Annotated in this window: 51 protein-coding genes and 12 pseudogenes (1 of these 63 running past the window's edge); 29 read left to right on the top strand and 34 right to left on the bottom strand. The window is 68.0% G+C overall.

Features of this window, described 5'->3' with window-relative positions; genetic code table 11:
• The 4 genes from OG841_RS48315 to OG841_RS48300 all read right to left on the bottom strand — a co-directional run.
• On the bottom strand, positions 1-1,287 hold the 5' portion of the coding sequence (locus OG841_RS48315; RefSeq protein WP_365122706.1) for an acyl-CoA dehydrogenase family protein. 453 nt of this gene lie to the left of the window's left edge; 1,287 of the gene's 1,740 nt are visible here — the first part of the coding sequence; it begins with the start codon at positions 1,285-1,287; the stop codon falls past the left edge of the window.
• A gap of 125 nt (positions 1,288-1,412) precedes the next feature.
• On the bottom strand, positions 1,413-2,171 hold the full coding sequence (locus tag OG841_RS48310) for a thioesterase II family protein (RefSeq protein WP_328643832.1): 759 nt from the start codon (positions 2,169-2,171) through the stop codon (positions 1,413-1,415).
• A gap of 230 nt (positions 2,172-2,401) precedes the next feature.
• A complete protein-coding gene (locus tag OG841_RS48305) occupies positions 2,402-3,637 on the bottom strand; it encodes a cytochrome P450 family protein (RefSeq protein ID WP_328643831.1) in 1,236 nt (411 codons plus the stop codon).
• 108 nt (positions 3,638-3,745) lie between these two features.
• The gene (locus tag OG841_RS48300; RefSeq protein WP_328643887.1) at positions 3,746-4,429 is read right to left on the bottom strand and encodes a ScbR family autoregulator-binding transcription factor; all 684 of its coding nucleotides are present in this window, start codon (positions 4,427-4,429) and stop codon (positions 3,746-3,748) included.
• Positions 4,430-4,700: 271 nt separating this feature from the next.
• Here OG841_RS48300 and OG841_RS48295 point away from each other — a divergent pair, with 271 nt between their 5' ends.
• Together OG841_RS48295 and OG841_RS48290 are read left to right on the top strand one after the other, a co-directional pair.
• A complete protein-coding gene (locus tag OG841_RS48295; protein ID WP_331723830.1) occupies positions 4,701-6,632 on the top strand; it encodes an acyl-CoA dehydrogenase family protein in 1,932 nt (643 codons plus the stop codon).
• Positions 6,633-6,902: 270 nt separating this feature from the next.
• Positions 6,903-7,130 carry a hypothetical protein gene (locus OG841_RS48290; RefSeq protein WP_328643829.1) on the top strand — a complete coding sequence of 76 codons (228 nt, stop codon included), beginning with the start codon at positions 6,903-6,905 and terminating at the stop codon, positions 7,128-7,130.
• 199 nt (positions 7,131-7,329) lie between these two features.
• Here OG841_RS48290 and OG841_RS48285 read toward each other — a convergent pair whose 3' ends face one another.
• From OG841_RS48285 to OG841_RS48265, 5 genes are all read right to left on the bottom strand, one after another.
• Positions 7,330-7,917, bottom strand: a complete 588-nt coding sequence (locus tag OG841_RS48285) for a dihydrofolate reductase family protein (protein ID WP_331723156.1) — start codon at positions 7,915-7,917, stop codon at positions 7,330-7,332.
• 482 nt (positions 7,918-8,399) lie between these two features.
• The gene (locus OG841_RS48280; RefSeq protein ID WP_328643827.1) at positions 8,400-9,047 is read right to left on the bottom strand and encodes a ScbR family autoregulator-binding transcription factor; all 648 of its coding nucleotides are present in this window, start codon (positions 9,045-9,047) and stop codon (positions 8,400-8,402) included.
• Between the two features lie 576 nt (positions 9,048-9,623).
• Positions 9,624-10,025, bottom strand: coding sequence for a DUF6009 family protein (locus tag OG841_RS48275; RefSeq protein WP_328643826.1), 402 nt, complete (start codon positions 10,023-10,025; stop codon positions 9,624-9,626).
• Complete coding sequence (locus OG841_RS48270; protein ID WP_328643825.1) at positions 10,022-11,539, bottom strand: DNA primase family protein; 1,518 nt, start codon at positions 11,537-11,539, stop codon at positions 10,022-10,024. The genes OG841_RS48275 and OG841_RS48270 overlap by 4 nt, the downstream gene beginning before the upstream one ends.
• Positions 11,536-12,597: a bifunctional DNA primase/polymerase gene (locus tag OG841_RS48265; protein ID WP_371571411.1), complete on the bottom strand. Its 1,062-nt coding sequence runs from the start codon at positions 12,595-12,597 to the stop codon at positions 11,536-11,538. The genes OG841_RS48270 and OG841_RS48265 overlap by 4 nt, the downstream gene beginning before the upstream one ends.
• 989 nt (positions 12,598-13,586) lie before the next feature.
• Between OG841_RS48265 and OG841_RS48260 the strand changes: the two are divergent.
• The 3 genes and pseudogenes from OG841_RS48260 to OG841_RS48250 form a co-directional block, all read left to right on the top strand.
• Positions 13,587-13,679 (top strand): annotated as a pseudogene (locus OG841_RS48260) (toxic cation resistance protein); the annotation flags it as partial.
• A 193-nt stretch (positions 13,680-13,872) separates the two neighbouring features.
• Positions 13,873-14,607: an HAD family hydrolase gene (locus OG841_RS48255; protein WP_328643824.1), complete on the top strand. Its 735-nt coding sequence runs from the start codon at positions 13,873-13,875 to the stop codon at positions 14,605-14,607.
• Between the two features lie 1,035 nt (positions 14,608-15,642).
• Positions 15,643-16,581 (top strand): winged helix-turn-helix domain-containing protein, encoded by a 939-nt coding sequence (locus tag OG841_RS48250; RefSeq protein WP_328643823.1) that lies wholly within the window; start codon positions 15,643-15,645, stop codon positions 16,579-16,581.
• A gap of 131 nt (positions 16,582-16,712) precedes the next feature.
• On the opposite strand, the pseudogene OG841_RS48245 reads toward OG841_RS48250, so the two are convergent.
• Both OG841_RS48245 and OG841_RS48240 read right to left on the bottom strand, forming a co-directional pair.
• Positions 16,713-16,865, bottom strand: a pseudogene (locus OG841_RS48245) (IS701 family transposase); the annotation flags it as partial.
• 165 nt (positions 16,866-17,030) lie between these two features.
• Positions 17,031-17,732 (bottom strand): SMI1/KNR4 family protein, encoded by a 702-nt coding sequence (locus OG841_RS48240; RefSeq protein ID WP_328643822.1) that lies wholly within the window; start codon positions 17,730-17,732, stop codon positions 17,031-17,033.
• A gap of 265 nt (positions 17,733-17,997) precedes the next feature.
• Here OG841_RS48240 and OG841_RS48235 point away from each other — a divergent pair, with 265 nt between their 5' ends.
• The 3 genes and pseudogenes from OG841_RS48235 to OG841_RS48225 all read left to right on the top strand — a co-directional run bounded on the left by OG841_RS48235 (position 17,998) and on the right by OG841_RS48225 (position 20,468).
• Entirely contained in the window at positions 17,998-19,104 is a 1,107-nt protein-coding gene (locus tag OG841_RS48235) for a phosphotransferase family protein (RefSeq protein WP_328643821.1), read from the top strand.
• A gap of 196 nt (positions 19,105-19,300) precedes the next feature.
• Positions 19,301-19,834: pseudogene (locus OG841_RS48230) on the top strand (transposase); the annotation flags it as partial.
• Positions 19,835-19,931: 97 nt separating this feature from the next.
• On the top strand, positions 19,932-20,468 hold the full coding sequence (locus OG841_RS48225) for a hypothetical protein (RefSeq protein ID WP_328635796.1): 537 nt from the start codon (positions 19,932-19,934) through the stop codon (positions 20,466-20,468).
• Here the strand turns inward: OG841_RS48225 and OG841_RS48220 are convergent.
• Entirely contained in the window at positions 20,425-21,075 is a 651-nt protein-coding gene (locus OG841_RS48220; protein ID WP_331723828.1) for an IS5 family transposase, read from the bottom strand. The two genes, OG841_RS48225 and OG841_RS48220, sit on opposite strands and share 44 nt — an antisense overlap.
• 26 nt (positions 21,076-21,101) lie before the next feature.
• Positions 21,102-21,161: pseudogene (locus OG841_RS48215) on the bottom strand (transposase); the annotation flags it as partial.
• 320 nt (positions 21,162-21,481) lie between these two features.
• Between OG841_RS48215 and OG841_RS48210 the strand changes: the two are divergent.
• Positions 21,482-21,559: pseudogene (locus OG841_RS48210) on the top strand (transposase); the annotation flags it as partial.
• 96 nt (positions 21,560-21,655) lie between these two features.
• On the opposite strand, the gene OG841_RS48205 reads toward OG841_RS48210, so the two are convergent.
• The gene (locus OG841_RS48205; RefSeq protein WP_331723827.1) at positions 21,656-22,384 is read right to left on the bottom strand and encodes an SDR family oxidoreductase; all 729 of its coding nucleotides are present in this window, start codon (positions 22,382-22,384) and stop codon (positions 21,656-21,658) included.
• A gap of 75 nt (positions 22,385-22,459) precedes the next feature.
• Here OG841_RS48205 and OG841_RS48200 point away from each other — a divergent pair, with 75 nt between their 5' ends.
• Together OG841_RS48200 and OG841_RS48195 are read left to right on the top strand one after the other, a co-directional pair.
• Positions 22,460-22,837: a MerR family transcriptional regulator gene (locus OG841_RS48200; RefSeq protein WP_328643819.1), complete on the top strand. Its 378-nt coding sequence runs from the start codon at positions 22,460-22,462 to the stop codon at positions 22,835-22,837.
• A gap of 887 nt (positions 22,838-23,724) precedes the next feature.
• Positions 23,725-24,044, top strand: a pseudogene (locus tag OG841_RS48195) (transposase); the annotation flags it as partial.
• Between the two features lie 30 nt (positions 24,045-24,074).
• On the opposite strand, the gene OG841_RS48190 reads toward OG841_RS48195, so the two are convergent.
• Positions 24,075-25,031: a helix-turn-helix domain-containing protein gene (locus OG841_RS48190; RefSeq protein WP_331723826.1), complete on the bottom strand. Its 957-nt coding sequence runs from the start codon at positions 25,029-25,031 to the stop codon at positions 24,075-24,077.
• Positions 25,032-25,243: 212 nt separating this feature from the next.
• Here OG841_RS48190 and OG841_RS48185 point away from each other — a divergent pair, with 212 nt between their 5' ends.
• Positions 25,244-25,591, top strand: a complete 348-nt coding sequence (locus OG841_RS48185; protein ID WP_328643817.1) for a hypothetical protein — start codon at positions 25,244-25,246, stop codon at positions 25,589-25,591.
• Between the two features lie 430 nt (positions 25,592-26,021).
• The gene (locus tag OG841_RS48180; RefSeq protein WP_371571387.1) at positions 26,022-26,243 is read left to right on the top strand and encodes a hypothetical protein; all 222 of its coding nucleotides are present in this window, start codon (positions 26,022-26,024) and stop codon (positions 26,241-26,243) included.
• Positions 26,244-26,361: 118 nt separating this feature from the next.
• Here OG841_RS48180 and OG841_RS48175 read toward each other — a convergent pair whose 3' ends face one another.
• The 9 genes and pseudogenes from OG841_RS48175 to OG841_RS48135 form a co-directional block, all read right to left on the bottom strand.
• Positions 26,362-26,916, bottom strand: a complete 555-nt coding sequence (locus OG841_RS48175) for a GNAT family N-acetyltransferase (protein WP_371571385.1) — start codon at positions 26,914-26,916, stop codon at positions 26,362-26,364.
• Between the two features lie 302 nt (positions 26,917-27,218).
• On the bottom strand, positions 27,219-28,316 hold the full coding sequence (locus OG841_RS48170; RefSeq protein WP_331723162.1) for an ABC transporter permease: 1,098 nt from the start codon (positions 28,314-28,316) through the stop codon (positions 27,219-27,221).
• The gene (locus OG841_RS48165) at positions 28,313-29,245 is read right to left on the bottom strand and encodes an ABC transporter ATP-binding protein (RefSeq protein ID WP_331723163.1); all 933 of its coding nucleotides are present in this window, start codon (positions 29,243-29,245) and stop codon (positions 28,313-28,315) included. Before OG841_RS48165 ends, OG841_RS48170 begins: the two co-directional genes overlap by 4 nt.
• A gap of 4 nt (positions 29,246-29,249) precedes the next feature.
• Positions 29,250-29,687, bottom strand: coding sequence for a GntR family transcriptional regulator (locus tag OG841_RS48160; protein ID WP_328643813.1), 438 nt, complete (start codon positions 29,685-29,687; stop codon positions 29,250-29,252).
• Between the two features lie 340 nt (positions 29,688-30,027).
• Entirely contained in the window at positions 30,028-30,201 is a 174-nt protein-coding gene (locus tag OG841_RS48155; protein ID WP_328643812.1) for a hypothetical protein, read from the bottom strand.
• Between the two features lie 343 nt (positions 30,202-30,544).
• Positions 30,545-31,327 (bottom strand): hypothetical protein, encoded by a 783-nt coding sequence (locus OG841_RS48150; RefSeq protein WP_371571380.1) that lies wholly within the window; start codon positions 31,325-31,327, stop codon positions 30,545-30,547.
• Positions 31,328-31,358: 31 nt separating this feature from the next.
• The gene (locus OG841_RS48145) at positions 31,359-32,024 is read right to left on the bottom strand and encodes a hypothetical protein (protein WP_371571377.1); all 666 of its coding nucleotides are present in this window, start codon (positions 32,022-32,024) and stop codon (positions 31,359-31,361) included.
• Between the two features lie 413 nt (positions 32,025-32,437).
• Positions 32,438-33,160 (bottom strand): hypothetical protein, encoded by a 723-nt coding sequence (locus tag OG841_RS48140; RefSeq protein WP_371571375.1) that lies wholly within the window; start codon positions 33,158-33,160, stop codon positions 32,438-32,440.
• Between the two features lie 375 nt (positions 33,161-33,535).
• A pseudogene (locus tag OG841_RS48135) lies at positions 33,536-33,909 on the bottom strand (hypothetical protein); the annotation flags it as partial.
• Positions 33,910-34,441: 532 nt separating this feature from the next.
• On the opposite strand from OG841_RS48135, the gene OG841_RS48130 reads away from it, so the two are divergent.
• The 3 genes and pseudogenes from OG841_RS48130 to OG841_RS48120 all read left to right on the top strand — a co-directional run.
• Positions 34,442-35,704, top strand: a complete 1,263-nt coding sequence (locus tag OG841_RS48130) for a ParA family protein (protein ID WP_331723166.1) — start codon at positions 34,442-34,444, stop codon at positions 35,702-35,704.
• Positions 35,701-36,786, top strand: coding sequence for a ParB/RepB/Spo0J family partition protein (locus OG841_RS48125; RefSeq protein WP_331723167.1), 1,086 nt, complete (start codon positions 35,701-35,703; stop codon positions 36,784-36,786). The genes OG841_RS48130 and OG841_RS48125 overlap by 4 nt, the downstream gene beginning before the upstream one ends.
• A 168-nt stretch (positions 36,787-36,954) precedes the next feature.
• A pseudogene (locus OG841_RS48120) lies at positions 36,955-37,537 on the top strand (hypothetical protein); the annotation flags it as partial.
• Between the two features lie 29 nt (positions 37,538-37,566).
• Here the strand turns inward: OG841_RS48120 and OG841_RS48115 are convergent.
• Both OG841_RS48115 and OG841_RS48110 read right to left on the bottom strand, forming a co-directional pair.
• Positions 37,567-37,977, bottom strand: coding sequence for a hypothetical protein (locus OG841_RS48115; protein ID WP_331723170.1), 411 nt, complete (start codon positions 37,975-37,977; stop codon positions 37,567-37,569).
• Complete coding sequence (locus tag OG841_RS48110; protein ID WP_331723171.1) at positions 37,974-38,210, bottom strand: hypothetical protein; 237 nt, start codon at positions 38,208-38,210, stop codon at positions 37,974-37,976. Before OG841_RS48110 ends, OG841_RS48115 begins: the two co-directional genes overlap by 4 nt.
• A 646-nt stretch (positions 38,211-38,856) precedes the next feature.
• Between OG841_RS48110 and OG841_RS48105 the strand changes: the two genes are divergently transcribed.
• The 4 genes from OG841_RS48105 to OG841_RS48090 all read left to right on the top strand — a co-directional run bounded on the left by OG841_RS48105 (position 38,857) and on the right by OG841_RS48090 (position 42,599).
• Positions 38,857-39,072, top strand: a complete 216-nt coding sequence (locus OG841_RS48105; RefSeq protein WP_328643805.1) for a hypothetical protein — start codon at positions 38,857-38,859, stop codon at positions 39,070-39,072.
• 522 nt (positions 39,073-39,594) lie between these two features.
• The gene (locus tag OG841_RS48100) at positions 39,595-40,188 is read left to right on the top strand and encodes a hypothetical protein (RefSeq protein WP_371571372.1); all 594 of its coding nucleotides are present in this window, start codon (positions 39,595-39,597) and stop codon (positions 40,186-40,188) included.
• Between the two features lie 1,256 nt (positions 40,189-41,444).
• Positions 41,445-42,134, top strand: a complete 690-nt coding sequence (locus tag OG841_RS48095; protein WP_331723173.1) for a hypothetical protein — start codon at positions 41,445-41,447, stop codon at positions 42,132-42,134.
• A 48-nt stretch (positions 42,135-42,182) separates the two neighbouring features.
• Positions 42,183-42,599 (top strand): hypothetical protein, encoded by a 417-nt coding sequence (locus tag OG841_RS48090; RefSeq protein ID WP_328643802.1) that lies wholly within the window; start codon positions 42,183-42,185, stop codon positions 42,597-42,599.
• A 362-nt stretch (positions 42,600-42,961) separates the two neighbouring features.
• Here OG841_RS48090 and OG841_RS48085 read toward each other — a convergent pair whose 3' ends face one another.
• The 4 genes and pseudogenes from OG841_RS48085 to OG841_RS48070 all read right to left on the bottom strand — a co-directional run bounded on the left by OG841_RS48085 (position 42,962) and on the right by OG841_RS48070 (position 44,865).
• Positions 42,962-43,183 (bottom strand): hypothetical protein, encoded by a 222-nt coding sequence (locus OG841_RS48085; RefSeq protein WP_331723822.1) that lies wholly within the window; start codon positions 43,181-43,183, stop codon positions 42,962-42,964.
• A gap of 151 nt (positions 43,184-43,334) precedes the next feature.
• Positions 43,335-43,694: pseudogene (locus tag OG841_RS48080) on the bottom strand (DUF4259 domain-containing protein); the annotation flags it as partial.
• The gene (locus tag OG841_RS48075; RefSeq protein ID WP_328643801.1) at positions 43,691-44,146 is read right to left on the bottom strand and encodes a hypothetical protein; all 456 of its coding nucleotides are present in this window, start codon (positions 44,144-44,146) and stop codon (positions 43,691-43,693) included. The gene OG841_RS48075 and the pseudogene OG841_RS48080, both read right to left, overlap by 4 nt.
• Before the next feature lie 140 nt (positions 44,147-44,286).
• Positions 44,287-44,865, bottom strand: coding sequence for an ester cyclase (locus OG841_RS48070; RefSeq protein WP_331723175.1), 579 nt, complete (start codon positions 44,863-44,865; stop codon positions 44,287-44,289).
• Between the two features lie 169 nt (positions 44,866-45,034).
• Here OG841_RS48070 and OG841_RS48065 point away from each other — a divergent pair, with 169 nt between their 5' ends.
• The 8 genes and pseudogenes from OG841_RS48065 to OG841_RS48030 all read left to right on the top strand — a co-directional run bounded on the left by OG841_RS48065 (position 45,035) and on the right by OG841_RS48030 (position 54,433).
• Complete coding sequence (locus tag OG841_RS48065) at positions 45,035-45,736, top strand: TetR/AcrR family transcriptional regulator (RefSeq protein WP_331723821.1); 702 nt, start codon at positions 45,035-45,037, stop codon at positions 45,734-45,736.
• Between the two features lie 604 nt (positions 45,737-46,340).
• The gene (locus tag OG841_RS48060) at positions 46,341-46,574 is read left to right on the top strand and encodes a hypothetical protein (protein ID WP_328643889.1); all 234 of its coding nucleotides are present in this window, start codon (positions 46,341-46,343) and stop codon (positions 46,572-46,574) included.
• A 20-nt stretch (positions 46,575-46,594) separates the two neighbouring features.
• Positions 46,595-46,723 (top strand): annotated as a pseudogene (locus tag OG841_RS48055) (IS5 family transposase); the annotation flags it as partial.
• A 203-nt stretch (positions 46,724-46,926) separates the two neighbouring features.
• The gene (locus tag OG841_RS48050; RefSeq protein WP_328643799.1) at positions 46,927-47,556 is read left to right on the top strand and encodes a hypothetical protein; all 630 of its coding nucleotides are present in this window, start codon (positions 46,927-46,929) and stop codon (positions 47,554-47,556) included.
• Between the two features lie 484 nt (positions 47,557-48,040).
• Positions 48,041-48,349 carry a hypothetical protein gene (locus OG841_RS48045; RefSeq protein ID WP_371571365.1) on the top strand — a complete coding sequence of 103 codons (309 nt, stop codon included), beginning with the start codon at positions 48,041-48,043 and terminating at the stop codon, positions 48,347-48,349.
• 1,000 nt (positions 48,350-49,349) lie between these two features.
• Entirely contained in the window at positions 49,350-49,985 is a 636-nt protein-coding gene (locus tag OG841_RS48040; protein ID WP_328643798.1) for an RNA polymerase sigma factor, read from the top strand.
• Complete coding sequence (locus OG841_RS48035; protein WP_331723819.1) at positions 49,982-51,058, top strand: CU044_5270 family protein; 1,077 nt, start codon at positions 49,982-49,984, stop codon at positions 51,056-51,058. The genes OG841_RS48040 and OG841_RS48035 overlap by 4 nt, the downstream gene beginning before the upstream one ends.
• Positions 51,059-54,433 (top strand): S8 family peptidase, encoded by a 3,375-nt coding sequence (locus OG841_RS48030; protein WP_331723818.1) that lies wholly within the window; start codon positions 51,059-51,061, stop codon positions 54,431-54,433.
• Positions 54,434-54,516: 83 nt separating this feature from the next.
• On the opposite strand, the gene OG841_RS48025 is transcribed toward OG841_RS48030, so the two are convergent.
• The 3 genes and pseudogenes from OG841_RS48025 to OG841_RS48020 form a co-directional block, all read right to left on the bottom strand.
• Positions 54,517-54,726, bottom strand: a complete 210-nt coding sequence (locus OG841_RS48025) for a hypothetical protein (protein WP_331723180.1) — start codon at positions 54,724-54,726, stop codon at positions 54,517-54,519.
• A gap of 117 nt (positions 54,727-54,843) precedes the next feature.
• Positions 54,844-55,038 (bottom strand): annotated as a pseudogene (locus tag OG841_RS48710) (IS256 family transposase); the annotation flags it as partial.
• A pseudogene (locus OG841_RS48020) lies at positions 54,983-55,240 on the bottom strand (IS256 family transposase); the annotation flags it as partial. The pseudogenes OG841_RS48710 and OG841_RS48020, both read right to left, overlap by 56 nt.
• 53 nt (positions 55,241-55,293) lie before the next feature.
• On the opposite strand from OG841_RS48020, the gene OG841_RS48015 reads away from it, so the two are divergent.
• A complete protein-coding gene (locus tag OG841_RS48015) occupies positions 55,294-56,010 on the top strand; it encodes a polyprenyl synthetase family protein (protein ID WP_331723817.1) in 717 nt (238 codons plus the stop codon).
• A gap of 360 nt (positions 56,011-56,370) precedes the next feature.
• Here OG841_RS48015 and OG841_RS48010 read toward each other — a convergent pair.
• Positions 56,371-56,867, bottom strand: a 497-nt coding sequence (locus tag OG841_RS48010; RefSeq protein WP_331723816.1) for an ATP-binding protein, incomplete at its 5' end; no start/stop codon positions are given.

The raw sequence follows: 56,867 nt of genomic DNA, 5'->3' as shown, positions 1-56,867 counted from the left end.
GGCGGTGAGCAACCGGTGGTCGAAGGCGGGTAGTTCGGCGCACAGCCGGAACAGGCCAGGCGGCGGCATGTCCTCGGCGAACCAGGATCGCTCCGCGAGCTCCCGCAGCTGGGGTGCGATGACGGACTGGCAGTCGGCGGCACTCGTTGCGGGCGCGACGGCCGGAAGGTCGCGCATCAGCCTGCCGAGCATCCCGTACCGCGCGCTGTCGCGCTCATGGCCGCGCGCACCGAGCACGGAGGTGAGCTGTTCCAGGTTTTCACGCAGCACACCCGGCACGAGGTAGCGTGCCGCGGCGGCCGGCACCTGGGCGCGGTCGGGCAGCAGGCTCAGCGCGCGCATCGCCACCGTCGCCAGGCTGTCGCAGGCGAGGAGGTCGGCGAAGACACCGGCGAGAGGGCCCTGCCAGCGGTGGGCGATCCCGTCGGACCGTCCCTCGCAGGACGCCCGGACCGCGGAGTGCAGGGCGGTGCCCGAGGCCGTCACGAGCAGGCCGGGCACGAGGCAGTCACCCACCTGACGGCTCCGCAGCCCGAGCGCCACGCCCTCTCCCACCCCGCCGATCAGCGCCCGGTCCGGTGCCGCGCAGTCAGTCAGTTCGACTGCGCGGCAGGGGGCGCCGCGCAGGCCGGTGGCCAAAGGGCCGGGCAGGATCCGCAGCCCGGGGCGGCCGGCCCGGAGCAGCAGGACGGAGTCGCTGTGCGGGGTCCCGGCCGGGCCGGTGCGGGCGTGGACGACATAGGCATCGGCACGGTTCCCGTCGATGATCCCTTCCCCGCGGCCGTCGAGCCGGAAGCCCCCTGTGGTGGGGCGGGCCACGATCTCGCCGCGGGCGGGGCCGTTCTGGGGTGCGCCCGCGATGCGGCCCCCGCCGAGCAGCAGTGCGGCCGTGGAGGCGCGCTGCTGCTCGGTGCCGGAGGTCCAGACCGCGCAAGCGGCGAGCAGGGAGCCGAGGCCGGATCTGTAGCCGAGGGTGACGTCCCGGCGGGACACCGGGCGCAACACACGGTCCAGCAGATCCACGCGGGTCAGTCGGCCGCCGTGTGCGACGGGTACGAACTCGGCGCCGAGCCCGGCCCGCGCGAGGAGCCATTCGGTCTCCCCCGGCGGTCGGTGCCGGGCATCGGCGGCGAGCAGGTTCGTCAGGCCGTGCGGGTTCGCGGGGGCGTGGGGATCACCGAGCAGCGCGTCGAGCTGCGCCCCACGGCGCGTGGCCTCGGCGGTGTCGCCCGTGGCCGCGGGGCGGCGGGTGATGTGCTCCGCGAAGGTCTCCGCTCCAACGGTCATGGCGGTGTGGATCAGTCCCTTCGTCCGCCCGAGGTGGATCCCGGCGCGCATCGGCTCGGAACAGTGTGGGCGCGCCGGCTCGACGGCGGCTGGAACCACGGTGGGCCGGCGCTACAACTCGCAACTCAGCAGGGGGCGGGGATCTTGTTCAGGTGGTTGACGACCGTGCGCAGCACCGCGCTCTGGTTGTCGACGAGGAAGAAGTGGCCGCCGGGCAGGACCTCGAAGGTGAAGGCGCCGCCCGTGTGGCTGGCCCAGGCGCGTGCCTGCCCGAGGCTGACCCGTGGGTCGGCGTCCCCGGTGAACACGGTCACGGGGCAGGACAGGGCGGCCTGCGGCTGGTATTCGTAGGTCTCGATCGCCCGGTAGTCGTTGCGCAGGGCGGGCAGCAGCATGTCCCGCATGTCCGGGTCGTCGAGCAGCTCGGTACCGGCTCCGCCCATGGACTTGACCCGCCTGACGAACTCGTCGTCGGGCGTTCGGTGCCAGAGTTCTCCCCGGCGTTCGGCGCAGGGGGCGCGGCCACCGGAGGCGAAGAGCTCCGCAGGACCGTTGCCCATGGTTTCGAGACGGCGCGCCACCTCGAAACCAACGATGGAGCCCATGCTGTGCCCGAACAGCGCGTAGGGGCGATCGGTCAACGGCCGGAGGGCCTCGGCGATCTGGTCGGCAAGCGTGGCGACGTCCGGGACGAACGGTTCGCCGCGACGTTCCTGACGCCCGGGGTACTGCACGGCCATGACTTCCACGCCGGGAGCCAGGGCGCGGGCCATCGGAAAGTAGAAGCTGGCCGAACCGCCCGCGTGGGGCAGGCAGATGAGGCGGACGGGTGCGTCCGGAGCCGGGCGGAAAGTGCTGAAGTACGAGCTGTGCGTGTCGGGCATGGCCGGCATGATCGTCTCCCCGTTCTGTTGTCGGAACTCCTCCGTATCTCGGCAGGTGCGGCCGGAGTCGTGCTGGAGTCCTGGTGCAGTACGGATCGGCGGGCCGGGCGGGCGGAGCAAGCCGTCGTGCGGAGGCGGGACGATCGCGGCCGGGGCTTCACAGAGCGCGCCCGGCCCGTCCCGCCTCCGCGCTGCGGCGGGTCACCGCAGACGGATCACCGGGATCGCGGTCAGTCGGTCGCCGGTCTCAGGAACACGGGCAGCGAGCTGTACCCGTTGACGATGAAGGATCCCATCGGACCGAGCCCCTCCACGGGCAGCGCCATCGTCATCCGCGGGAAGCGCTCCAGGATCCGGGCCAGGGCGACGGACGCCTCCAGCCGGGCCAGCGGGGCCCCGGCACAGTGGTGGACACCGTGCCCGAAGCCGAGGCTTTCACGGCGTCCGGGACGCATCAGGTCGAAGTCGGCGGCGTCGGGGCCGTGTTGTTCCACATCGATCCCGGCGGCGGCGAAGGACACCAGGATGGGGTCGCCCTTCTTGATCGACACGCCGTCCAGGTCGATGTCCTCCACGGCGAACCGCATGGGCGAGAAGGCCGCCGGGTTACGGGTCCGCATGGTCTCGGCGATGACGTCGTTGAAGTCGGCCCGGCCCGCCCGGACGTGCTCCAGCTGGTCGGGGCGGGTCAGCAGAGCGGCGAGGGCGTTGACGATCAGCGTGCGGGTCGTCTCCTGGCCTGCCGCGATCATGAGGTACAGGGTCCCGAGCAGTTCCTGCTCCCGGAGTCCCTCGCCGTTGTCGCGGATCTCGATCAGGGCGGACGTCAGGTCGTTACCGGGCGCGGAGCGCTTCTCCTCGACGAGCGCGCCCAGCAACTCGAAGACCCGCAGCTGCGCCATGGCCATCTCCTCACCACTGACGGTGGTGTTGAAGACGGTGTCCAGGGCTGTGCACAGCGGGCTCGTGTCGGCCTCCGACACCCCGAACAGTTCGCATATCACCTTCATGGGCAGGATCTTGGCGAACACCGCCCGCAGATCGGTCGGCTCGTCGCCGGGCAGCAGCTCCAGGCCGTCGAGCAGTTCCGCGACGATCGCCTCGACCCGCGGCCGGAGCGCCTCCGTGCGGCGGACGGTGAACGCTCCCGAGAGCAGGCGGCGGAGACGGGAGTGGTCCTCGCCGTAGGCGAAGAGCATGTTCTCGTTCGCCACCCACGGGTAGAGCGGCCACTCGTCGGTTATGCGACCCTCGCGGAAGGCCGGCCAGTGCTTGCGGGCGTCCTTGGAGACCCGCGGGTCGGTGAGAAGCTGCTTGATGTACCGCTGCCGTGTGACAGCCCAGGCGAGGACCTTGCCGGGCAGTTCCACTTCCACCGCGGCCCCCTGTGCCTGCAACATGGCGGCCTCGCCCGCGAGGTCACGTCCCAGGACGTCGAGTGCGTATGGGCAGACAGGTGCTTCCATCGTGCCATCCCCGTTTGTGTTGGTGTGGTGTGTGCGCGATCCGGTCACACGGACGTCGTCTTGTCCTCGACGTCCGTGGTTCCCGTGACGCGGATCGCGCGGTCGAGCTCAGGGTGAGGCGAGCTCGGCGTTTTCTCGCAGTCGTACGCTTTCCTCGAACACCTCGGCGCCTCGTCCGACGTCGAACTGCAGGCGCGCGAGCACGGCGGGTGCCGCAATGGCCGCCATGAGGTTCCGGTAGAGGTCGATGACCCGCTCAGGCATGTCCGCGCGGTCCATCATGATGTTCGACAGCACCTGGATGCCGGTGAATGCACCCACGGCCAGCTTCGCGACGGCCTCCACGTCGATGTGCGGCAGGATCTCCCCAGCCTGCTTGGCCTCTTCGAAGAGGCCCTGGGTGTGCTCGATCCACCGTCGCATCGGCACGCGCCGGTCCAGCCCGTCCTTGCTCGACCCCTGCTCCACGGTCAGTCGCACGCTGCCCCGAACGATCGGGTCGCCCGTCTCTTTCCGGAGGAGGTGCGCCAGCAGCAGCGCCTCGTCCAGGGACTGTTGCAGCTTCAGTTCCTGGACGGGGACCGCCGGCAGAGCGTCGACCTGGGCGTCCAGGACTCCCTGTGCCAGGTCCTTCTTGGACGGGAAGTGAAAGTAGAGGGCCCCCTTGGTCACGCCGGACCGGGCGAGGATGTCGGAGATCGAGGCCGCGTCGTACCCGACCTGATCAAAGATCTCCGCTGCCGCGACCAGTACTGCCTGACGCGTCCGCACAGCCCGTTCTTGCCGAACCACAGTCAACCTCCCAAGAAAGAAACCATCCGGTTTTGATTTTACGCAGGGTACGCCGGTGGACTCCACGCCACCGAAGGACCGAATCCCTCGTCCCCAAAGCATCATTTCCGGACATTCCTCCGACACTGAGCGCTGCGGTGGCCATCAAGATAAAACCCGCCAGCCGGTTTTTCAAGGGATCCTCACATCTGTGTTCTGCTTGATTAAACCGTCTGGTACGTATTTTATGGTCCTCGTCAATCGCCGACGGCGCTCAGAGAGGTCCCTGACCATGGCCATGCTGACGTTCCATGACGAGAGTCCCGCCCAGGCGGCGGGGCCGGTGCACATACCCGAGCAGCGGCGCGGGGGACGCCGCACCAGCATCAGACCGGCAGAGGGCGACACATCCTCCCGCCGGGAACTGGCGCACCTGCTCTTCGACGAGGAGGACAAGGAGCGCGTCCACGGGACATGGCGGCACCTGCTCGCCGCGAAGGAGTTCCGTCACCGCCCCGACCTGTCCACCGGCGAGCGCACAGCCCTCTCCTACGAGCGCCTACGGCTGGTCAACTCCCTGGTCGGCTCCCCGCTGGCCCTGGCGGGGGACGCGCGGTCACTTGCCGCGCTGCACGAGTGGGTCGGCGTGGCGGACGGGGGCGTGTGCACCCTCGCCAGCATCCACTACAACCTGTTCCTGGGCAGTCTGCTCGACCACCAGAACGGCATTGACGGGCGGGACCTCTCCGAGTTCACCTCGATGCGGCAGGCAGGAACGTTTCTCTGTACGGAACTAGACCACGGCAACGACGCTCCGGCCCTGCAGACCACCGCCGTGCTCGACCCCGAGACCGGTGGCTTCATTCTGCACACGCCGACCCCCGGCGCCCAGAAGTTCATGCCGAACACCAGCCTGGCCGGCGGACCCAAGAGCGCCGTCGTCGCCGCCCGTCTCGTGATCGACGGCGAGGACCAGGGAGTCTTCCTTTTCCTTACTCAGCTGAGCGACCGGGACGGCCATCTCCCCGGGATTCACGTTCGCAGGCTCCCGGACCGTACCGGCACGCCCGTGGACCACTGTCTCACCGCCTTCGAGCACGTACGACTCCCCCGAGAGGCCCTACTGGAGTCAGCACACGGCCGCCTCGACGACGAAGGCCGCCTCGATAGTGAGGTCGGCAGCGCTCGCAAACGTTTCCTGCGCTCGATCGGTCGCGTCACCGCCGGGAAGCTCTGCATGAGTGCAGGAACACTCGGTATGTCCCGTGCGGCCCTGGCCATCGCCGTACGTCACGCCCACTCACGCTTCATCGCCGGCCCGAAGCTCGGTGAGCGGGTGCCACTGGCAGCGCACCGCAGCCACCACGGCCGCCTGCTCCACGGCCTCGCCACGGCGTACGCGATGACCTTCCTCCACCGCACGACGGTGTCCCGCTGGATGCACCACGCCCCGCAGGACCGGGCGGACGTCGAGCGGCTCGTTGCCATCGTGAAGGGATGGATCACCTGGCAGGCCCGGGCCGTGACGACCGAGGCCCGCGAACGCTGCGGGGCCCAGGGCCTCTTCCCCGTGAACGGCATCTCCGAGCTGGCCCAGAACATCGAAGGCGGGATCACCGCGGAGGGGGACAACCTCGTCATCTGGGTGAAGGCCGGGTCCGAGATGCTCTTCGGGCAGGGAGTGGAGCACCGTCCTCATCCCCCCGTCCCGCCCGTCGGCAGGTCGCTGACCAGTCTTCCCTTCCTGCGCGACCTCCTCGCCGAGCTCGTGGTGCTCTGGCAGTCCCGTGCCCGTACGGCGCTGCGCCAGGGCCCGAAGGGCGATCCGCTCGGCCGGTGGAACGAGGCCTCCGGTCCCGCCCTGGAGATGGTCTCGGTCTACGCCGCCCTACAGGCCGCGGACGCCTTCATTGAGGCGGCGGCCCGGGCGGAGAGCGACGCGACGCGCACGGTCCTGGAGAACCTCTGTCGGCTGTTCCTGCTCCGTCAGATCGAGGGCCGCACGGGCGATCTGCTCGCGGAGGGCCATCTGGCCGCCGACCACGTCCGTACGTTCCCGTATCTTGTCAACGATGTCATCGCTGGCCTGGCACCGCACATGATGACCCTGGCAGACGCTTTCGACCTGCCCTCCGAGTTCCTGGACGCCGTCCCGATCGCCACCGGCAGGCGGCTCGGGGACAAGCCGGACGAGTGGGCTCGCCGCACCCACCTTTGGGAGTAACTGGTGCCGCATCAGGCGACGTTAGCCCTGTTGTGATGTGACGCGCCGCCCTGATGCTGTGGCGGGCGGCGCGTTTCCGCTGCCGGTGCCACGCCCGTTTGCGGCGATGGGGAGAGCAGTACCGTGCCGAGACAGGATGGTCCACTCCGACGGTCCAACTCGCGCCGCACTCCGGACAGTTCACCGTCCGGTCGGCCTGGACCGCCTCGGTGCTCGCCCTCGTGCGCCGCAGCCGGCGCCAGTGCCGCGAACGACAGCACCGTCGCCGGCGTGCCCGACACCGCAGCCGGCGTAACCCTGCCGTCCCGCATCGCCACGACCCACCCTCACATCACGAAGGCCTGGGTGGACGCGGGCTACCGCACCACCGCCATCGACCACGGGGCCCGCCTCGGCATCGACGTCCACCCGGTCCAACGCCCGTCCGGCGCCCGCGGGTTCACGATCATGGCCCGCAGACGCACCGGTGAAGCCACCCTGAACCGGCGCGGAACCTGACCCGGGACCAAACACGAATCACCGGACCAAACGCTCCGTCAGGGACCTCGATACGTGCCGGACTGTCACCCGTTCCGGCGCCATACGGCCGACCGTGCCGCAGCGGTGAGGCTTCCGCGTCACGACGAAACGGTGTCCCGCATACCGGCACCGGCACCCCAGTCTGGCCCCAACGAGGCAAACGTTGCCTGATGCGGCACTAACGGTCTGCCTTCAGCCAGGTGATCGTGACATCGTTGGCGAACGACTCCCTGGTGGTCACGGAGAACCGCGTGGGGTCGAAGGGCCCATCGAACATCGGAGTCCCTCCCCCGGCGACCACGGGGTAGCTCTTGACGATCAGCTCGTCGAGCTCGGTCAGCACGGAACCGGCCAGCCGGCCACCGCCGCACAGCCAGATGTCCTTCCCCTTCTCCTTCTTGAGGGAGCGCACGAGGCCGAGTGGATCGCCGATGACGGTGACGGCGGGATCGGGGGCGTGACCGAGCGAGCTGGACACGACGTACTGACGCATGTGCTTGTACGGGCTCGGAATCCCCTGGTTCAGAGCCGGTTGATAGGAACCCAGGCCCATCACGACGGTGTCGAAGCGTTGGTTGGGGGCACCCACCAGACCGGCCTGCGGTCGCATGATCGTGGGCACGGTCTCGGGGTACCGCGCATTGACCCATTCCGAGTACTCCGCGTCCTGCTTCTCCCCGCCGAAAGGGAAGAAGTCGGACTGCCCGTCGGGGCCTGCGATGTAGCCGTCGATGCTGGCCCCGACGTAGTACACGAGCTTGCGCAATTCTAACAACTCCCAGCGAAGTACTTCAATTGAAGTTATTTCAAGCTACGAGAGGCCCCGGAGTCTGTCAACCGGGCTGCTAACGACTCATCCCGGCGGGCGTCACGGCCGCGGTGGTACGGGCGGCGGGCACCGAGCACGGTGAGCTGTCCCGCCCAGGTCGGCGCCGACGTTCACGCAGCCGTCACGCGGAGCCTCTCGCACCCGACGGGAAGGGAGATCGGCAAGGTGCCGCCATAGCATCCCGCACAGCCACGGCCGCGATCTCCGACTGAGCCGATGCGGATGGATGAGCGCGATCGTCGGATCACCGCCGATCGACGCCGCGGTACGCACGGCCCTCTGCAGCCCGGCCCCGCCGACGGTCTTCTGCGCTTTGCGATCACACGCACGCCCGTCGGCTCGTGCGGCTGCGCCAGAGCCGGGAGACCCCTGAAGAAGCGTGCTGCGGACGGGGCTCGACACGGGCTCCGTCGTGCACCTCAGGCCACTCTCATCTCCCGCTCCAGGCGCGCGGCGAGGTTCAGATAGCGGGCGCGGCGGGTCACCGGGACCAGGCCGCGGATCGTGAGGTGCCACATCTCGGCCAGTCTGCGGGGCTGGTGGGCGACGGGTTCGAGGGAGCGGCCCACCACGCGGGTACCGACGAAGAAGCTGACGAGGGATTTGGCGACGGCCTCGACGTCTATGTCTGGGCGAACGTCGGCCTCCTTCACCGCACCGGTCAGTTTGCGGGTGGCGATGTCCTGCCATTCCATGAAGGGGTGCTTCAGCGGCGGCCGGACGGCGGCTCCCTCGGTGGCGAGGCGGAGCCCGGCCCGCGGGATCGGGCCCTCGACGGACAGCCGGGCGATGCCGAAGGTGATGCGCATCAGGGTCTCGAGCGAGGAGTAGTCCCGCCCGTCCAGATCGTTCGTCACCTCGTGCGAGGCCTTGGACTGCAGCTCCATGATGGCGTGGGCGAGGTCCTCCTTGGCCGCGAAGTGGAAGTAGAGGGCGCCCTTGGTGACTTGGGCATGTTCGACGATGTCGCTCAGGCTGGTCGACTCGTAGCCATGGCGGTCGAACAGCTCTGCTGCGGCCGTGATGATCGTCGCGCGGGTCTGCTCGGCGCGTAACTGCCTCGCCATCGACTGAACACTCCTGGGACTGGAACGACCTGTTCGCTCTTTGACGAACGGGTCATGCTGTTTGTTTGTTACCCCTCGTGAACCATATCTCACGGCGCGGCGGCACCGACGGGTGCACTCGAGATCGTCGGCTCACCCCGGTAATCCTCGGACTTCTAGCCCCGCACCCTCCCCGTCGACCACCTCGGCCCAGGTGGGTCCGTCCACCACATGATCGAGCGAGTGATCCATAAAAACGGCATGGGCGGTATCTACTTGGGGGCAGTTCCTGCAAGACAAAGGCAGTGGTCGAGGAGGGCGTCGTACGCGGCGTGGGCGAGGAGTGCGCCGCACTGGCGGACGCTTTCCGCGCCGAGCAGGCGGCTCAGTGGACAAGCTGACGGGGGCGGTATCCGTCAAGGCCGGATCGCACACTGCTCGCGGCCGCCGGGCGCGGGATCGGCGAGTGGACGCCGATTCTGACGGTGCCCGACCTGCCTCGACTCCCCTGCTGAACCACGCCAAAGAGCCACCGCGCAGGTTGCCGGCGACCGCCGTGAGCTGGGCACGACTGAGGCACCGCAGTCGGAGCGGCGCCTACAGCGGGAGTTGTATGCCGAGTTCCTGCATGGCGACGGAGGGTGGGCCGCCTTCGGAGCGTTCGGTCTTGTAGCCCTTGACCCGGGGTTGGAGGGTGCGGGGGTCAACTGCTTCGGCGGGCGCGCTTTTGGCGTACAGGCCTTCGGGTTCGGTGTCGCGGTCGTGGGGCAGGAGCCAGAAGACGCGGCGACGGAAGGTGCCGGAGGCGCGGGAGGCTTTGGCGTCGGGGCCCAGGATGGCGTAGCCGACCATGCGGCCGTCGCGGTGGTAGGCGGGGCGGCCTTTACGGGTGGGCAGGCGGTCCAGGCTCTGGCGGACGTACTCGAGGGTGTCGATGTCTTCCAGCCAGACGAGTTCGCTCTCGTGGCTGATCTCGTCCGCGTCGATCAGGGAACTCATAGGCCTGCTTCCCTCTCCTCGTCGGTGAGCAGTCCGATGCCCGGGTAGTACTTGCGCTGGTTGGACACCTTCATCTCCTTCGGTGAGGCCAGTCCGACCAGTTCGCGGGTGCGGGCGGCGAAGGCTCGTGAGGAGATGACTTGCGTTCCTTCATTGTGGCACCAGGTCTTGTAGGCGCTGTAGAGCGTGGTCTGCTCGGCTCTGAGGTCGGGGCCCTGGCGGCAGCATTCCTCGTAGAAGCGGCCGGTGTGGTCTTCGGTGACGGCGTAGGCGGTGGTGGCGATGCGGACGCGTTCGGGTCCGGTGAGGTCGCGGTCGCCGGCGAGGTAACGGCGGGCGCCGTCGATGAGCCAGGCGAGGATGCCGGGGCCTTCCTCCATGACGAGGAGGTCGGCCAGGTTGTCGATCTTGCGGTCGTCGGAGACGACGCGTTCGAAGGGGATCAGGCGCATGCGACGCCAGAACGCGAAGCCTCCGGTGCCGACTTCGGGTTTGTGGTTGCCCAGGAGCCAGAGTTTGTGGGTGGGGTCGAAGCTGAAGGGGTCCTGACGCATGCGGCGGGCTTTGATGCGGTCGCCGCCGGTGAGGTGTTTGACGCGGGCTTCGTCGAACTTGTCGCCGGGCTTGATCTCCGAGCAGACGTACACGCGCCTGCCGTGGAGCTCGGCGAGGTCGGTGGGGTGGCCTTCGAAGGGCTTGGCCATCAGGAAGCCGGGCGGGGCGGCGTCGGCGTAGTCGCCGAGCAGTTTCATGAAAGCGTCCAGCAAGACGGACTTGCCGTTCTTGCCTGCTCCCCACAGGAAGGGCAGGACCTGGGCTCCGACGTCGCCGGTGATCGAGTACCCGAGCAACAGGTGCAGGTAGTCGATCATTTCGAGGCCTTCGGTGTCGTCGCCGAAGGTGTCGGTCAAAAAGCGCATCCAGCGGGGGGTGGGCATCTGCTGGGGGGCGACGGTGGTGGAGCGGGAGTGGAAGTCCTTGTTCGGGTCAGGGGGCGTCATCAGGCCGGTGCGCAGGTCGACGACGCCCTGCGGGGTGCACAGCGCGTAGGGGTCGGCGTCCAGGCGGTCGGGTTTGAGGACCATGCCGGGTGCCGACTTGGCCTGGGAGAGCATGGCGTTCATGCCGGTGGTGGACAGGGCGCGGGTGCGGTGTTTGTGCAGGGCGGTGGTGGTGAACAGGCCGCGGGGGTCGTGGGTGGCGATGTTCTCGGCGAGGTCACCGGCGGCCCACAGGATGGAGTCGTCTTCGTCGATCTGCCAGCGGGTGGTGTCCCACCGGTACCAGCCGATCTTGGGGACGTGGCGGTAGTCGTTGGCGTAGAGCTTGACGAAGAGCTTGGCGTTGCCGCGGTCGGTCAGGGTGTCGGGTACCAGGCCGGCCGGGGTTGCCTCGGCGGCGGGCCGGTCGGTCGCCGTCTGCGCGGGCACGGGGAGAGGGCCCTGGGCGAGGATCTGGGCGGCGACGGCATCGGGGTTGAAGTCGAAGAGTGTGTCGCGGTTGGGCGAGGTCACTGGCGCCTCCCTGACGTGGCGTGCAGGGGGCGCTTGAGGCCTTCGGTCATGCCGCTGCGGATGATCTGCTCGGCGCGGCGTTCCTGGCCGGGACGCACCGCGGTCGCGGTCTCGCGCAGGGCCTGCTCGGCTTCGTCCTGGAGGAGGCGGCCGGCGGCCACGAGGCCACCGAGGGTGTAGGCGGCCCGGTTGAGGGCGTCGGAGAAACCGGTGCCCTCCGAGGCACGCCCGCACTCCTGGACCGGGGCCAGGATCGCGGCCAGGACGTGGGAGAGGCGGGCGCGACCGCCGCCCGCGGCAAGGACGGCCTGCTGCGCGCGGGGCGGGACCGGGCGGGGGGCGGGGACGGTGGGGGCGGGCAGGTGACCGGTGCGTTCGAGTTCCTGCGCGAGCCAGGCCGGTAGCGGGGTGGGTTCCCGGGCATCGCCAAGGGGGGTGTAGGTGCCGTGGCGGGTGGTGGTGCCGGGGGCGATGATGTATCCGCCGTGTGCGCGGACGTCGACCTGCCAGGCCAGGGCTCGGCCCTGGCTGGAGCCTGAAGAGCACTGCCAGCGGCGGTTGTCGGTGCTCCGGTACCACACGTGCAGCCCGCCGGAAGGGGTACGCACGCGCAGGGTCGCGGTGTCGTCGGCGGGGTTCGGCCGGCCGCGCAGAGCAGCCAGGACGGCGAGGGTGTGGAAGCCGTTGGCCAGACCGGCCAGGTCGATGTGGTCGCCGATCGTGATGCCCGGCAGGATCCGGTGCCGGCTGGGAGGCGCGGCGGAGTGGGCGTCGATGTCGATGACCACCAGGCCCGCCGGGCCGCAGGCCACACCGACACCGAGGTCGGGGTCGGCACCCCACCACCGGGTGATCCGCTGCTGGTCGAGGGTCGCAGCGTGAAAGCCGTGGCACCACCGCCCCGCGGGCAGACAGGGGCACTGTGCCGGAGAGTGCGTGTGCTCACGGCACTCGCCGCAGTTCGCGGCCGGTGTCTTACGGCCCGCAGCGAGGGGGTGGACTGGCCAGCCACGGCGTGCGCACCATCCCGCAATGGCCAGCGACCGGGCGGCTACCAAGGCATCGGGGGCGGCTGTTCGTGAGTCGCCGTGAGGAAACCGCAGCTCAGCAGGCACATGCACCCCCTACTAGCGACCGAAGCGACTCAACGACGGACACAGACTAGCGAACCAGACCTGTGAGGTTGTGGAGCACATGCGAAACAACGAGGGCCTCCCCTGTCGGCAACACCCGCCGCAGAACGAGGCCAGCGACCGGGCCTGCCGCAGAGCGACCGAACACCTTTCAGTCGCTGCGCTTCCAGCGTGTCAAAAGCCGCAGGTCACAGGCCCTTCAAGCCAGAATTAGCGACTGAAGCGACTGAAGCTTGCTGTCTATGACGCACACGAGAACACTTAGATGACCTCATATATAGGCAACTCAAGTCGCTTCAGTCGCTCAAAATGCCCCGTCACCTTCTCTGACCTGGGGTTTTTCTCGTCTACCAGCCAGCGACCGAGCTGTTCCCCGGTCGCTGGCTCTTCAGTCGCTGCCCCACGCACAGGCCAGCGGGCCGAGCGACTGAAGCGACCGAACACCCGACACGCCCCCAGCAGTGCTGCAGTACCAACTGGCTTCGAGCAGCGGGTGAGTCGCTCCGGCTGCTGGCCAGTTCTTGGACCACGATTCGCGAAGAGCTCTGCCCTCCCGCCGTGCGGCCTGGCGGCTGCACGGGCGTTGCTACCGGCGTCTGCGTATCGCGGCGCTGTTCTCTGCGGCAGCGCCGCGATACATGTGCTGCGTACGCACCATGATGTGAGGTCGATGGGGTCGGGTCAGAGGAAGGGCTGGGCGTGCGACCGGGTGGGTACTGGCGATGTGCTGGAAGGCTGCTGTCACGCGCGCGAGGACCTTGTACCCGGTCTCGGACTAGGGAGGGCATACCTTCCTCACGGCGGCCCCGGCCACCGAACAGAGGATGAGATTGCCACGCTGGAGGAGTCCATCGGTGTGCGGGCCCCCGTGGAGCTGCGGGTGCCGGAACGGCGAGAATGCTGTCGCAGCGCGGACCATGCAGCACCTGGCTGAGCAGGTTCTGTCGTTGTCGGCTCACCTCGATGACGACGGCACCGTTCCGGTGGTGTTCTTCTCTACCGACGTCGGCCGGCGTAGTCCCGCCAACGGCGACAACGGGTCGATGCGTGGGCGTTCGTGGAAGTCGGCCGGTGACAGACGTGACAACCCCGGTGACGCAGTCAGCCTGCACACCATGAGACCGCCGTGGCATCCAACCAAGTCGGCAGTACGGTCGACGCGCTCTGGGAAACCTTCGCCGCGGACCTGACACTCTCCTAGTGACCCCTGATACGACCTGGATTGAACCGGAGATAGCCTCGGCTGAGGATCTCCGCAAATTGATCGCACCGGTCCGTTACGTCTTATGGGATCTCGACGGTCCGATGTGCCGGTTGTTCGCAGGGCATCCCGCCCCCAGAGTGGCTCACGGACTGGTCACCACAGTCGAGCGAGCCGGCCAGCCTGAACTGTTGACTATGAAGGAACGTTTGCTTAAAGACCCGCATGCCATGCTGACGGGCATCAGCCGACGTCATCCGAACAGCGACCTGCTCACGGAGTTGGAGGAGTGGCTCACCCGGCAGGAACTCGTGGCTGTCCCCGGCGCCTTCCCGACCCCCCACGCAGACCCCCTCATTCGGAAGTGGTCAGCTCTGGGTGTCCAGTTCGCCGTGACGACGAACAACTCCGCCCGGGCAGCTGCCGCCTACGTTGACACCCGCCGCCTTGCCGACTGCTTTCCGTACATCATCGGGCGAACGCGTGACCTCCACTTGATGAAGCCGCACCCCCACTCCTTGCTGCAGGCGCTCGACGTGATGGATGCGAACCCGTCGGAGGCGCTGATGGTCGGTGACGCGCCGACAGACTATGCAGCGGCACGGGCGGCCGACGTTCGCTTCCTGGGGTACGCGGGCAACCGGCCAAAGGTTGTCGCACTTCGAAAGGCAGGGGCGGAGCCTTCGTGCATCGTGCGCTCTTTGAAAGACGTTTGGGACGCGCTCACGTCTTAGACGTCATCCCCTTTCCGAGCGTGATGGTTTGGCTCGGGGTGGGTCGGCATGAACTCCGGTTCGTGGCAGGCGAGATGGGTGTGGCTCGTCGGTTCGTCTGGCTCGTGGAGGTCGCCGGTGCCGTCGGTGCTCGGTCTGCTGCAGGCCCGGGAGAAAAGGTCCGGGAAGAGATGGCGCCCGCCCTGGAGCACTTCCTCGGCAGCTCGGAGGGCCTCTCACCGGCGACGGTCACCCGTCTCACCCAGCAGTGCCTGGGTTTGTACGTGGGAGCCTGGGGGTGCTCTGCGGGATGAGGGTGCGATGGCGCCACCGAAGTCCAAGGTCGATCTGTACGCGGCGATCCGCCGTGATGCCCGGGCGGGGATGTCTTGACGATAGCTCGCAACGGCTGACGACCCGCCACTCCGCCTCCGTCATGTCGGAGACAGAGCTCGAAGTGCGCTCCGGCCGTCCGCCGCGTTGCCGAACCGCGCGCGAGGCAGTTACACGACGGTGGCAGCGAGTTGGACTCCCCGCACGCGGATGCGGAAGTCTGCAGCAACAGGGCCTCTTGGTGCTCGGTTGGGATAGCACCCCCGAACTGCCAAAAGGCCCTGCTTCCATGCGTCAGTCCGCACGCGATCACCCGATCAGGAGCCCAGTTCGACCAGACCATCTACGTGATCGATAAGCGGATGGCGTCTTAAGCCTGAACCGACAGCAGGAGAAGGAAGAAGACCGCCCACCAGTAGAGCGGCACTTCCCTCACATGCACCCGCAACACGACCAGGGCGGAGCCCACACCCAGGAGTGCCAAGCCCACAACTCCGAATTGAGATGCGACCTGCCGCGCGGCGGCGTAGTGGACCACGATCCACGCAAGTTGCCAGAGAATCATGCACAACCCCCATCCACTCTAGTGCACTTACCGACCAACCTGCCAATTGGGCTAGTTGGCTCACGATTGGTATCCCCGGGTGGGTTGATCCAGTAACTTGGGCCAGAGGCCTGGCTGAAATTGGTTTCCTCGCTGCCTCCGTGAGGTACGGTCGGCATGTGAGCGAGGCCCGAAGCAGCGACGCCGGCGGGGCGGTCCAGCGTGTCCTGACTGAACTGCGTGGCCGCATAGTTGCTCAGAAGTACCCGGTGGGTGGCTTTCTGCCGCCTCAGCGCTCGCTCGCCGAGGAGTTCAAAGTCTCCCGGGACACGGTGCAACGTGCTCTGCAGGAACTCAAAGCGGAAGGCTGGATCGAGTCACGCCAGGGCAGCGGCTCGCGCGTGATCTCAGGTGCCCACAACACTTCCGCCGCTGACAGTGCCTCCCGAATGCGGACCACTGGTCTGGGATGGTTCGTTGAGCGGGCCTTTGAGCAGTCAGTTGTGAAGCTCGACGTGTACAGCCTCACGTCCGAATCGCTCGACACTCATCTTCGCATCCAGGCGGAACGTATCCTGACTGGCGGAGCCCCTGGCCTGGAGCGGATCGAGCTGCGCATGCTGCTTCCGACCAAGGATATGCCGCTCCCCTTCCCCCGCAGCCTGGATGACCCGGATGACATGCGCGTCGTGGCCCGCCTGCGGTCGATTTCCGACCGGTGTCTGTTGTCCTTGACGGACACACTCCACAATCTGCGCGCGAATGGCCGAGTCGAACACGCTGCCGTCCAGGTCCGGCGCGTTCCAGTGGCACCGATGTTCAAGTTGTACCTGCTTAACGGGAAGGAGGCCTTCCACAGCGCGTACGAACTGCAGCGTCGGCGTATCCCGGTGGGCGATGCTGAGAACGTCGAGGCCCTCGACGTTCTCAGCGTAGGCGCCAGAGGTACATACTTCGTCAAAGACGACACAGCGGACGTCGAGGACAACACGGCGAAGGTCAAAGACGGCTCAGCTGACGTGCAGGAATCATTGGGCGACGCACAGTCCGCCTGGGTGGACAAGCAGCAGCGCTGGTTCAACTCCCTTTGGACCAATCTCGCCGCTAGCGACAGCTAGTACTCCAGCTGTAGATCGTGATCTTCACGGCCGGGATGCGGCTTGTCGGCGGTAATGACGGGCACGTGATCGCGCCTGGTGGCGGCGTCGCCAGGCGGACCAGCTGAGCCGGTGGGCCGGGCCGTGCTCGGGCCGTGCGGGGTGGCTTCCCCCGCCCACTCGGCGATCGTCCAGCGTTCTTGCGCGGCAGGTCAGCCAGCAGGCCCAGTACCAATCTCCCTGTCCGGCGCCGGGGTTCGACCCGGGGGTTCCACCCGGGCGAAGCGGCCTGCGATCCGGCTCATCAGGGCCTCGAACGCACCCCGCCGACGGGCGGGATCTGTGCTGTGACCCGCGGCCACCGTCTCTTCGTCGGTCCACTCAACTCACGATGATCAACGGTGGCCGCACCCATGCCCGCACCGGCCCCCTACCAGAACGAACCGACTCGCGGCCAGAGCACTGACGGCTCACGAGTCGAACCAGCGCAGCCAGATGGGCACGTCCGTCCCGGCGTGCCGGCGGTCGTTTGCCGCACGACGCAGTTCCGGGGTTGTCAGCGGTTCCTCATGGGTGAGCCAGTCCAGGTACCACTCGGCGAAGGTGGCGGGCTGTCCGTCGTCGTTCAAGAGCGGGTTGAGGCGATCGCAGGTCGCGCGTCCGTCGAACCACATGGCGCCCCGCATGGGTCCGCTGACCACGAGGAGGGTGTAGAAGCCGCAGCCGTCATCGCAGAGGGGGACGGCCCCGGAAGTCCGCGCGTCCTCGGCGGCATCGGCCCTCTCCCGCCACGTGTCGTGATCGGCTTGGTAGGCCCTAGCAGAGGCGTAGTCCCCCTCCTGGGGTTCGGTCAGCCAGAGATCTTCGCTCGCTGCGAGAGCGGTGTCGTGGTCCGGGAAAGGAACATGCAGGTTCGCACGGTCTGAAGGCTGGTCGCCGTCCCAGCGCCAGCCACTCTGATCGACCCGGAGCGTGCGCACCCGCCCGCCGGCACTGACGCACAGCAGGTACTGGCGATAGTCGTCGGGGAACACCACACCGAACTGTTCCTCGGCCTGACGCACCTGAGCTTCGCTTAGGACCGGCGGGAGAACGGCACCGGCCCTCGATCCCCGCCGTGCATAGAGAGCGACGGTCCGCTCCCGGACATCGCTCCAGTTCACCGTCTGCATGCCCGGCAAGATAGCCCGTCGGCCAAGGACAACTCAGGTAACCCTTGGCAGATGCGCCGAGAAGGTCAAAATTGCGATCTACAGCTGGAGTACTAGAAGGGTTACGGAGGTCCACTTTGTGCTACGCGTGCACCCCATTGGAACCAAGGATCCCCGCAGTACCGCACGCACGGCCTCTCGTGGGCACTAAGGTGTGCCCACATCCCTTGCCAGGAGCGCCCCGCGAAGCACCTCCGGCTCTGAAGTTGTGCCTCCCGGGAGTAACGTGCCCAACGAAGACGACGCCAACGACGAGTTCGTATGGCTGGCCAAGCAATCCGGCACGGCTAGCGGTGGCCATCACAACCGCAACTATGTACTACCCCTCACTCAACGCATGGCACAACTCATCGGCAGAGAACAAGGCACCCGTGTGCTGGTACGGGTCCCCAGGGCCGACGCCATCCCGGTAGTCATCAGGACCTGGGAGAACGAAGCAGATCTCCTGGGCGCCCTCAAGGATTTACTACCCCATGTACCGCGCTACCTGGCCAGAACCGCGACAGCGACCGTACTCAGCTATGTAGAGGGCACCTCACTGTCCCGCCTGTGCCCCGATGGCAAACCCGTCGATGCTCTGCACATCGCGGACCTGGCCCAGCTCCTGGCCCAGACAACTTCGGTACGCAGGGAAGCACTGCCCCCGTTGCCCTCTTGCTGGCCCCGCGATGACGAAGACAGCCAGGGCTACCTGCGCACGCTGATGGAGTTGGCCGACCGCCAGATCCGTCAGCCGAGTTGGTCGGTTTACGGCGGGCTTTTCATGGCGCTCGGGATCCGGGAAGACGTCCTGGTCCACCTTGCCGAATATGTGCCTGCCATGACGCGTCGACCGTACAGCTTGCTTCACGGAGATCTTCACCGGGACAACGTGGTCGTCACAGAACATGACGGCGGCCCTCGCCTGATCGCCGTTGATTGGGAACTCGCAACCTACGGCGACCCCATTCACGACCTCGCCACACACCTGGTCCGCATGCGGTATCCAGAGTTCCAACAGAAGAGTGTGATTGCCGCGTGGTCTGAAGCTGTTGGGTCGGTCAAGCCGGCCGCAGCTCATGGTCTGGACGAAGATCTGCCGCACTACATCGCCTTCGAGCAGGCTCAATCAGTCTTCCCGGACATCATAAGAGCTGCGAAATCACTGGAAGAAGGCCTGTATCAGGGCCGCTCTGCAGATGAGCTCCTAGACGAGGCCGTGGGGGCTGCACTCCGGGCGCTGGAAGCGGGCGCCGAGCCTCTCGGCCTGCACGAGGTTCCCAGTGCGGCCACGGTGGGGGATGTCCTGCACCGATGGCAGGTGTGCCGCTCCGACCGACGTGAGGTTCCGTGAACGGTGCCGTTGACGCGAACAGCCCGTCGTTTCGTGACCGTGGGCGAGCCTTGATGGTCGCCTTTCTGGTCGGGGCTGGCCACTGATGTGACCGGCACCCGCGGCGGCGGGGCAAGCCGCTGGGCGCATACCCCGAGGACCCCTGCGATGTCGGCCGGTTCCATCTCCGTCACGCCAGGCCAGGACCGCTCAACTGCGCGGAAGACGCGCGGCGGCTCGTGGAGCCTGGCTCGTCTTCGAGGACGAAGCCGAATTCTCCATGACGCCGCCGCAGGCGAAGACCTGGTCACAACGCGGACACACGCCGGTGGTGCGGGTCCGCGGCCGTTCCCGCAGACGGATATCCATTGCCGCGCTGACCTGCTACAAACCCGGCCACCGCTCAAGGCTGATCTACCGGCCACGCAGAGACGACGGCCGACGCGACGGGCGCCAAAGCTTCTCCTGGCGCGACTACCGGGACCTGCTGATCGCCGCCCACCAGCGGCTCGGCGGCCCGATCGTCCTGGTCTGGGACAACCTCAACGTCCACAAAGCCGCCGACCTGCGGCAGTGGGCGGCAGCCCGGGAGTGGTTCACCGTCTACTACCTGCCGCCCTACGCAAACGACCTCAGCCCCGTCGAAGGCATCTGGTCTCTCCTGCGACGCGGATGGCTCTCCAACGTCGCCTGCAGGACCCCCGAACACCTCGACCAGCGCATCCGACGTGGCTTAGAAGCTGTTGTCTTTTCGGGCGTGATCGGTGCGTTTCCGCTGGTCGGGGATAGCAGTGGTGATTCCGTGGGAGTCGTGGCCTGTCGGGTCGTCGCTCCCCGGGAGGTCACGAATGCCGTCCGTCGTCGGACTGCTGGAACAGCACGAGGTCGCCGCTCGCCGTCGAGTCGACGGGCTGCGGGAGGAGGCCGACCGCATCCAGGCCGAACTGGCCGCGGCCGAGCAGGAATGGCAGGAGTGGGCGATTGCCCGCAGGCGGGTCGACACGGTGCTGGCTCCGGACGGCGGCAACACCGCCGGCACAGAGGTCACTGAGGAAGCGCGGGATGCGGACGCGCCGCCGGAACCCCGGGACGCGGCGAAGCCGAAGTCGCAGGTTCCGGTGTGGCGCCAGGGGCTGGCCTGGTCGGTGCTGTCGGTCGACTACCAGCGCATCCTCACGACGCTCGCAGACCGGGACCGGCTCCATCAAGGGCCGCTGACCTGCCAGGAGATGGCCCAAGCGTTCGGCATGGACGTGGTGCCGGCACGAGTGGAGGCACTGCGGTCGAAGGCGAAACGCCTGGTCGCGCGGGGCTGGCTGGCCGAGCGGCAGCCGGGCCGGTTCACCCTCGCGGCAGGCGTGACCGGGCCAGGCGGCGCGTCATGAGCAGGGTCATCGACCAGTAGACCATCGCCTCGGCGCTGGCCGTGCGCCGCTCGAAGTCGCGCACCAGACGGCGGCTTCGCATCAGGTGGGCGAAGAACCGCTCGACGATCCACCGCTTGGGCAGCACCACGAAGCCGCGCATGTCGTCGCTGCGTTTCACGATCGCCAGGACCAGCGCGAGCGTGGCCAGGCAGTGCTCGACCAGGCTGCCGGTGTAGCCGCCGTCGGCCCAGACCAGTTCCAGCCGGTGGTGCACGTCGGCGACCTGCCCAAGCAGGCCCTGGGCGGCGATGCGGTCACCGGTGTCCGCGGCGGTGACCATCACACCCAACAGCAGGCCGAGCGTGTCGACCACGACATGCCGCTTGCGCCCGTTGACCAGCTTGCCGCCGTCGAAGCCCCGGCTGTCCGCGCCGACCACCGCGTCCGCTTTGACGGACTGCGAGTCGATCACCGCGGCCGTCGGCTCCGCATCCCGCCCCAGTTCCTCGCGGGCCCTCGCGCGCAACCGGTCGTGGAACTCCTTGACCAGAGCGTTGTCCCGCCAGCGGCGGAAGAATGCGTAGACGCGGTCCCACGGAGGAAGTCGGCGGGCATCGCCCGCCACTTGATCCCGTTGTCCACGAGATACCGGATCGCATCGAGCATCGCCCGGTGGCAGTACCCCTCCGGCCGGCCTCCCCGGCCGCGCATCCAGCCCGGCACCGGCAGCAGCGGGCAGACCGCGGCCCACTCTCCGTCCGTCATGTCGGTCGGGTAGCGAGGCTGCCGCTTCCCGTTGTCGGCGGCGTTTCCGAACCGGTGAGCCAGGCAGTCACACTCCCAGGTGACCGCGCTGGACTGCCCGGCCATCGGCACGCAAGACTGCTGCACCAGGGCCTCCTGCTGCTCGGTGATTCGACACCAACGAGCTGTTCAGGAGGCCCTGTTCGTATGCGCCCAGCGTCCCGCGACCACCCGATCGGGACTCCCGTTCGACGCGCATCCCTCAAGATCGAAAAGACAACAGTTTCTTACGCCTCATCCAGTACCGCAGTCACCTCATAGACGGCTGCCTCGCCGAGACCGGCCTGACCATCGGACCCGCCTGATCAGCGACACGACACCACGAGTTCAACCTCAAGTAGAGGAGTTCGAGCAGCCGATGGAGAAGCAGCCGCCGAAGTCCGGTCGGCCCGAGGGGCCTCTCAGGCCGCCATCAGCGCCGCCAGGGCGCGGTCCATTGCGGCGTTGAACTCTTCCGGCGTCAGCGGCAGACGGGACTTGACGTCCCGGCTCCACTGGTCGGCGAGGACCTCGGCGGAGCCCGCCTCGACACCGTCGAGCGCCGCGTCGGCCAGGTCCGACGGAGCGATCTTGTCCACGGGCCAGCCCGCCGCCATGTCGGTGTCGGCCAGGCCGAGGTGCACCGCCGTCACAAGCGTGCCCTGTTCGGCGAGCTCCAGGCGGACGCCGTTGGTCATGGCCCAGGCGGCGGCCTTGGTCAGGTGGTAGGCATTGGCGCCCTTGCCCCCGAACCAGGACATGGCGGAGAGGACGTTGACGATCGCGCCCCCGCCGTTCCTGGCGAGCGCCGGCGCGAACTCCCGGATCATTCCCAGGTGGCCGAACATGTTGGTCTCCAGCTCGTGCCGCACCGCGTCCAGCGAACCGGTCACCAGGTCGGTCCCCGTACTGATTCCCGCGTTGTTGACGAGTAGTGAGACGTCCGGGGCGGCCTCGGCGGTGGCCCTCACGGATGCGGGATCGGTGATGTCGAGGGGCAGCACCTCGACCCCGGGCAGGTCCACGGTCTCCGGTCGGCGGGCCGTCGCGTAGACCTTGCGGGCGCCCCGTTCGAGCAGGCGCTGGGCGAAGGCGCGGCCCAGGCCGCGGTTGGCTCCGGTGACAAGGGCGACGGAGTTGTTGATATCCATGGCCGGTACGCTAAAACCTGACGCTAACGTCAGAGGCAAGTGCGGTCGTCAGGCCTAAGGGTGAGAGGAATCACCATGACTGTCGCAGCGGCCGCAGAGGAGCGGTTGATCCGCATCGGCGAGGTGGCACGAGGTGCCGGCGTCTCGGTGCGCGCCGTGCGCTACTACGAGCAGCAAGGGCTGCTCATCGCGGAGCGCAGCCCGTCCGGCCAGCGCCTGTACCGGCAGGACGCCATCGCCCTCGTGCGCTTCTTCCAGGAGATGTTCGCCGCCGGCCTGACCAGCCGAAGGATCAGCGAACTCCTTCCATGCTGGGACTCCGGGCACACCGACGCCGAGCAACGAGCCATGCTGCGAGCCGAGCGCGAGCGCATCCAGGCCAAGATCGACGACCTGCAGGCCACCCTGGACCACCTCGACGAGGTCATCGCGATCACGGACACGCACCCGTAGGCGCGGTCGGCCAGACGTCTCATCAGCGATCTGACCTCGCTGTCCTGGTTGGGGCGATGAGGAGTCGTTGAGGGGGAACTGTTGTCGGGCGGCCGACGCGATTTTCGGTGTTCGGGCAGGGCGGAGACCAGCGCGGTGGTCTGGCACTCCAGGCTCTTTCCGGTCGTAGGCCGTCAGGGTTTGCCGGTCAGCTGGCAGGACGGTGCAGTGCGGCCATGCGATGGAAGGCCTTGACCCCTGATGTTGAACACACGAGACACTGGATCCTGAGGATCTGAGAACGGACATCTCGTGGTCATGGAGAACTATCCGCCGCAGTTCAAGGCGGACGAACCGTTGACGTTGGGCGGTCAGCCCGCCCCCTTGCGGATACCGCCTGCCTCCGGTGATACCGCGGCCGACGGCCAGCCATCAGCCCCTACGACACCACGAGTTTGCGGGACCGCTGACCGTTGGGGCAGAAATCCCAACTGGCGGCACTACTACTACGGCGCCAACATCGCGCTCTCCGTGGTCTCTTTCCGCAGAATCAAGGCTCTCAAGAGGTTCCGCGCCCGTAGTTGCTGGACTCGCTGGAGAGGCTTCGGCTCTTGCGGCCTCCACGCTGTCGGCGTATACGACCTGATCTACTCGGTGCACAAGTATCGCCAGAACTACCGGTATCTCAGGGACTACAACCAATCCCTCACTTACGCGGGAAGACAGAGGGTGTGTCGCAAGTACACCCACTACCGCGGCCGAGGCCAGTGCGCCTAGAGGCGCTTTACGTCCAAAGGATTGTAAAACGTTCGGTGTAAATTCTGATCAAGGAAGATGCATCGGTGACCAGTGAGAACGTGACCGAGGCCGAGTCCGTCGAGGCAGTTGAGCTGCAGTCGGCGAGGGCGGTGGACCACCAGCTCATTGACGAGCTGGTGGGCCGTACCCAGGCCCAGGGCCTGCAGCTGACGGGTGAGGGCGGGCTGCTCCAGCAGCTGACGAAGCGGCTGCTGGAGTCTGCCCTCGAGGGTGAGATCACCGACCACCTCGGCTACGACAAGCACGATCCGGCTGGGAAACCGGCGGCAACAGCCGCAACGGGACCCGGGCCAAGACCGTGCTCACGGACGTCGGCCCGGTGGAGATAGCCGTGCCCCGCGACCGTGAAGGCTCGTTCGAGCCGAAGATCGTCAAGAAGCGGCAGAAGCGTCTGTCCGGCGTCGACGAATGACCGAATGGCAGAACCGGCCGACAGACGTCACGTTTGGCGAGGGGGTCGGTGCCGCTGCCGCCTTGATCTGTTCTTGGAGATCGGCGAGGCAGAAGCGGTCACGTAGCGGCTGGCTGGGGCGCGGAGCCCGAAGTCGTTGAAGGATTGGAAGTGCCCGCTGCTGTGCCGGTGTGCTGTATGCCGCAAGATGTCGAGCAGTTCTCGTGGTGTCTGGCCAGAGAGGGCTCTGAAGTCTCGGTTCATGTGTGACTGATCGTGGTATCCCGCCCGGCTGGCCAGGTCGGCGAGCGAGTCCAGGCCGGTCGATGCCACTGCCAGGGTCTGATGGAACCTGATGATGCGGGAGAGCGTTTGAGCGGGCAGCCCGATGTGCTCCTGCAGCAGCCCTTGTATGCGGCGCCGGCCAAGGCCGGTGGCCAGGGTCAGATCGCGTAAGGACACGGCGCCGTCGCGATCACGCAGCAGGTTCCATGCCTGGGTGGCAGCAGGTGATGGGGACGTTTCCCCGTGAAGTCGTCGGGTGAGCAGGGCGTCGAGAATTTGCCAGCGGCGAGACCAGTGCGGTGCTGCGGCCAGCTGTTCGGTGGCGTTCGCAGCCCAGCCTGCTCCCATGATGTGGTCCGGGTCGATGACCGTCTTCGCCAGGTGGTGCAAGGGTAGGTTCAGGAGCCGGTATGCGCCGAGCGGCGTGAGTTCGATCTCGACGGCAGATGCGGATCCACTGAAGCCCGCCAGCATGGGCGCAGTCTGGAGACCAGCAATCATCGCAGGCCACGGACTTGGCGACACTCCTTGTTCTGGCCCGCTGTGGATGGTCAGCGGCTGCCCCCATCCCAGAAGCAACGTGACGGCCGCCGAGGGAAGGGTGACCCTCGCGGGCCGCGCGCCGCCCATGCGGTGGCCTCGGTAGCGGATGGCGATGCCGCGTAAGGATGCGGCCGGCAGTCCGGTGTATTCGCCGGGCTGGTCGATCAGTTCGGTCACGGTTGAGGTTCCCCCGCTGTGATTGCGTCTTCATACAAGACTCCCGGCGGTCGGTGCCGAAGGCTAGGGCTTGCTCAGTCACTCGAGCCCTGATCCAGTCGGCGTCTCAAAAAGCGTCATCATCGCTGCTCACGTGCAGGAGTCGTCGAATGTTCCGCACGCTTTCGTGCGCGAGGCTCGCCGGACTAACACCCAGACAAGGAGAGGTCTGAATGCATTCGGTCAAGCGGGTTGCAGCCCGAACGGCTACGGCGATTGCTCTTGGAGCCATCGCACTCACCGTCACCCCCACCAGCGCCTCTGCGATCGAGGCCCAGCCCCAGTACAAGAGCTACAAGTGCGATGACGGGAGGGCCTGCGTCTATGACACTTCCGGACAAGTCTGGAATATGGAACACTGCGGAAATAACCCTATCTACGGCCGCTTCAACTATGCCAAGGCCCACGGCAACAGCTTCAGGGTGTGGTATCGGAACAACACGTGGGATTTCGTCCCGGCATGGAGTGAGCGGACCCTGGACGGCGGCAATTACGTCACGCAAGTGGACGTGTACTGCTAAGCACTGACGACGAAAGCAGCCCCCCTCCAGCTTGAAGGAAGGGGGGCTGCCTTCTTGGCCGACCTCTCTCTTCTCAGCTTGTGCACGTCGGCGATTGGGTCTCTCCGTCGGATTTTCCGAGAAAGCGAGCCTTTTCCATTTTCAGTCTGAGCTGGCCAACTGGAGGGTGAGGACGGCCTGGACGAGGCTCGTGATCCGGGTGGTCGCCGGATCAGCACCATGACCAACCACATGGATACCGAGCGGCTGTTCACGCTATGGGGGCTGCCCATGGCCCTCCAGGCGCTCCGGCAGCCCGAGCTTCACGGCGGCCGCGGCGGTGAGCACGATCAGCGGATCGGAGTCCTTGCCGTAGCGGCTGCCACTTCGCCTTCGCCACCTGCTTGACCACCGGATGGTCCTCCGGCAGCCGCAGGGAACGGCGCTGTTCATGCGGCTCACCGCCGACGCCGCGGAGATCTCACGGCTCGCCGGCCTCGGCTCGACGATTGGCGTCCGTGCCACGCTGCTGGCCGGGGCCGTCGGTCAGTCACTCACCTTCCTGCCTGTTTTCCTTTCGCCGCTGCGCCGGATGCGCGAACTGCCGTCCTACGCTGAGTCGGCGGAAGATGGGCACCCCACTGCCAGCCCGTTGGCGCCGACCGAACCCTGAGAATGAGGTGAGTGCAGCTCGGCCAAAACAGCAGCCCCGAGTACTGCACGAACGACGGCGGTGACGTCCGAACACCAGGAGATGCCGCGGGCCGCTTTCCTCGCCGCGCATCCGCTGATCAGACCAACTGGATGCTGAGCTGGAAACCGAGCTCGCTGAACCCCAGCGCAATTGCCGCCTTCCTCGACGCTGGGATCCTGGCCCGCCATTGAGGCAGAAGGTCCTGCGCGAGTGCATACCGGACCGCGGCGGACCCGGTTGCGCGGGCAAGGCCCTTGCCACGCCAATCAGGCGAAGTCAGCACGCTCACGTGAGCCGTCGAGCTTGGCCATGCGCGATAGCCGGCGGCAGCAACGACCTGACCGTCGACCCGCAGGACGAACGCGGGCGAGGTGATTTCGGCGAGGCCGGCCTCGCCGGCGTCCTCCGGTCCGGCAGCCTGTTCCAGAGCGTCCAGGCTTGCATGACCGGCGGGCAGTTCCTCCACGGACAATTCTGCGGACGCTGAAGGGCGGAAGCCATCGGCCGCGACATAGGCGAGTGCGGCAGGTCCAAGAACCTCACCGATCGGGAGAACTTTCCCGATCGCTTCCGGGTCCGTCAGCTCGTCGGCAGACAGCTCAATCACGGCCTTGCGGATCCGAGCAGCGGCCTCTTCGCTCGGAGCCGTCACGATGGCCGCGCCACCCAAGAGCACGATGCCCGCCCATCCGGGCGGGCAGAACCTAGACGGAGGAGAGACGACGACGCTGACCTCGCCCGCCGCACCGAACGAGACCGGCGCCGACGCGAGTTCCTGCCAGACGTTCGCGCCGCCGCACTTCGTCCAGGGGTACGGCCACGGCCCGTGCGACGTTGCTCCAGTCGTCCTTGGCGTGGCTGAGAAGGTAGTCGCGTCGGCGGCGGTGAGCAGGGGGAGGACCGAAGCCTCACCTGCTCACCGCCTTCGGTGATCGCGGTGGCGCGAACGGCTCCTCAGACGAGCCGCTTACGACCCCAGAAGAAGAGGAACGCCACGATGCCGGCGGTCAGGGCGAACAGAATCGATGCTCCGAACCACTGCATACTGCTCATCTGTGAGATGGGGATGTAGTCGATCGACGCGCCGACGATGTCCGCTTTCTTCATGCACGACGTAGTCGCTTCCTCCCTCAGCGTTGGCGTACACGTGGTCAGGGGGTCGAACAGTTTGCCGCTGCCGCTGACATACGAGGTGTCGAGCCAGTGTGCGTTGCGGGGCACCGAGGGGACGGTGATCGTAGTGCCGGGACTGACCGGCTTGCTGGTGGTTGTGACGATGTCGCCGAGCGACAGCTTGAAGTAGCCCCAGACGGCCTGGAGGGCGACCGTGAATCCGAGGGTCACGACCATGGCCGCCAGCGTGCGGCGCAGGATCACACCGATCAGCACCCCGCCGAACACGGAGAGGAGGGAGAGGGCGACGGGCGCCGGGCCCGTGGTGTTGAAGAACTCCCGGGAGGTCCAGTCGATGTCCGGGTAATGGAGCTTGATGGGGTTCCACCACCAGGCGAACACAGCCGACAGCGTGACCGTGGTCACCGTCACCGCCAGCCCGGTCAGCGCCAGCTTCGTGGCGAGCCAGCGGTTGCGGCTCACGGACTGGGCGGCGATCAGCTTGGCCGTGCCGTTCTCCAGGTCGCCTGCGAGCAGCGGGGCGCCGAGGAGGACACCGAGCATGATGGGTATCGCCGTGAGACCCGTGGTGACGGAAGTGAACGCGCCGATGTAGGGCTTGAACGCCTTCTCCGCGTCGTCGAGGTTCTTGGCGGGAAAGCCGTAGGCGTTGAGGAAGTCCATCATCTGGGCGCGCTGGTGGATCATCCAGGCCGCGCAGAGCACGGTGGCGGCAATCATGGTCCAGAACGCGGCCCGGTGCTGGCGCCAGACCAGCCAGGTCATGCCGCTCAGGCGGGGGCGCCGGGTGGCCTCCGTGGTGCTCGCGTTCCCGGCCCCGTGCCTGGGTCCGTTCTTCGTTGCGTTCATCGTCCCGTTCATCGTCCGGTTCGCCGTCCCGTTCCTGCCGTCGGTCGAGGGGTTGGTGAAGGTGCTCATGCCGCCACCGTCCCGGTGGCGAACGCCTGGCCCTGGACCTGGGCGGTGGGAGTGATCAGCGGTGGCGCGTCGGGTGAGCGGAGATAGGCGAGCAGGAGTTCCTCCATGCTCGGGGCGGCCACCTCCCAGGGGCCGGTGACCGGGCCCTCCGGGCGGATGAGCGCGGTGAACTGCCGTCCGCTGGTCCGGGCCTCGACGAGGGTGTGGTACCCGAGGAAGTCGGGCAGGCCCTCACCCTCCCTGGCCCCGGTGACCACGGTGTGTATGGTCATCAGCTCGTCCACGTCACCGGCGACGCGCACTCCGCCGTCGGAGATGACGAGGAGGAAGTCGCATACGTTCTCCAGCTCGGCGAGTACGTGGGTCGACATCACCACGGTGGTGCCGCGCTCGCCGGCCTCGGCGAGGAGGGTGCCCATGAGTTCGTGGCGCACGACCGGGTCGAGGTCCGACATCGGCTCGTCGAGCAGCAGCAGGTCGGGGCGCTTGCCGAAGGCGAGGGCGACGGCGACGCGGGTGCGCTGGCCGCCGGAGAGGGTGCCGATCTTCGCGTCGAAGGGCACGTTGCCCGCACGGACGATGTCCTCGGCGGCGCGCTGGTCCCAGCCGGGGTTCAGCTCCCGCCCCAGCCGCAGGGTCTCCGCCACGGTGAAGCGGCGGAACAACGGCTTCTCCTGCGCGAGGAAGGCCGTACGCCGGCCGGACTCCACCGAGCCCGGCGCCTCGCCGAACAGACTGAGCGAGCCCTGCGTCGGCTTCAGGACATGGGCCGCGATGTTCAGCAACGTGGTCTTGCCCGCCCCATTGGGGCCGACCAGCCCGCAGATCCTGCCCGCCGGAAGCCGGAAGGTGCAGTCCCGCAGCGCCCAGCCCCGCCGGTAGCGCATCCCCAGTCCGTGTGCCTCAAGCGCCGGCTCCCCCGCGTACATGACGTCACTCACCTGTGCTCCTCGTTGTCCTGACCCCCGCGACCGCCGTGGTCCCGGTGGTGTACTGCTTCTCCAGCGCCGACGCGACCAGCGCGGCCACGTCCTCCTGCTCCAGACCGGCCCCGGCCGCCTTCGCCATCCACGCCAGCAACTCCCCGTACAGCGGCGAGTCGGTGCCCGTCTCGGGGCGGCCCAGCGTGCGGCGTACGAAGGTGCCCTGGCCCGGTCGCGGTTCGACCAGGCCCTCGCGCTCCAGCTCGCGGTACGCCTTGAGGGTGGTGTTCGGGTTGACCGCGCTCGTCTCGGAGACCTCCTTGGCAGTGGGCAGCCGGTCGCCCGGCACGAGTACGCCCAGCCGCAGGGCCTGCTTGGTCTGCTGCACGATCTGCTGGAAGGCGGGGACCCCGCTCCGCCTGTCGATGCGGTACTCCACGGCCACCACTCCCTTCCATCATCATTCCACTAATCACTTAGTGGAATGATGATGGAAGGGAGTGGTGGCAGTTGTCAACGGGGTTCGGGAACGGTCCGGAAACAGACCAGGGGAGAGCAAGGGGGGAAGGACGAGGCGAGGAAGAGGCGAGTGGCGCGTCAGCCCGCAGATGGCCGGGGTGAGGATCGACCCATGCGCGGCTTCGGATTCCCAGGGTTCCGGTCCCGTTCTACGACGGCTGTAGTACTGGTGCCCCACCACACGGGTGCGCCTCGGAGGACGAGGGGTTGCCGGCTCACCTGCGGCCCCGGCGGGCGGCCCGGAACTGTGTGGAAGCCGGGCCGCAGGCTCAGCGAACGGCGATCGGGATGACGATCGCGGCCATGGCGGCCACGGCGGCGATGCCGACGGCCATCGGCCCGCGCGCGGCGGGATGACGGTACGCCAGGTACGCAAGAGCACCGGGGACGAGGACGAAGGCCAGGCCGAGCAGGACGAGAACGAGCAGGGCGAGCGTGGACACAGCAGACCTCTCCCATGGGATCAGGGCATGCGTAGCCCGCATGCGGCGTGGAGCGTGGACCGCTCTCACCCCTTGCGTCGCGGGGTGAGACGCGGACAGGGCCGGGAGTCCTAGGACGCCGGGGGCGAGCCGCGCACCTCTGCGCGGCTATACGAGCGGTGGCGTTCGCCGCCGAGCTCTCGCCTGGGCCCTGAGCTGCACGTTCAGCGTGTGCAGGCAGAGAGCGTCCGGGGCCTTGGCCGGTGTTGGGCCTTCCGCGCAACTCGTCCGCACAGGAGGGGAATCACGCGGGGGGCTGGGTCATTGGGCCGTACCGAAGGAGTTCTGAGCCCGAGTCAGACCATCAGCGGGCAGCCGGGCGGCGCAGCGCTGCGCGGCGCCGCTGTTCGCCAGCGAGCCGTTTGGCCTTGCGCCGGACCCGCTCCCCGAAGACCTCCGGATCGGCGGCGCCGACGGCGGACGCGGCCTCCGTCCAGGTGGTGCCCTCGCCCTCGGCGTACGCGAACACGACCGCCCGCTCCGCCGGGGCCAGCTTGGCCAGCACGGTGTTCAACCGCTCGTCCGCGAACACCGAGGCCACCGTCCAGGAGAGCAGGTCCACGTCCGCGACAACCAGGTCGCGCAGCGACAGTCCGTCGCCGAGATCGGCCTCCAGGGACAGGACCCGGCCGTGCCGGGTCCGCCTCCGCCACACCGGTACCAGCTGCCGGTGCACACAGCGGGCCTCCGCCTTCAGCGCGCCGAGCGCGGTGACCGGCAGGCGCCCGCTGTCCCACAGCGGTTCGCACCAGTCGCCGAGGAGGGCCGTGGACACGGCCTCCCGCCACCGCTGGCTGCGGTGGGTCACGAGCAGCTTGGAGGCGACGTGGTCGACGGCGGCGTCCCTCTCGGCGGACGAGAGGGCGCGGCCCACCTCACGCGACGTCATGCCGTGGACGAAGGACCGGACCAGCAGGGCCTGCACGAGGCCCGGCGGATCGTCCACGCCCTTCTTCTCCAGGTAGAGGGGCGTGACGCGGCGCTTGCCTGCCGGCTCTACCAGGCGGATGCCGTCCGGGGTGGTGCTGACGAGCCGGGGCCTGTCTTCCACGCGGCGTCCAGGGACGGCGACAACCATGATGGTCACTGCTTGCTGCTCCTTGCGCGATCGGGATGCTTCACCATTCGGGCCCGGGGAACGGGACCACCGGCAATGAATCTCCGAAAGACGAGTGTGATCCAGGCCACGGCGCGGTGCGGGGTCGGAGGACTTGGAGGTCCGGTGGCGGCTCTTGGACGACACGGATCCGCACACTCCCGTGAGGGACGCAGCGAACTCGCGGTCGGCCGCGGTCCCTTGGCGGCACTGCCCGGAACTGGAGCGGTACGCGGCGGCCCGCTCGGCAACGAGCGCGGCCGGCTCGTGCTGCACGGCGGCCCGGCCGGGCCCGGGCGGCGTTGGCCTGCTCGGGGAAGCGGATCACGTGCAGGGTGCTGCTGAACACGGTGCGCAGGTGGTTGCCGTCGCGGCGGGCGTACGCGAGAGCGAGGGCGACCGCGGCCGCCCGGCCGTCTCCGCCGCCGTTCAGGGCGTGGCGGCCGGTGGCCCGCCAGCTGGCCCCGTCCTCGTGTTCAGCGACAGCGGCCTGGCTGACGAGTCTGTCCAGCCAGTCGCTCAGCGCCAGGGCCTGGCGGACCTGGGCCCCGGGCGGGGCGTCGAGGTCGTGGGCGAGCAGTTCCAGCGCGAGGTCGCTTTGGCGTTTGGCGTGCAGCCCGTAGGAGACGACGGCCTCGTCACGGGGGCCGGTCGGGATGGCCGGGACAGTCTCGGGAGCGTGGTTCACGGTGAGGCAGCATAAGTCTCCTCATTGGAGGGCCCGGCGGGCATGATGTGGCTTCCCCGCGAGGGGGCTGATCGAATGCTTTGTGCGTGCTGCTACCTGAGTTCGACGGAGTAGAGGCGTCGGGGAACTCCCAGCCGTCGGTGCCTTCGCCGATGTCGGAGACGAACCCGCAGGTGTCGGCGCGGGCGATCACGATCTCCGGGGCGCCGGCCGTGGACATGCGCAGCGCGGTGCCGTCGTGCTGCCCGCCTCGCGAGCTTCGTGCCCTGTCCAGCGAGGAGCATCGCGCAGGTTCGACCCCGACCAGGCGTCCCAGGATGCGCCAGATGTCACTCGCCCCCCTTGCCACGGCCATCACCCTTGAGCGTCCCATCGCAGGTCTCTGTCGTGGAAGGCTTCGTGCGACCGTGCATCTACGGCCGGTGATGGCTCCGCCAGGCCTGGCACAGCGCCAGGAACTCCCCCTGTTCGGCGAGGAGGTCCTCGGTCCGCTGCAGGTGGCAGTCCAGCAGGTGCACGCCGTCCTGGAAGGGCTCGAAGCCGATCCGCTGCCAGAGCTCGCCCAGCTTCACAGCGGCGTCCCGGTGTTGATCCGCGGTCAGTTCGCGTCCGTCGGCGGAACCCGGCTTGCACGCGACCGCGGCGCAGCCCTGCGAGAGCCGGCGGATCGCGGAGCCCGCCAGAACGGGTCCGAGTCCCACCCCGCGCCATCCAGGCTCCAGGATGACCCGGTCCATGACCAACAGGTCGCCGACCGGCTGCGCAAGCGTGGCCTGGAGGCCAGGGGCCCAGTCTCCGGCGGCAACGTCAAGGACCACTTCGCCGATGCCCGCCACGTCCCCGGTGTAGGAGTCCATCGCCTTCCATGGATGGTCCGGGCCGAACATCCGCACCCGCACGAACGACATCCGGCCCACCGTGACGTCCTGGACCGCATCCAGCGCCTCCTGGTCCATGTCGCTGTAGGCAGCCAGGTCCTCTGCCAGGACGTCCGCGTCGATCCGGGCCGAGACCGTCCACACCTCCAACGTGTTCTCGAACTCGTACGCCTGGACGGGGTGTTCGTGGTGGTAAGCGAGGCTGATCAACGACAGATCGGCGGGCAACTGCACCATCTGGGGAGCCGTGAGGGTCACCCGGCCAGCGTGGTTCTGTCCGGCCGGCACCCGCCGGGAAACAGCGCGCTCTCACCCTTCGGCAAAGCCCAGTGCAGCCCTGACGTTGAAGCACAGCGCCGGATCTCGTGTGCACAGGCGTCTCACGTCTGACCAGCGCGGCGAGGACGGTGGATGCCGTGGCTCGTTTCATGGCGTCACTTGAGTGTGTCTACCGCGGCTTTGTACTCGGCGGCCTGGTCCGGCGTGAGGTAATGCGAGCGCGAACGAGGACGGTGTCGTGGACGTAGTCGTACTCGGCGAGCGCGGACATCGCCTTGGTGAGGGACTTGGATGTAGTCGGCGCGCGCCTTTGCGTCCGATGCATCGGCGAAGACTTCGATCGCTCCCCCGCGTTCGCCGCCCGATCTCCCGAAGGAAGCCGCAGAACACATCAAGTCGATCCTGGCCCTGCAACTCCCGCAGGTCGACGTCGAAGTCGACTTCATCGCCGGCGCGGAATCGCAAGATCGCCAACACGTCGGCAGTCGGCCACGCCCGCAGGACCGGGCACTCGGCATCCGTCAGGCGGGACAGCACGGCCTCCGCCCGGGGCACCGGAAGCACCGTCTCTCCCTCGGAGTACTGGCACTTCCAGCCCTTCTCCACGACAAGATCAAGGACCGCCTGCCAGTCCTCCACCGAGGCATCCGGGACACGCCGGCCGGCAGCGACCCCATCAAGTCCGGGTCGAAGAAGGAACTCACGTCTTCCCACAGCAGATCAGCCACCCCGCCATGCTGCCCGGCTCCCACACCCAACGCACCCCCGTTTCCCTTGACCAAAGACATAGGGGCACCCCCCGGCCAAGGCGGTACGGCCTGCCTCAATCCGTTCGAAGCACCAGAGCAAGGTGACGTAGGCAGTCAGGGCCTACGCGATCAGGGCTACTGCCACCGCTGCCAGCGCCAGCACCGTTGACGACACCCCAGCCAGAGCTGACCAATCGTCTGCTCCCATGATCACCCTTTCCTCGTCGAGGACCCCCCAGCAGTTGCCGCGCCGGCGCTAACTCTGTCCGTCCTCACCCCTGGTTATGCCGCTCCCCTGCTTCCCGTCAACGCTGCGATGGCCGACAGGCGCCGTGCAGGGCGGCTCCCCTATTACGCCGTAATAGGGGAGCGCCGCTCCTGGCGGCCACGGCCCGGCTATTACGCCGTAATAGCTCCGAGAGCAGCAGCGGCGGGGCTGACGCACCAACAGATATGCATAGCTAACGTGTCGATGCAGCTAAGGATCATGAACGTTAGTAAGGTGTCATCCATGAGTTCTCCAGCCACCTCCAGCGACCGCGAGAAGGTCGTCTCCAAGCTGCCGGGATGGCTCCGGCAGAACCTCAAAATCAGATCCGCCCAGCACGGCATCGAGATCCAGACGGCCGTCGAGCAGGGCATCCGCGACTGGTGCAGCCTGGCCTCCACCCCGGCAACCATCGACACGGCCGGCGCCGACTCCTTCTCCACCTTCTTGCCCCCCGGCCAGTGGGAAGAGTTCCGCCAGGTCACCACAGACCGCGGCGTCTCCCTGATCCAGGGCCTGGCTCAGTCCATCCAGCTGTGGCTCGACTCCAACCCCGCACCGGACGTTGAACGACCTGAGATCACCCGTCGCATCATCGTGTGCAACCAGAAGGGCGGCGTCGGCAAGACAGCGATCACTGCCGGCCTCGGTGAAGCGCTCGCCGAAGACCCCAACGCCCTCCACGCGGTTCGAGTCGCCAAAGCGCTCGCCAAAGCGCTGCGCTCAAGCGATACCCAAGCCGAACGCGAGCCGGCCAGTGACCCACTCGACATCGAGAACCTGCCCGGCCTCGGACTACGCGTACTCCTCGTCGACTTCGACCCGCAGTGTCACCTCACCAACCAACTCGGAGCCGCGCCCCTGCCGATGGACGGTGACAGCCTCACCGCCCACATGGCCGGCTCCCCCAACGGCGATCTGCGGGACCTCATCGTCTCCATCGGAGAAGACACCTTCGACGGCCGACTCCACCTTCTGCCCGCCTGCAACGACGCCTTCCTCCTCGACGTACGCCTCTCGGCGGTGCGGGCCCGGGAAGCCGCTCTGGAACGTGCGCTCGCCCCACTCGAAGCCGACTACGACGTCATCGTCGTCGACTGCCCGCCCAGCCTTGGCCTCAGCATGGATGCCGCCGCGTACTACGGTCGCCGCCGCGACGGTGAAAGGCCGGGCCAGTCCGGTGCTCTGATCGTCGTTCAGGCAGAAGACAGCTCCGCAGACGCCTACGAACTGCTCACCACACAGATCGAGGACCTGCGTAACGACCTGAAGGTCGACATCGACTACCTCGGCATCGTCGTCAACCTCTACGACTCCCGTCGCGGCTTCATCGCCACCTCCTCCCTGCAGGGATGGGTCGACATAAAGGATCCACGGGTCGTCGGCCTCATCGGTGATCTCAAGGAACAGAAGGAAGCAGTCCGCATGAAGCAGCCGCTGCTGTCATACGCCCCCAAATCGCAGCAGGCGATCGGCATGCGCGCACTGGCCCGGGAGATCGCATGAGCAAGGCCGACCAGCTGGGTGCCGGCCGCTTCGGCGGCACCGTGCGCACCGTCAGCGCGCGCCGACAGGCCGTCGCTGCCGCGACCGGCGTCCCCACCGACGGTGTCGCCCCACCCACCGAACTCCCCACCCACCGCGTCAGCCTCAACCCCGACAATCCCCGTTCCGCCATGGGGGATCTCACGGAGCTCGCGGGCAGTCTGAAGACCCACGGTCAGAAGCAGGCCATCACGGTCATGAACCGCGACGCCTACCTCATGGCGAATCCCGGGCTTGAAGCTGACCTTGAGCCGGACACGACCCACGTTGTTGTCGACGGCAGCAGCCGCCTTGCCGCCGCCCGCGAAGCAGGCCTCGCCACCATAAAGATCATGGTCAGCGACGACCAGGGCGCCACCCCCGAGGAAGTCCTCGAATCCGCCCTCGTCGCCAACATCCACCGCGAAGACCTCGCGGAACTCGACGAAGCCCGCGCACTGCAACGCCTCCTGGCCATCCACGGCAGCCAGGTAGCCCTGGCCAAACGGCTGCACCGCTCCCAGGGATGGGTGTCACAACGCCTGGCGCTGCTCAATCTCACCGACGAACTCAAGGCCCGGATCGGCCAGGAGCCCATCGACCTGCTGCGCGCGATCGCCGGCAAGCCGGCCGACCAGCAGGAGGCGGCGCTGGCAGAGTTGAAGGCTGAGCGTGCCCGAAAAGAGGCCGAGAAGCCCGCCCGTCGGCCCGGGAGGCGACGGAAGGAAGACGCGTCAGGCAGCGGGACTCCAACAGATGCTAAGGAACCCCGGGCAGAAGAGCGGGGCAGCAAGGGGATCGCCGTAGGGACGCCCGTGCCCGAACCGCGATCTCAGAATGAGGCGTCTGAGCGAGAGGAACCGACGGAGCCGTCGGAGCTGGTGCGCGCACTGCCGTACGACGACCCGGTGTTCATCGCGATGCACCTGCCCCTCAAGATGGAGAAGCCAGTCTTCTTCGAGATGCTCCGGCTCCTCAACCGGCAGGCCCAGGAGCTGGACCCCGAGGAGTTCAAGAAGGTCCTGCATCAGTTCACCGATCGCCCGGTGAACCACGGCAGCTGACGTGTGATCACAGCAAGGTGCCCTTCCCAGCTCAACAGGGGAGGGGCACCTTGCTGTCTGCGGCATAACCTGATGACAAGACCAAGCCTTCCCATCTCGGGCGCCGCGGGGGCTATTACGCCGTAATAGCCCCCGCGCAGGCGAGAGCTGCACAACGCGGGGGAGCGTGTGTACGCTCACCGGGCCCTGTCCGACGATTCCGACCTAGCCCGCGCCATCGCCGTCCTGGCCCGAGTCCAGCAGGACGCGACCTGGAGCCGGCAGCAGATGTCCAACCAGCTTCGTTCCTGTTGCGCGAGTACTACCCCGCCGCCTGGACCAACGGCCTGTGTCGGGCCGAAGCCCGCGAACTCCTCAAGCTGGCGCCCCGCCAGAGCCGCGTGACTGACCCGCGCCCAGATCACTGCCGCCCTCAAGCGGTCCGGCCGCAAGCGCGACATCGAGGCCGACATCGGACGGCTCCGGGAAGCCCTGCGAGGTGACTGGGCTCGGCAGCCGCCACTGGTCGAGGACGCATTCGGCAAGCAGATGCTGGCGCTCTTGATTCAGCTGGACGCAGGCCTTCGTCGCGCTGACCGCGTCACCCGGAGCCAAGGTCCACTACCGCCGACGGCGTGACGAGCGCGGCGACTGGCACGCGTCCGCCCTGCGCAGCCTCTTCAACCGCATGATCGGCCAGCTCTACCACTTACTCCAGCACAGCCATCACTACGACGAGGCACGGGCACTTCTGCCTCCGCCGGAAGCTGCCGAAACGGTCCCCGCACAGATCACGGACGATCAGGCCACAGGAGGCTGCACCCAAGGCGCAAGACGTTCCCCAGCGGCCAACTCGCGCACGTATCGAAAGACGGTGCCCTGGACGATGTCGAGCTGGTCGGCAGCGATCAGGCAAGTGGCCCGATCCGGGCCACCAGCGTCCGCTTCGAAGGCAAGGACGACAGGTGGTGTCTCGCCGACCTGGTCGGCAACCAGCCGCAGCTCGTCCGGCGTCGGTGCACGGAAGACCGGATCGTGGAAGCTGGCCGGGCACCTGACCAGGACCGGGTCGGAGAAGACAAGTTCCAAGTGATGGGCGTATGAGATGTCGTGCCCGGCACCCAGTCGCAACCGGCCGGCGTTCCACTCCACAACGTCCCAGTCCCACCAGGATCCCTCGGGCAGCTGGATCACCACCTGGCCCTTGCTCATGCTCCGGACTCCGGGATGGCCAGGCCGAATGTGCGCAATCGGGGAAGACAGATCTCCAAGCAGGCTTCCACCGATGCTGCGTCCGTCCGTACCAAGAGGTCCTCGCGGAACGGGGCTCCGCTCGCGACGAACGTCCACGGCTTCACGCCCTCGCGCATGCGCTCGGCGTCAGCCTTGAACAGGACCGTGACCCCCTGCTCGGCCAGCGATTCCATGATCCGCACCACGTCCACCGAAGCTCCCTTGCGCACGCAACCCAAACAGTCAGCAAAGCTACACAGACATCAACGCCGCCCACTTGACGGCTTGGGGCCGCGAGGCGTCTAGTCACGCGACTGAGGGCGCTGGGGGCGCTGGATGGCTGTACCGGCTGCAGTGAATCAGGCGGCCGTGCGTCGAGTTGTCGAACGTGGACGCGGTACACGGGCCTTCTCGGCGTCCGCTGCGGGACTGTGTGACGGGCCGGTTCGAGAATGTGAGCGTCACTTCCCGGGCTGGTACAGGGCGGCGACGACCGGGCGGCACGTCGGCTCTGAGCCGTGGCTGGAGCGGGACCGGCTGCTCAAGGAATTCCACGGACTGGGTTCGATGACGGCGGACTTGTCCCGTCTCGACTGATCGCCGGCGGTGAGTGCGGGACATCCCGGCATCCGGTGCGCGCACCGACAATGTCGTGCACTGGCCGTGAACCGCGCCGCGAACACCGGGTCTGCACCGCGCCGCGTGTGGGCGGTGCGCGGCTGCGTGAGCGGGTCAAGGCCGGAAATCCAGCCGGGCAGAAGCGTTTTGCTGCCAACGACCAGTAATCAACCCACGGCGTGGAGTGGTTCGAGCTACTTGTGGGCTGGGACGTTTCACGGTGGCGGGGAGGGCGGGCCGGTGGTTCTGTCGATCAATGTTGCGGTTCTGCTGGCAGTCATCATCGTCGTACGGCTGCGGAGGCGTACGGAGGCCCGGAGCCGGAACGACGAGAAGCTGACCGTCGTGATCGTGTTGGTCTTCGGCGTGCTGATCGCCCCTACCGCGTTCGGCAAGACCGTTCTCGACGTCGTCGGCCAACTCGCGCAGGGCGTTACCCAGTCGGGCAGCCCGTGAGCGCTGTGCCCTTTCCCGCCCCGTCGCTCGGGGGTCGCGGTGGTGTGGCATCGGCCACGGACGAACCGTCCGGTCAAGGGGTGGTCAGGGGTCATAACGGACACTGCGGGCTGGGATGAACAGACCGCGGACAAGGGGTGCTACTTCACGGTGGCTCCGGCTTGTGCGCAGATCCGCGCGGGGGCCGGACGAGCGCCGACCCGGCCCGCAGGCCGGAAATGCGAGGACACCGTGCCCGCCGATCTCATGCCTGACCCCGCCCGCAAGCCGCACGCCACCAACAACCAGGCGCCCGCCGACGACGTGGACCACCTCGCGCAGGCCCCCTCCATCACCCCCTCCACTGCTACTTCGCCCGCCGGGCGCATCGGTGCAGATCAGCCCCGGAAGTCAAGGTCTCGCGACGCGTTCGACAACCCTCCTAGGCCGACGCAGGTCTGGAAGCCGACCGGAGTGCGAAGGAAGGAAGTGCTGAGGGCTCCGGGGATCTTCCAGCGAGCTACCGCTGATCAGCTGTGGCGCATGCTGCGTCCCGCAGACCGGCACGACCGGATCACCAGGGACACCCTGAACGCGTTGAAGGACTCGGGCCTGGTCCGCGTGGAGACACGACTGGAGTCGGGACACCAACAGTGGGTGCTCACCGAGAAGGGCCACAAGGAAGCCAAGCTGCTGCTGCCGAAGAACATACGGATCTCCGCGCTGCGCAAGCTCCAGTCCGACGACGAAGGCCGGCTGGTGGAAGCCGACAGCTACGACGAACACGCCGCCGCCGTCACGACGACCGCCGCCGTACTCACCGGAGCCGGTTACGGCACCCCGCTGTCCTGGCAGACCGAGATCGTCGACTTCGCCGGGGGAGAGGTCAGGTCGGGCGCGGTACCAGCGGGCCGGGTGCCGCCAACAGCAGATTCGCTCCTTGAGCGCCGACCCGACCCGCCTACCCATCTCGCGGGGCCGCCCTCAGCGAGCCCCGTGCGGCACATTCGAGCCGCCGTACGACCATCTCACCGACTCCCTGGCTACCCCACGGATCGTCCAAAGCGGACCCGGCCCGGCCTGCTGCCCGGCTTCTCCGGCACCACTACCTCCGCCCGATGCTCCTCGTACGGGTAATAGTCGTACGTCTCGGCCACTTCGGGGTGCTCATCGAACACGGCATTCTCCAGCGCGCTGCGGGCTGCATCCAACGCGTCGATGGCCACCTGCAGTTGCTCCGCCGGAAACGCCCTCGGTCCTGTCCGCGGGTACGCGTTCACCAACCCGGTCTGCTCGTGCACCAACTGGCTCCGCAGGCCGGAGAGGACCTGGCCCAGGCGGAGGTGCTCGGGATGGGGGAGACCGCGCTTCGTCATCGTGCTGTTCCTCAGGTCGGGATCGGGCGCAGCGTACCGCTTGCCTCAGCAGACCGTGTCCTGCCTGGGGTAGCGCCAGCGTCCAACTGCCGCAGACGGCCCGGCCCTGGGCAAGATCACTCACTTACGTCCTGGTCTGGCCGACCAGGTACGGAGGACGATGAGGGACGGGCGAACACGACCAGGATGACGTTGCCCAGCTCGTGCAGCCGCCGCTCAGCGCGGCCCGCGTCCAAGAAGTGACCGTCGCCTGTGGGAAGCGATGGACGACGTCCGGCGCTCTCTGGTGTCATCCGAAGTTCTTGCCCGTCCTCGGCTACCGATGCGAAGGAGTCAAAGCCACTGCGGCAAGACGGTGGTGACGGTCCGAAAGGCAGATGGCGTGGCTGAGGCTAGGTGGTGGTGCGGGTGGCCTCCGCTCCTGATCGTCTATGTGCCCCAGCGTCGTGGCTGGCTTTCGGTGGTACAGGTCCATGATGGGTGGTTCAGGGCGGCCGCAGGTTGTATGCAGATCTTTGCGCCGGTTGTCGGGCCGACCGCACGGACCCGGGCGGCAGGTCACTCCGTGGTTGCTCTTTAGTAAGAAGCGGTCGCACCGGCAGGTCTCTGACCTGCACTTTTAGAACATCCATGGTGTTCTGCGGAGCACATTTGCCACCTCGAAATGTCAACGTGGCGGGCACATTTGGCCCGGGAAATCAAGCGCCAGTTGATTCTTGGACGCCTGACCTTCGGCAGGGGACGCCGCAGGTCAGGGCGGTACACCGAGACCGTCGAAGGGGCTGCTGCGGAGGTCCGCGGAGTGGTGAATGTGTCGCCATTGCGACACAGGAAATCAAGCACCGCTTGATTGGAGGGGTCGGGCGGCACTGAATCTCAACGCAGAGTTGATTTCTGGGGCAGCCGTGCGGCAGGAAGTGGCTTCGGTGGATTCTTCGGCGCGCCTCCGCACCAAAAGACAAGCTCTGGTTGATTTTTGGGCTAGTGTCTGGAGCGCCTGAGTAACAAGGAGGTCCTGTGACATCTGATCCGCCAACACCCCGCAGCCCGCGCCCCCGAGCTGTCCCCGACGGAACGTCCGAGGACGTCGGCTTCGACGACCTCTTGCAGGTGCTGGGTGAGCAGCTAGGCCAGGCCAACCCGAGCGCCGACCCCCGCGACCGCCGCAAGCTCAAGAACGTCACGTTCGAGTACGAGCCCGACCACCGAGCCGTGCACGACATGGCAGGCGACGCCGGCTACAGCCTCGCCTCCAACTGGTTCACGCAGTTGTTGGCGCAACTGGCCGTCGCCAACAGCATCACCAAGTCCCAGCTGTGCGTGTTCCTGTACGTTGCCGGCGGCCAGGAGCGTGGTACCGGCATCGCCGCGTACACCCAACAGGAGATCACCGACGGCCTGAACAAGCTCGCCGTCAAGAAGGGCGGTAAGCGGATCACCCGTTCCACGGTGAACCGCGCAGTCCGGGCGCTTGTCGGCTACAAGTGGGTGGAACAGGCCGGAAACGGCTTGATCCAGCTGAACGTGAAACTCTGGTTCCACGGGAACAGCACCGCCCAGCACACGGTCCTCGAGCAGATCGCCGCCCGGCACGAAAACGATCCGGAGGCCTTCCCCAACGCCATCGGACCCGAGGTGCACCAGGAAGAGCTGAATCTCGAGTTCACCCAACAGGCGTACTACAACAGAGGGAAGCGCACCGGGTGATACACGTCCGCCAACTGTCCCGCTGTCGTCGACGAGGAAGGAATACCGATGACTGAGGTCCTGTCCCCGGTCGTATCCGAACGCATCTGGGCACTGCCGATCTCCGGATCCTCGGTGAAGTTCTACAACTACCTTCTCTACCGATCCGACTTCGGCGGCCACCTGCCCATAAAGCAGAAGGACATGGCCCGGGAGTACAGCGTCACCCCGCAGGCCGTCAGCAACCTCATGGCGCCGCTGTGCGACCTCAACATCGTGCTGCGCCCGAAGAACGAGGACGGCGGCAAGGGCAACTCCTACCGCCTGCATCCCCTCGCGGCCAAGTACGCCAGCCCCGAGGACATGGAGAACTCGTTCCGGCAGGCCATCGCGAGCATCAAGGCGGGCGACCTTCCCAACCTCAAGCTGCCCTCCTACGCGACGGTGCCTCCCGCCGAGGGACGCCCCAACCTGCAGGTGGCCTGACCGCACAAATACAGGGGCCCCACCGACGTATCGGTGGGGCCCCTGTGCCTGAGTAAAAGGTTGTGACTGCACTATACCCATGTCCTACGGCTGCCATCCCGCCGAAGTACGCCTTCCAGGTCACGCTCCGCGGACCGCTGGCGGGTCGGCGCGATCGCGACCTCGTTCTTGCCCAGCTGTCGAACTACGGCTTCCGCGCGCCACAGCGCAGCGCCGAAGCCGCCCACATCGGCGCTCGCCGCGGACCCGCGGTGAGTCGAACCGGCGCCGAGATCCTGTCGGCGGACGGAGGCGGGTGCGGACGCCCTGGTGGTCCTAGCCCTGGTCCCCGGGCCCGCGAAGAAGCGGAAGCGGCCTTGGCATCAACTCCGAGGGTTGGCCGCCAACTGGTAGCAGCCGCCCGTGCACAGCACGGTGACCGTGCCGTTGTGGCTGATTGCTGCGGAACGAGTGTCGTGGGTCGTGGCCGCTGGGGTCTTGCTGGTTTCCCAGGGCATGGGAGCGGCCATGGCCTGGGGGGCGATGGCGGTGAAGACCGCAGTGCTCATGAACACGGCGGCAATCGCGCGCTTGCGTAGACGCATCTGGACTCCTCGAACGATGACGGGCCGTTGGGGTTCGGCGGCCGGCACACTCCGCGGGCGGGCCGCCCCGGCCGGCTGCCAGTCTCACTCTGGGGTCTGCCGCACGAACGGGTCCCGTCCCTGCGGTCGATTGGACTTCGTGGCGCCACTGAGCGGCGTCGGCACTGTCCACCCAGCCGGTCAGCTGTTCCGATCCGTCTTGGAGTACACACTGCAGAGCGAGCACGGCTGACGTGCGGAGAGCCAACGGAAGCTGCGGCAGAGGTTCTCTGGGTCCGTCATCAGGGTCGATCACCATCCCGCTGCCCGGGATTGTGCTGGCAACGAGAGCCGCGGCGGCCACCGCTTCGGTGCCGTCGCCACCATCCACGCGTGCTCCGGAATCCGTGACCCGCTGGAATGCTCGCTCGAGCACTTCGATGACCTTCTGAGAAGTCAGTCCCTCGAGTTCATCGACGAAGTCGGCAGCGAGATCGCTGTCGAATGGGCCTGTTCCCCATGGCCGTGTCACCCGGTCGAGTGGGCGGGGAGGGGGCCGGTTGCCGATGCGAGGGTGGTGGATCGCCACCCGTACCAGCCGCGGCACAGCACGTATGCCACTGCGGTGGCCAGTACGAGGGCCAGGTCGATCGGCCAGGTCGCTTTCGCGTCGGGTGTGTCGCCTGCCGTGATGGCGAATGCAGTGATCGCGAACTTGTGGACGAACACGAGTTCCCACGTGCCGCGCTGTGTGCGCGGCGCCACGGCGAGCATGACGAACAGGCCGACGAACACGAGGTAGGCGAGGGTCCGCCAGGCTTCCGACATCAGGCGTTCGGGTGCCACGGTGGCCATGATGGAGATTCCGTTGGCGAACGCGCCGAGGGTGGCGATCCCGCAGAGGGCGAGCAGTCCGCGTCCGGTCCGGTCCGCCAGGGATGTGGGCTTGTCGGTGGTGGCGGGAACGTCGGTGTGAGTCGGCATGGCGGATGTTTCCTCTCAAGGCTGCTCGACGAGTGTCGTGGGACGGCCGTGGTCGTCCGATGCGGTGACCGCAGCCGTCGGGTCGAGCGTGGGTAGGGTCCGAGTGTCGTCCGACGGGCGTGAGCGGGGCCGGCCGTGGCTCAGATGGCCTGGAGTTGCTGCAGCAGGCTCAGGGTGTCGGCGTTCAACCAGTACTCGGCGAATTTGCCGTGCTCCATGCGCAAGGTGTCGGTGCCGGTGTAGGTGATCACGGTGCCGGGCGCCGCCTTGGCTCCGGGGAAGCCGCCCGCGTAGGTCCCGGTGGCCACCCAGCGAGCGGACACGTAGCGGCCGTCGACCAGGGGGCCGACCTCCAGGTCGAACCGCAGGTCGGTGAAGACCGACCGGATCTGGTCGACCAGGCCCACCAGGCCCTCGACGCCGCGGATGGAGCTGCCGTCGGTGCCGTCGAGCAGGGCGGCGTGGACCCGGAAGTCGGGCGAGATGATGCCTGACGCCTTGGCGGTATCGCCGTTCCACACCGTGACCCAGGTGGCGAACATCGCCCTCGGGTTGTGGGCGGCGGCGTGCCGGTCGGAATCGGCCGCCGACGGGTGCGCGGCGGCGGCGGGTGCGGCTTGGGCGAAGGTGGCGGTGGACGCGACGGCCAGAGTGGCGGTCAGCGCGAGGGCGACCAGTCGGGCAGGGGAGCGGGGAGCGCGGGTGGATTCGACGTTCATGACGACCTCCGGTGACACCTTGTTTGAGCTAATAATGTTTGTTAGATGCTCTAACAGCGTGCGGGAGGCGTGACTGTACGTCAAGGCCCTGGACGGGTCTTGTTAGAGATAGTCATGATTACGATAGGCTCTAACGGAAGATTGGGGATGGCACGGAAGGCGACCGGCCATGGCGGTGACCCGCAAGCCACCTCGCGAGCAGTACCGCGAACAGGTGCGACAAGAGGCAAAACGACTGGCGTGGGAGCAGATCGCCACGGCAGGGGCGTCGGCGCTGTCGGTCAACGCCATCGCCAAACGGATGGCCATGAGCGGCCCGGCGCTCTACCGATACTTCACCAACCGCGACGCGCTCATCACCGAACTCATCCGCGACGCGTACCGGAGCCTGGCCGAGGCGTTCCGCAGTGCCGCGAGCACCGGTACGGACCTGGCCGGACTCGCCCACGTGCTCCGCGACTGGGCGCTGGAGGCCCCCCACCGGTACCTGCTCGTCTACGGCACGCCCGTGCCCGGCTACCACGCACCCGACGACGTGACAGAGGCAGCCTCGGAGATCATGTCGACGCTGCTCGACGCCTGCACGGCGACGGACCCGGCCACGAACACCGCCTTCGCCGAGCACCTCGAGCACCACCGCCAGTGGATGCGCGGTCACCCCGCGCCGTCCACGGCGGCACACCGGGCGCTGACCTTCTGGACCGCGCTGCACGGTGTGTTGTCACTGGAACTGGCGGGCCACTTCAAGGGGGTGGGTTTCGATCCCGCTCTGCTGTTCACAGCCGAACTGGATCGCCTGCTGGACCGAGGAGAGGCCGCGGCACCGCGCGCGCAGTCGGCAGGTACGGCGAACCACTCGCACTCGGAGTAGTCAAGGTCGCCGCCTCCCTCGACCGACAACTCTTCCAGGGTGTCGCAATCGCCCCGGAACCAGGTCGCACCACCCTGTCGGCCTTTCGTGAAGGCCGTCAGTTAGCCAGCGGAACTGGAACCTGCTGGCACGGTTGGGCCGCTATCTCCGCGACGTCCGGTGCGAAGTCGGCGATCGTGATGCGGGCAAGCTCCAGCCGACTCTCGTAGGCCACGAGCCCCCATGGTCGCCCCTTCGTGTCCGATGCCATCGACACCAGGACATTGGCAACCACCACAAGCAGCGTGGATGAGAAGCCGAGGAAACCAACGAGGTAGTGGACCCGTGCGGTATGGCACGGGCAGGCACTGGGCCTGGCCGTGGACCGAAGAAAGCGTGTCGAGTGACAAGTTGACGACAAGTCACTCGGACAGCGACATCTCCAATCGGAACCTACAAGCTCGTCACGTTGCGCTGGGTGTTGCCGTAGAGGTGCGCCAAGTGTTGCGCTGGATGTTGCGGTAGGTGTTGCGCCGGCCTCCACAGCGTCCCGAAGTACGCCCAGGTCACCACGGGCGTACGGCGTGGTCGGGCTGCTGACATCCCCGTTGCGACCCCTTCGACCATGCCCTGGCTGGAGTTGAGGATGAGGGAGGGCGGGATGGGCGGCGTGGACGTGGCCGGGGATCGGGGCGCGCTCGCCGGTGTTGCGCGCCGGGCGGTGCCGCCGCGCCAGGGCCGCCGACGGTGCGGCGGCCGGCCGGGGACGGGCGGCGCCCGGCAGCTCGCCCTGGACGACGTCCTGGACCTGGTCGTGCCCGAGACGGCCGACCGGCACGAGAAAGCGGCCGGCGGCTGAGAGGTCGTTTTTCACCTGGACTGCCCACCCGCTCCGAAGCCGTGATCCGCATTGCCATGACCGACCTGATGGCCCGCCGCCTCACCAGCGAGAACACCATCTCCTGGCGCGACCCGACACCTCAGACCAAACACCAAATTCCGGGATGAAACAACGGGAGAAAACGACCCCTTAACTGCCGAACCTGATCCGACCACGGGCGGGAGTGAGAGAGATCACCGGCCTCGAACCCGGTGGCAGGACGGTGACAATCGGAACGGATCCGTAGCGGACGTACAGGGCAACGGTCACGGGCGGTGGTGGGTCGTACGGGGGGCAAGGGCACAAGCCCGCGCATTCGACCGGGGAATCAATGGGGGAGACCATGCAGATCCGTACTCGAGGCATCCGTACCACCGTGGCCGCGCTGGCGGCCGTGGCCGGTGTCGCCGCAGCCGCCGGCCCGGTCGCCGCCGCCACGCGAGCCTCAGACACACCCCGGTTCCTGGAGCCGGCCGACCTGCCGCCCCACCCGTCCTCGCCGTGGTACGCCGGAGCGGTCACGGCCGGCCAGCCCGACCCGCTGCCGATGTGCGTGGGCGACGCGCTGCCGTCCACCACATGGCACCGCGAGTACTGGACGGAGTACGACACGAACGCCCAGCAGCTCACGGTCGAAGGGCGCAGCGAACAGTGGGCGAAGGACTTCGCGGCGCTGCTGCGCAAGGACCTGGCCGGCTGCGCGAAGAAGCTCATGCAGCAGGACCCGGACATCACGGCGACGCAGAAGTACTACGGCCGGCTGAACGTCGAAGAGGGCGCCGACGTCTACGGCATCCACACAGCCTCCGCCTGGGGCTCCTCCGACATCGGCCTCTTCTCGGTCGGCCGCGACGGCGCCACCGTGACGGTCGTCCGGTGGGGCCAGATGGGCACCTTCCAAAACGCCCAGGTGGCCGACTTCAAGGCCACGACCGTCACGGCGGTGAACAAGCTGTACTGAGCTTGTTGCGCACCACCACGGCGCCCCCCGTTCCCCGGGAGGGCGCCGTCGTCGTCCCGGCCGGGGCCCATGCAAGTACTGCGCTGCAATCACGAGACCACCCCAGCACTGCCACCACGCTGACAACCACCCACCGAGCAGCAGAACCAGGAGCAGCACCTCACCAGCCGCGGGCCGCGGGGACGATGCTGTTCCTCATACCTGACAGCCTCATAGGGCGACGCGTCTACCTGGGAAGACGGGGCGTGAGGCTCACAATCTCCGCGTCGTCGGGGAGCTCTAGGAGCGGCTTGCGCGGGGCGGGGAACAGCGGGCGCGGCCCGCCGGGCATCAGTCCGCGGCGCTGGAGGGTCTGGGCGCGTCCGCGGCACCAGGGGGTGCAGAACTTCCGGAGCCGGCGGGTGGCTTCGGGCAGGGGCTGGGTGCACACCGGGCAGTCGCCGGGCCCAGCGACCGGTGCCAGGCGCTCCAGCAGTTGCCGGACATGCTCGGTCTCTTCCTCCGTGTCGAAGTACCGGGCGTCGGCCTGGCATCCGGTGAGGAGCTCGGCGAACACGCCGCGCAGCGCGGTGAGGTCGCGGCGGCAAGCTCCGAGCAGGGCGAGGTAGTCGTCGACGGGCCAGGAGGTAAGAACCCCGGAGCGGCTTGCCGACACGACCAGCTCACCGCCAAGCTGCGGGCAGCCGGCCTCGGCGCCATCGCCGACCTGGGATTCATCGGACTCGACGACAGCGATCCCGACGCCGACCCAGCGGTGATCACCGGATACAAGGCTGCCCGGAACGACCCCTGACCTGCGGTCAGAAACTGGCCAACACGGCGCTGGCCGCGGTCCAGGCGCCGGTCGAACACGGCTTCGCCCACCTGAAGAACTGGCGGGTCCTCGGCAAGGTTCGCATCGATCCGAAGTGGGGAACCGCCCTGGTGAGGGCCCTGCTGGTCCTGACGAACCGAGAAGTCTCCCGGTGACCGATGATCTTCACTGAAGTCACCCGCCCGCGACCAGCACGAGCATCCCGAGCCCCACGCACACCAGCCCGGTGACCAGCAATTTCACGATGCACAGTGCTCACTGAGATCTTCCTCTATCACGGACGGGGCGCCCGACGGGTCGGCGCGGAGTGGAGACGACGGTGCACGAGCTGGTGGGGTTACCCCCGCAACTCCCGTCTCCCCCCACCAACTGGCCGGTGGTTCGTCTGGCCCCCAGACAAAAAAACCCCGACCCGAGCCCGGGTAGGGGTTTCGCCATCCCTCCTTGCGGAGGTCGGCCACGAAGCTAGTTGAGCAGTTCCGAACGTGACATTCAAGCGGAACCGGCAGTTCGTCTCTGCATCCCCGCAGAGCGCCAGGACCGGTCCGCGAGGCGAGCGTTCTCCAGCCTCCTCAGGTCTCCGCCGAGTGGCGGCCGGACCGCCGCCCCGGCAGACGGGCGTACTCCAAAGGGTCCCGAGCCGTATCTGATCTCGGTCACCGTCAAGGCGTGGCCCACCTTGAGCCGTACGGCAGTCGGATCGGATGCTGTCCGCGAGGGCCGGCATCCGCGCAACTCGGGCCACTCGCAGGCGAGTCGACCAGGCCCACACCCCCGCTGGCAACCGGTCCGGCAAACGTCCGCACCTCCTCACTGACCTGCTCACGAACCCGCAGGTCACCACGCCATGCAGGTCGTGGTCGGGAGGCTGACATCCCCTCTACGCCCCCGAGTCCGCGCCCCGCAGCAGGAAAAAGAGAAGTGGGCGGGTGTGACGTAGCTCACCGGAACTCGCGTGCACCGGCCGTCAGTTCAGAACGTGACCACAGATATGCGAACCCGGGTGCGAGAGGGAGATCCGGACGCCTTCGCGGAACTTTTCGACGAGTGTGCTCGCGTGGTGTACAGCCATGCCTACCGGCTGACCGCCGACTGGTCGCTGGCCGAGGACGTCATGTCGACGACGTTCATGGAGGCGTGGCGGCGCCGGGCCTCGGTCGAGGCCGAAGGGGGCTCGCTGCGGCCATGGCTGCTGGGCATCGCCACCAACGTCGTCCGGTCCCGCCACCGCAGCAACCGCCGCTACCGCAGCGCGGTGAGCGCCGCGGCCGCCGCTGAGGAACGGGTCGAGGACCACGCCGAGGAGACCGCCGGACGCCTGGACGACCGGCGCCGTCTCAACGCCACGATGGCCGCCCTCAGCCTGCTCAGGGGCCCCGAGCGCGAGGTGCTGACGCTGTGCCTGTGGGAGGGGATGGAGTACGTCGAGGCGGCCCGCGTCCTCGGCATCCCGGTCGGCACCGTCCGTTCCCGCATCTCCCGTGCCCGCGCGAAGCTGCGCAAACTCGCCGACGCACAACTGCTCGAAGAAAAACGGGAACTCACCCGCACGAACCGGCAGATAACAGGTGACCGCGGATACGCGGTCCGGTCCGCACAGGAAGGAAACCGATGAACGCCAGCCCCTCCCACCAGCCCCACCCGGCTGAGTGGACGGAGACGCAGAGTCTGCTGCCCTCCGTGGAGCGGGATCTGCCGGCGGGCCGCCACCAGTTCCACAAGGAGCAGATGATGGCCCAGATCCACGAAGACCTCCGCACCTCCTCCCGCACCTCCCATGTCGCGCCCGCGAAGCGCCCCAACCCGCTCCTGCGCCGTACGATCCTGCTGCCCGCCGGGGCCTTCGCCCTGGCCGGCGCGGTCGTGGGCGGCCTCGCCCTCACCGGCGGCGACGCGGACGGCGGCAGGACCGCCCTGGCCACCGGCCCCGCACTGACCACCCGGATCGGCACCGCCGACGCCAAGGGCGCCCCCCAGCTCCTCGACCGCATCTCCCTGGCCGCCGCCGACACCTCGGGGCCCACCCCGCACAAGGGCCAGTACATCTACATCGCCTCGAAGGTGGCCGACACCTACATCAAGGCCGACGGCGGCCGACGCGAGGCGGTCAGCGACGAGCTGCACTCCCGCCAGGTCTGGAACTCCCTCGACGGCAAGGACGGCTGGCTGATCGAGGCCGGCGAGACGAGCGACAAGGGCATCACCCTGACGAGCGACACCCCGTTCAGCGGCGCCTACAACGCCCTGGCCGAGCTGCCGACCGACCCCGACGCGCTGCTGCGGCGGATCTACCGTGCGTCGGACGCCGACCGGGACCCCGAGGTGCCGCGCGACCAGGCCGCCTTCGTCGCCATCGGTGACCTGCTGACCGAGAGCTATCCGCCCGCCGAGGTCGGCGCCGCCCTCTACAAGGCCGCGGCCAAGATCCCCGGGGTCGTCGCGGTGAACGACGCGGTCGACGCCACGGGCCGGCACGGCGTCGCGATCGCCCGCGAGAACTCCGTCGACGGCGAGCGCACCGAGTGGATCTTCGACAAGAAGACCCTGCAATTCCTGGGCGAGCGCATCGTGGTGGTCAAGGCCACGGCGGACAGTCCGCTCAAGGTCGGCACCGTCACGTTCACCAGCGCGATCACCGAGCGCGCGGTCGTCGACGCCAACAAGCAGGTTCCCGGGCAGGCGAGCTGAATGCGCGACAGAACCACAAGCGCCTCGCTGGCCGCCCTGCTGGTGGCGGGGCTGATGACGGGCGTCTCGGTGGCGGCCACGGGCTCCGGCCTCGGCCTGCGGGTGCAGGACACGGCCACGGTCGCGGCGCCCGGCGGCTCCGCCCTCGGCGCGCGGACCGCGGGCTCCGCCTCCGCGGCCGGCCGGTACGTCACCCTCCTCACCGGCGACCGGGTCCGGCTGGACGCCCGGGGCCGGGTAACGGGCGTACGGCAGGCACCGGGCCGTGAGCACGTCCCGGTGTCCGTGCGCGGCGCCGGGGGCGATCAGTACGTCGTTCCCGCCGACGCCGCCGCCCTGATCGGCCAAAACCTTCTGGACAAACGGCTGTTCGACGTCAGTGGCCTGATACGCGCCGGCTACGACGACACCCGGCGCGGCACGCTCCCGCTGATCGTGTCGTACGAGGGCGAGTCCGCCCAGCGCAGGAGCACACAGAAGTCGCTGGTCGCGGACGCGGACGCCACCGTGCGCCGGGAGCTGCCCAGTGTGGCAGGCGCCGCGATCACCGTGCCCAAGGCCGGAGCCGACGACCTGTGGCGGGCTCTCACCGAGGAGCAGGGAGTCGCGCGGGTCTGGCTGGATGGCCGGTTCAAGGCGTCGGCGGACGAAGACGGCGCAAACGCCCGGGAGGCGGGCGGCGGCGTCGCGCAGATCGGCGCCCCGGCCGCCTGGGCGGCCGGATACGACGGCAAGGGCGTCAAGGTCGCCGTCCTGGACACCGGCGTCGACACCACACACCCGGACCTCGCCTCGGCGGTGAAGGCGTCGAAGAACTTCACCGGCACCGGCAGCACCGACGACAGGGCCGGCCACGGCACGCATGTGGCCGCGACGCTGGCGGGCTCGGGCGCACGGTCCGGCGGCCGGTACAAGGGCGTCGCGCCCGGTGCCGGGATCCTCAACGCCAAGGTGCTGGACGACAGCGGCGAGGGCAGCGACTCCAGTGTCATCGCCGGCCTGGAGTGGGCCGCCGGGCAGGGCGCCAGGGTGGCCAACCTGAGCCTGGGCCAGGCCGACACCCCGGGGGAGGACCCGGTCGAGGCGGCGGTGAACGCCCTCTCGAAGAGCACCGGCATGCTCACCGTCGCCGCGGCCGGCAACGAGGGCCCGGACGCGGGAACCGTCGACTCGCCGGGGGCTGCGGAGTCGGCGCTCACCGTGGGCGCCGTCGACGGCGAGGACCGGCTCGCCGACTTCTCCAGCATCGGCCCGACCGCCGACAGCGCGCTGAAACCGGACCTCACGGCGCCGGGCGTGGACATCGTCTCGGCGAGGGCGGCGCACGGCCACATGGGCGACCCGGCTGCCGACGGCTATGTCTCCATGTCCGGTACGTCGATGGCGACGCCGCATGTCGCGGGGGCGGCCGCGATCCTGGCCCAGCGGCACCCGGACTGGACGGGCGCACGGATCAAGCAGGCGCTCACCGCGTCCACCACCCCGACCTCCGGCGCGACCGGCTACCAGCAGGGGACGGGCCGACTCGACGTGTCCCGGGCACTGGAGGGGGCGGTGGCGAGCGAACAGACCTCCGTGTCCTTCGGCAAGCAGCTGTGGCCCCACACCGACGACCGGCCGGTCACCCAGCACATCACCTACCGCAACGACGGCGACCAGCCCGTCACCCTGGACCTGACGGCCACCGCGACCGGCCCCGGGGGCAGCACGGCCCCCGAAGGCATGTTCACGCTGAGCACCACACAGCTCACCGTCCCGGCGGGCGGCACCGCCGGCGTCGATCTCACCGCGGACACCCGCGTCGAGGCGGCGGACGACGCCTACTCGGGCTCGCTGGTCGCCACCGTGCGCAACGGCGCCGGCCCCGCGGCCGTACGGACCGCCTTCGGCGTCGTACGCGAGGCCGAAGCATACGACCTCACCCTGAAGTTCCTCGACCGCGGCGGCAAACCTGTGAGCGCGCCGCTGACCGAGATCCTCGGGTACTCGGGCACGTACTGGACCACGGACCTCAAGGACTCCGAGCAGATCTCCAAGGGCGTATACCGGGTGCGGGTCCCGCGCGGCGACTACGTCGTGGACACCGTGATGGAAGACGCCAGGGGCACCTCCGCGCTGGTCCGGCCGCGGCTCTCGCTGACCGGGGACACCACGGTCGTCTTCGACGCGCGCAAGGCGAAGCCGGTCGGGATCACCGCGCCGCAGGGCGCGAAGATGTCCGACGGCCAGCTCAACCTCGCCGTGGGCACCGGGGACACCGGGGGCGAGCCGCACAACAGCACCCTGTTCTGGGGAACGTTCAAGAACCTGCGCACCGCGACCCTGGGTCCGACCGCCCCGGCCGGGAGGCTCAGTACGCAGCTCGGTGGCCTGTGGCAGAAGGGCAGCACCACCTACCACCTGCTCTACAACCTGCCCGACCGCTTCCCCACCGGCTACCGGCACACCACGCGCATGAACGAACTGGCCCTGCTGAAGCGGAACTTCGGCTCGTCCGTCGCACACCGCAAGGGCATCGTCAACGTCCTGTGGAGCGGCCCTACCCTGTCGCTGGGCACGGTGAGCGACCCCTTCCCGCTGCCGACGACCGCGAAGATCTACATCACCACGCCCAAGGGCTTCAAGTGGACGGCCAACCTGGGCCAGCGAAACGCCTCCGGAGACGACGAGGACGTCTTCTACGGCACGGAGAGCGCGAAGTCGTACCAAGCGGGCCGGACCTACGCAGCCACGTACAACGTCGGTGTCTTCAGCCCGATCACCGGAGGCCCGTACGGCGCACAGCGCGACGGCGACACCCTCGACCTGTGCGTCCCCGACCTCGCCGACGGGACCGGGCACCCCGCCTCCTCCACAGCGAAACGCCACACCACGGTCACCGCGGACGGCAGCACCCTGCTCGACAACGACGGCGCCCTCTGCCAGACCGTGGAGAAGCTCCCGTCCGTCCCGGCCCGCTACACGATCCGCACGAACCTGACTCGCCCGCCAGGCGTGGCCACGACCACGAGCCGCCTGACAGCGGCCTGGACCTTCACGTCCAGCCCGTCCGACCCCGGCTCTCTGCCCCTCTCCACGGTCCGCTTCCACCCGAAGCTGACCCCGACCGGCACGGCCCCCGCAGGCCGCCGCACCACGATCCCCCTCTCCCTCCAGGGCCCGGCGGCCACTGACCTGAAATCCCTGACGGTGAAGGTCTCCTACGACGCCGGCAAGACCTGGTCCCCCGCCCCGGTGACCACCACCCACGGCAAAAGGACCCTCACCCTGACCCACCCGGAAAACGCCCGCTCGGTCTCCCTCAAATCCACCCTGACCGACACCACCGGCAATACCTACGCGGTGACGATCCTGAAGGCATACCTCCTGACCTGACGTGGTCTAGACGAAAGACAGACCCCAGGTCGCTGACCTGGGGTTTCGTCATGGAGCGGGTGACGAGAATCGAACTCGCGCTCTCAGCTTGGAAAGCGGGTGCCGATCAATCCGATCGTCTCGACCTTCCAACCCAGCTGCCGGGCCGCCTTGCGCATCGCAGCCCTGATCAACTCGACTCCGCCGAGCCCTACGGCTTCCTCGTCGTCCAGATTCACCTGGTAGGAGCCGCCGAAGCCGCCGGCGTCCTCGGGACAGGACCGGCGCAGCAACGGGACCAGGACCTCGGCCATGGCGATGCAGCGCGGGTCCTTCGCATAGGAAGCCGACCATGTTCATCGCGGAGTTGAACCTCCCCGACTTCGCCACGTCGGGTCTGTCAAACGAGCGGTGTAACTGGGTAGTTGGGGTTACTGACGGGCTGCGGAGAGGCGGCCGTCGAAGGTGATGTCGAAGGCGTTCAGCGCGGTCTTCCAGCGCATGGTCCAGCGGGCCTGGCCTTTGCCGGTGGGATCGAGGGACATGATCGCCATGTAGACGCATTTCAACGTTGCGGGAGTTGCCGCCGTTCTTGCCCGCCGGATCGTGCTTGTCATAGCCGAGATGGTCGGTGATCTCGCCTTCCAGAGCGGACTCGAGCAGCCGCTTGGTCAGCTGCTGCAGCAGCCCGCCCTCGCCGGTCAGTCGCAGACCCTCGGCCTGGGCACGGCCCACCAACTCGTCGATCAACTGGTCGTCCACGGCCTTCACCGACGCAGCCTTCGTGGGCTCGACGCTCTCGGCCTCGGACACGTTCTCACTGGTCATCGATGCATCTTCCATGATCGGGAGTTACACCGAACGATTTACAGTCCCCCACCATGCTGCGCATCTACCAGCTCTACCTGCGGGCCCTGCGCGCCGGCCACGCCGGACAGGCCCTCGACCTCGCCGGACACCACACCGCCTTCGATGAAGCCGTCGAGAGTGGCGACCCTCGTGCCCTCTTGGAGCAGATCCGCACCACCCACCGCCTCAAAACGGGCAGGCTCGTGCGCTGCACGGCGGAGATCACCGCCATACTCGCGGGCGCGGACGAAGCACAACTCGCCGCGGTCTCCCGGTACTTCGAGGACGTCGGCATCGCCTACCAGATCAGCGACGACGTCATCGACCTGTACGGCCAGGTCAGCCCGGACGAATACCGCCAGGGCATCACCGTCCGTTCCCCCGCCGAAGACCTCGCCAACGCCACAGTCACCTACCCCGTGGCCCACGCCACGGGCCTTCTCGACACAGCCGACCGCCGGCGCCTGCACACGGCTCTGCACGCACGCACCGACGCCGGCGCCCTCGAGGCATCCGACCTGCTGATGCGCAGCGGTGCTCTCGATGTCTGCCTCACCGAAGCCCGCGAACTGGTCGACCACGCTTGGCAGGCCCTCGACCCGCTGATCCCGCCTACGCTCCACAAGGTGATGGTCCGGGCCCTGGGCTGGTACGCCGCACAGCGCGTATCCGAACACGACCCGCACGCGCCCATCCCCCCGCCTCATCGCTCAGCGGCACTGCCCTTCGTTGAGGCGGGTCGGGAGTGATCACGTTCGGCAGGCCGACGATCGCGCACGAGACCTGGTGCTGCGTGCAGTTTGGACAGTGCTGCCGGGTGCGTGAGGCCCCGCGCGCGCCGTCCTGGTCGGGGTGACCAGGACGGCGACCACGGATCTGGCCGCGCCCTGCTCACCCCCGACCACGGCTGGTCAGCACCAGCCAAGGTGCGTCCACTGGCCCGCGCGTCATGCCCGCCGGTGCGCGGGGCCGGTCCAGTGGACTCGTTGGCCGGGCTCGAGGGGCGGGCCCGCGGGGACAACCAAGGACGGTCTTCGCTCCAGGCTGGCAGCACGTCACGTCTGCGCAAGGCGATTGTGTCCAAGGGATTGGGCGGACAGCGAATGCTGTCAGGGCAGTGCTGTGCTCAGGCGGATGGTGGTGCCGTGCTCGGCTGTGGAGCGGATCTGCACCAGGTCGCACAGTTGGTGGACCAGCCACAAGCCGCGGCCGCCGATCTGTTGCGGCGTGGGACGGGACCGCCCGACCAGCGGGTCGTGGATGTAGCCGGTGTCGTCGAACTGGCAGATGAGGGTGTCGTCGCTGACCCAGGTCCGCAGGGTTCCGCTGCCGCCGCCGTGCCGCACGCTGTTGGCGGCCACCTCGGTGGTGGCCACCAGGAGTTCCTGCAGCCGCGGGCCCGCCAGCCCGTGGCGGGTGGCGCAGGCGGTGACCTTCGCGCGGACTCTGCCCAGGTCGCCGGCGCCGTAGATCAGCGGCTGGTCGGGATCGCAGGGCGAGCTCAGCTCGTCGAAGGTGAAGGGTTCGTCGGCGAAGGCCAGGTTGTCGCCGTGGGCGCCTTCAGTGAGGTGGTAGGGGTGGCATCGGCGCGCGGAGTCCAGGACGG

It is taken from the genome of Streptomyces canus, assembly GCF_041435015.1.
Lineage (GTDB): Bacteria > Actinomycetota > Actinomycetes > Streptomycetales > Streptomycetaceae > Streptomyces > Streptomyces canus_G.
Note: the sequence above shows the minus strand (reverse complement) of the source record. Positions and strands in the feature narration are given on the sequence as shown.

Coding starts and splice junctions, on each gene's coding strand:
- OG841_RS48310 (WP_328643832.1), bottom strand. CDS start 2,171: ATGCCCGACACGCACAGCTCGTACTTCAGCACTTTCCGCCCGGCTCCG.
- OG841_RS48305 (WP_328643831.1), bottom strand. CDS start 3,637: ATGGAAGCACCTGTCTGCCCATACGCACTCGACGTCCTGGGACGTGAC.
- OG841_RS48295 (WP_331723830.1), top strand. CDS start 4,701: ATGGCCATGCTGACGTTCCATGACGAGAGTCCCGCCCAGGCGGCGGGG.
- OG841_RS48280 (WP_328643827.1), bottom strand. CDS start 9,047: ATGGCGAGGCAGTTACGCGCCGAGCAGACCCGCGCGACGATCATCACG.
- OG841_RS48275 (WP_328643826.1), bottom strand. CDS start 10,025: ATGAGTTCCCTGATCGACGCGGACGAGATCAGCCACGAGAGCGAACTC.
- OG841_RS48240 (WP_328643822.1), bottom strand. CDS start 17,732: ATGCAGACGGTGAACTGGAGCGATGTCCGGGAGCGGACCGTCGCTCTC.
- OG841_RS48225 (WP_328635796.1), top strand. CDS start 19,932: ATGCCGTCCGTCGTCGGACTGCTGGAACAGCACGAGGTCGCCGCTCGC.
- OG841_RS48205 (WP_331723827.1), bottom strand. CDS start 22,384: ATGGATATCAACAACTCCGTCGCCCTTGTCACCGGAGCCAACCGCGGC.
- OG841_RS48200 (WP_328643819.1), top strand. CDS start 22,460: ATGACTGTCGCAGCGGCCGCAGAGGAGCGGTTGATCCGCATCGGCGAG.
- OG841_RS48185 (WP_328643817.1), top strand. CDS start 25,244: ATGCATTCGGTCAAGCGGGTTGCAGCCCGAACGGCTACGGCGATTGCT.
- OG841_RS48180 (WP_371571387.1), top strand. CDS start 26,022: ATGCGGCTCACCGCCGACGCCGCGGAGATCTCACGGCTCGCCGGCCTC.
- OG841_RS48170 (WP_331723162.1), bottom strand. CDS start 28,316: ATGAGCACCTTCACCAACCCCTCGACCGACGGCAGGAACGGGACGGCG.
- OG841_RS48165 (WP_331723163.1), bottom strand. CDS start 29,245: ATGTACGCGGGGGAGCCGGCGCTTGAGGCACACGGACTGGGGATGCGC.
- OG841_RS48130 (WP_331723166.1), top strand. CDS start 34,442: ATGAGTTCTCCAGCCACCTCCAGCGACCGCGAGAAGGTCGTCTCCAAG.
- OG841_RS48125 (WP_331723167.1), top strand. CDS start 35,701: ATGAGCAAGGCCGACCAGCTGGGTGCCGGCCGCTTCGGCGGCACCGTG.
- OG841_RS48115 (WP_331723170.1), bottom strand. CDS start 37,977: ATGAGCAAGGGCCAGGTGGTGATCCAGCTGCCCGAGGGATCCTGGTGG.
- OG841_RS48100 (WP_371571372.1), top strand. CDS start 39,595: ATGCTGCGTCCCGCAGACCGGCACGACCGGATCACCAGGGACACCCTG.
- OG841_RS48090 (WP_328643802.1), top strand. CDS start 42,183: ATGACTGAGGTCCTGTCCCCGGTCGTATCCGAACGCATCTGGGCACTG.
- OG841_RS48085 (WP_331723822.1), bottom strand. CDS start 43,183: ATGCGTCTACGCAAGCGCGCGATTGCCGCCGTGTTCATGAGCACTGCG.
- OG841_RS48075 (WP_328643801.1), bottom strand. CDS start 44,146: ATGCCGACTCACACCGACGTTCCCGCCACCACCGACAAGCCCACATCC.
- OG841_RS48070 (WP_331723175.1), bottom strand. CDS start 44,865: ATGAACGTCGAATCCACCCGCGCTCCCCGCTCCCCTGCCCGACTGGTC.
- OG841_RS48065 (WP_331723821.1), top strand. CDS start 45,035: ATGGCGGTGACCCGCAAGCCACCTCGCGAGCAGTACCGCGAACAGGTG.
- OG841_RS48060 (WP_328643889.1), top strand. CDS start 46,341: ATGCCCTGGCTGGAGTTGAGGATGAGGGAGGGCGGGATGGGCGGCGTG.
- OG841_RS48050 (WP_328643799.1), top strand. CDS start 46,927: ATGGGGGAGACCATGCAGATCCGTACTCGAGGCATCCGTACCACCGTG.
- OG841_RS48045 (WP_371571365.1), top strand. CDS start 48,041: ATGCTCGGTCTCTTCCTCCGTGTCGAAGTACCGGGCGTCGGCCTGGCA.
- OG841_RS48035 (WP_331723819.1), top strand. CDS start 49,982: ATGAACGCCAGCCCCTCCCACCAGCCCCACCCGGCTGAGTGGACGGAG.
- OG841_RS48030 (WP_331723818.1), top strand. CDS start 51,059: ATGCGCGACAGAACCACAAGCGCCTCGCTGGCCGCCCTGCTGGTGGCG.
- OG841_RS48025 (WP_331723180.1), bottom strand. CDS start 54,726: ATGGCCGAGGTCCTGGTCCCGTTGCTGCGCCGGTCCTGTCCCGAGGAC.
- OG841_RS48015 (WP_331723817.1), top strand. CDS start 55,294: ATGCTGCGCATCTACCAGCTCTACCTGCGGGCCCTGCGCGCCGGCCAC.